Raw genomic sequence first — 56,125 nt, 5'->3', positions numbered from 1 at the left:
TCCCGAACTCAGTAGTGAAACGATGCATCGCCGATGGTAGTGTGGGGTTTCCCCATGTGAGAGTAGGTCATCGTCAAGATTAAATTCCGAAACCCCTGTTTGCTAACGCAAACAGGGGTTTTGTTTTTGTAGAAGTTCATGAATTTCATCGGCACGTTGCGAATGCAGCGAACCGGTACACAGAATTTCTTGACGACCATAGAGCATTGGAACCACCTGATCCCATCCCGAACTCAGCAGTGAAACGATGCATCGCCGATGGTAGTGTGGGGTTTCCCCATGTGAGAGTAGGTCATCGTCAAGATTGAATTCCGAAACCCCTGTCTGCTAACGCAGACAGGGGTTTTGTCGTTTAGATCAGCAATTCTGTATTGCTGTCAGACCTGATTGATCACCCGGGCATCCAGCCCGCAGTTCGCTGCATTATTGGTTGGTTTCATTTTCTATCGCAGGACCTAGACCAAGGTGCCTAAGCGCTCAAAGCGTTCGTTATCCAATCCTTGTACGACAACCATCGGTCGGTTTCCTGCGAAAAATGGCAATCCATCTTACATTTTCCTAAGTTTTGCCTCGGCTTGGCCGAAAGCCTGACAAGCCATGCGTGCACCGAGATAGAGCGGTCCAAGACTCCGCCTATAACGTTACATGGAATGTCCACTCGGCACGCTAACCCCCCTTTGGCAAAAGAAGTCGATGAAATGAATCTCAAGTTCAGTCATAAAATTCTGTTGGCCGCGTCAGGCGTTGTGGTTCTGGCCTTCGCGTTATTTACTCTCTACAACGACTACCTGCAGCGCAGTACCATCAAGCAGAACCTAGAGTCGTCCATCGCGCAGTCCGGTGAACTCACCGCCAGCAGTGTGCAGAACTGGCTTAGTGGGCGAATATTGGTGCTCGAAAGCCTCACGCAAAACGTCGCCCACCAAGGCGGTTCTGCCGACCTCCCTGGTCTGGTCGATCAACCGGCCTTCACCTCAAACTTCCAGTTCACCTATGTTGGCCAAACCAACGGCGTGTTTACGCAACGCCCGGACGCGAAAATGCCCGACGGCTACGACCCGCGTCAGCGCCCTTGGTACAAACAGGCAGTGGCTGCGGACAAGCCCATGCTTACACCACCGTATATGGCCGCAGTGGGTGGGCAGATCGTGACCATCGCGATGCCGGTGAAAAAGGACGGTGAATTGCTCGGCGTAGTCGGCGGTGACCTGAGCCTGCAGACCTTGGAAAAAATCATCAACTCGGTAGACTTCGGCGGCATCGGCCATGCGTTCCTAGTGAGCGGCGACGGCCAGGTCATCGTCAGTCCTGATCAAGGGCAGGTGATGAAAAACCTCAAGGACATCTACCCCGGCACTCAGTTACGCATCGAGAAGGTCAGTCAGGAGGTCGTTCTCAACGGCCAGGACCGCATCCTGTCATTTACCCCCATCAGCGGTTTGCCCGGCGCAGATTGGTATATCGGTCTGTCGATTGATAAAGACAAAGCCTACGCAGCATTGGGCAAGTTCCGTACTTCCGCGCTGATTGCCATGTTGATCGCCGTGGTTGCGATTGCCGTGCTCCTGAGTGTGCTCATCCAAGTACTGCTGCGGCCTCTTACCACCATGGGTGTGGCGATGCAGGACATTGCGCAGGGCGAAGGTGACCTGACCCGTCGCCTTGCTGTCACCAGCAAGGACGAGTTCGGCGAAGTCGGCAGCGCGTTCAATCAATTCGTAGAACGCATCCACGCATCGATTTCGGAAGTGTCTTCAGCAACGCGCCAGGTGCACGACTTGTCCCAGCGTGTAATGGCCTCGTCCAATGCCTCTATCATCGGTTCTGACGAGCAAAGCGCACGCACCAACAGCGTGGCCGCTGCGATCAACGAACTGGGCGCCGCCACTCAGGAAATCGCGCGTAACGCCGCCGATGCCTCGCAGCACGCCAGCGGAGCCAGTGAGCAGGCCGATGATGGGCGCAAAGTGGTGGAGCAAACTATCCTCGCAATGTCGGCGCTGTCGCAGAAGATCAGCCTGTCCTGCACGCAGATCGAAACCCTGAACGCCAGTACTGACAACATTGGTCACATCCTTGATGTGATCAAGGGTATTTCTCAGCAAACCAACCTGCTCGCACTCAACGCCGCCATTGAAGCGGCACGTGCCGGTGAGGCCGGTCGAGGTTTTGCGGTGGTCGCTGACGAGGTGCGCAACCTGGCTCACCGCACCCAGGAGTCGGCCGAAGAGATCCACAAAATGATCACCTCGCTGCAAGTGGGCTCGCGTGAAGCGGTTACCACTATGAATGCCAGCCAGGCCTCCAGTGAAGAAAGCGTCGAGGTCGCCAACCAGGCGGGTGAGCGGCTGGTCAGCGTGACGCAGCAGATCGTCGAGATCGACGGCATGAACCAGTCCGTCGCCGCCGCCACCGAAGAGCAGACAGCCGTGGTGGAAACGCTCAACGTGGACATCAACCAGATCAACCTGCTGAACCAACAGGGCGTGGCCAATCTCAATGAAACCCTGAAGGATTGCGATGCGCTGTCGCAGCAGGCCAATCGATTGAAACAACTGGTCGATAGTTTCAAGATCTGACCCGCTGATTGATCGGGCAGGGGCGAGTGGCCTCGCTTCTGCCGTTCAGCCAAGCAACCGACGGACATTGTCCAGGGCGCGGTTGGCGAAGTCCTGCACAAACTGTTCAAACCCTGCGTTTGCCTCATCCATGGGCTCTGCAATAATCGTCCATGTCACCCTGGAACACTCCGCTCCTAGTGCTTCAACGCGGATCGCCGCCCATAACCTGGCCACGCCCAGGGTGTTATAGATTGTGGTCCAGGTCATATGCATGGCCTGCTCGTCCCGGCTATTGAGCTGCTCCACCACACAGTTACCATCGCGGAAAAATTTTGTACGCAAGGCGCCCACACCTGTGGCTGTCATTTCGATATGCGTCAGGTCAGGAATGAACACATCGAAGCCTGAAAAATTCCCCACCATGTTCCACAGGCGGGAGGCATGGCAGTCGACCACGACCGACGCGACTATTGGCTGGCCGTCCGGGTTGCGAATTAACGTATCGGGTTGCAGTGGTTTCATGAGGTTGTCCTGAGGCGTTCAAAGAAAGCCAATGGCCTTGAGGTAGTTGCAGCCTTTGCTCAACAGCGCCGAATCTTTTTCGGGGTAGTGTGCCCCCATCTGCTGGACGCCCTGCCGCGCATTGTCGTGGCGGATCATTGAGGTGTCTCCGATGTCTTCGTCGAGGCGCTCGAGATAAAAACCAAGCACGCCAAACAGTGCGTTCTCGTGGCTGACCGTTCGTATCTCCTCTTGCCAATGTGCAATGCTCACCCGCCTGAACCGGTGACCCGCTCGGCTGAAAGCATCCAGGTAACGCGCCCAGCTCAAAGGTTGTGGGTTGTGCAGGTTGAACACACTGCGATTGGCTTGAAAGCGGGTGCAGTGGAATGCAATGAAACGAGCCAGGAAATCCACCGGCATCAGGTCGAAGTTCAACGCCAGCCGCGGTACCAGGCCAAGTTGAAGTGAGCCCTTGAGCATCAGCATCAGCCGATTTTTCTGCGGCTGGCAGACCCCCGTGCGGCTATGGAAGCTGATATTGCCGGGGCGATGGATATTCACCCAGGCTCCGTGCTCCACCGCACGTCTCAGTTGCCGCTCGGCGACCCATTTGGACAGGTTGTAGCCATTCTGGATGTACAGCGGCAGCGTGGTCGCGGCGGGTGCCTCGAGGACATAGCCCTGGGTGTCCATGCTGCTTGAGGCTGACAGCGTCGAGATAAAGTTGAAGACCTTCTTGCAGTGCGTCTCACACAGGCGCAGGCATTCGAAGATGGGGTCAACGTTGTCCCTGGCCAGTGATGCGTAGTCCATCACGTGGTTGACCCGTGCCGCGTTGTGCACCAGCACACCGAAGTCCCGGGTGAGCGTGTCGTAAGCGTCGTTGGCCAACCCCAATCGAGGCAGGCTGATATCGGCGGCGAATACCTGCACCCGGCTCAGGTCCAGATGCTCCAGGCGGTACTCGCGCAACGCTTGGGTAAACCGCATCATCGCCGAATGCCCCGGCTCTTCACGCACCAGGCATGCCACCTGGGTTGCATGATCGGCCAGCAACGCCTCGACGATATGGGCACCAACAAAGCTGTTGGCCCCTGTTACGATCACTTTGTGCGGGTCGCCTGCGCGGTCCTCGGACAATATGTCGAGTGACCACTCCTGTTGTGCGTCGTGAACCGCCTGGCTAGAGGGCGCATCGGGTCGTTCCCCGTCCTCCACCCACGTTGCGAGGGTACGAATAGTCGGCGCCTCAATGAAGCGGCTCAACGAGAAGCTGCGGCCGAATTGTTCGCGAAAACGCAGTAAGAGGGTCGACAGCAAAATCGAATGGCCGCCGAGTTCAAAGAAACTCTCATCAATAGACAATTCATCCATGGGCAACGCCAGCAGTTCGATCCATAAGCGGGTCAATCGAATCTGAAGTGGGGTGTGCGCCGCATTGCTGGCAGTCTGCGAAACGGATTGAGCCGGTAATGCGAGCAAGGCTGCCCGGTCGACTTTGCCGTTGCTGGAACATGGCATGTGCGGCAACAGGCTCCAGAAACCGGGGTGCATGTAATCCGGCAGCCACTGTCGCGCGTGTTGCTGCAGGGCCGCCACGGTGGCCCCCGGTTCGGGTTGAGCGACAAAGCTACGGATCCTGCGGTCATGGTCAATCACCACTGCGACCTGGCGATACAGCCGGCTGTTACGCAAGCACTGCTCTATCTCTTGGGGCTCGACCCGAAAGCCGCGGATTTTCACCTGATCATCACGGCGCCCCCCCAGCACAATCCCGTCGGCGGTCCACTGTGCCAGATCGCCGCTGCGGTAAGCCCTCAGCGATTGGCCCCCAGGCACCGCCAGCTCCACGAAAGGGCTGGCAAGCTGTTGCCGCGCGTTCACATACCCCAGGCTCACTCCGGGGCTGATGATATATACCTCGCCCATGACCTGTTCATCTACCGGCTGCAGGTTCTCGTCAAGGATCAGCACCTGGCTGTTGGCGATGGGGCTTCCGACGTTGCGGTTGCTATCACCGGGGAGCAGCGTGCGATGGGTGACCAGCACCGTGGCCTCCGTGGGCCCATAGAGGTTGTGAAATTGGCACTGCCCCGCGAGGCGTTCGATTACATGGGGCTCGCACACATCGCCGCCGGTGAGCAGGTGCGTCAGGCCCAGCGGTTGATCGAGTGGCAGAATGCTCAGCAGCGCAGGCGGCAGGAAGGCGTGGGTGACGCGCTGCCGGTGGAGCAGATCCAGCAGTTGCTGAGGGTCTTGTCGTTGCTCTGCGCTGGGGACAATCAACTCGGCCCCTGCTATCAAGGTGGGGAAAATATCGATCAGCGAAGCGTCAACGCTCAAAGGCGAAAATGGCAGGACGCGGCTCAGCTCATCCAGGCTCATACAGGACCTGAACCAGGCCGTGAAATGCGCCAGGTTAGTCTGGCTGAGCAGCACACCCTTGGGTTGACCCGTGGTGCCTGATGTAAAGAGCGTCATGCAAGGACCGTCGGCGGGCGGGCGAGTCTGCATCAACGGACGCATGACGTCGGCGCTCCGCGGGTCGACCTTGCTGACATCCAGTGCAGTGAAGCGTCCTCGCAAGGGGTGCTGACCGGCGTCAAGCAATACCCGAGCTTGCGTGCTCTCAAGCATGACCTGATGGCGCTGAACCGGGTGGTCCGGACCCAGCGGTAGATACACGGCTGCGCAGCCCATCACCGCAAGAATGCTGGCGTACAACTCGATGGATTTTTCCAGGCACACGCCGACCACCGTTGGCGCCTGCCCAATCTCCAGCAACGGCTGTAGTTGCTGCTGTATCGCCAAGGCGTGAAGCTGCAATTGACGATAGATCACTGTGTTGCCGGCGATGTTCAGCGCCGGCCGATCGGCGAAGGTGCGAAGGCTGGCCTGCAACTGTTCGATCACGGGTACCTGGGCTTCCCGCATGACAACAGGGTCTTCTGTGCGGTTGAGCCGATGGACAAATGCCAGCGCGTCAAGCGCGTCCAAGCCTTGCTCGGGCCATTCATTGGCGGCCGCGTGCACAGAGAAATATCCAGTGTCCCGCGAGAATCCACTCACGTGCAGCGCGACCCACTCCACCAATGCATGGGTCACCCGCTGGCGCAGCCGTTGGCCGTTGCCACTGGGTTCTTCGGTGATGCCAAGCACAGCCGACAATCGCCGGTTGGGCCCATAGGCGCGCAGTTGCAGCGCGGGTAGCCCGTATTCGGTTACCGGGCCAACACCCAGGCGCAGGCTGAACACTGGGAGTCGATCTGCTGAGGCCCGCAGCGACTGACTGCCGTCATCGATCAACAAGTCGATGCCTTCATCACTCATGGCATGCCCATACTGCTCCAGCGCTTGCCTGAGGGAGGCCAAGACGCTGCTGGTGCCAGCAAACCCGATGGTCAGGCGCCTCATGTCAGCCTCCCGGGCACTGGCAAGTAATTGTCCAGCGCTTGCGCCACACTCGGCGTTTGCAGCAAACCGCTGTGTTGCAGGAAACCCAGAATGTTGTCCATCAGCGGGTGCCGACGGGTGATCGGGAAGGCCAGTGCCGTCACTTCATCGCGCAATGCGTTGCGCAGGCTTTCGCTGGTGTCGACGTGTTCGATCAAGTGCAGGTCGAAGTTTTTTTGCAGGTCGTTCGTCAGGTACTGAGCCAAGAATATCGGCAGCACCTGAGCGATGCTGTCGCGGTCTTCCGCGCTCGCCGTGTGCCAATACAGGCGTACGAGCCGTGTCCAGAATTGCGCGTGGCGGCCCTCATCAAACAGGTGATCGGCCATCAAGCCACGGATCGACGCTTTAACACTGGTGTCCTTGGCGAACGCCGCCACATCGTGGGTCACGGTGTTTTCGGCAATGGCCACGCCAATCAGTGCTATTGCATCGCGCAGGTGGGCTGGCGCCTTGGCCTGGGCCGCAGGCAACGCACGGTTCAATTCAATTTCCTCCGGTGGCTCCAACGGTTGTATGCCGGTCATGGCAACGGTTTGCTGGAGGAAATCCAACGCAACCAGCGCGTGGTAGTCCTCGTCCACGACAACGGTCATCGCATCTACGCGGCAGGCAAGCGGGAAGGGCACCGAGAAGCGATTCTTGGCAATGCTGCGCGCAGTCTTGTCGACGATCTCAGTCTCGAAGATCACCACGTCGTTGATGAATTTGTAGAAGCTTTGCACCAACACGAAATCGCGCCATTGCGGGCAGTGTTCGAGAAAGGTTGCACAGAGCACCAAGGGCTGGCGGCACACCGGGTAGATCAGCTTGTCATCGTCTTCCAGCAAACGGCGAGGGCGTGTGCGGATGGTTGCGCGGCGCTCCCAGTCGTCGGCAATGGCGTGGTAGTCGGCTACGCTCATGGGTGCACCTCCCTCAGAGAGGCCTGAACCTCATCCCAGAATGCGATACGGCTTTGCACGGCCGAGAGGGCGGCATTGGTGGCCTGTTGCGGGTACGCCGGGTCTGCACTGACAAGGCGTTGGAGCAACTGCTCTGCTGCTGGGCCATGATGCTGGGCGTCCAATTCGATGTGACGCTTGAGGTAAGCGCACAGTGTCGGCGCGTGGCGACGGATAAGCTCATCAGATTGCAGGATGCGTTCGAATATCATCGGGATGACATGCTCGCGACCGTGCAGGAATGTTGCCGCCACACAATGGGTAGGCGCGTTCAGCGCGAGATGCAATGTGCCACTGACGAAGCGGGCCACGCCGGGAAGAATTTCGACCTCACGCAAGGCGGCAGTCGCTTCCATGCCTTGGCGTTGCAGCGCAACAAAGCGTTTGATCGGCGAGGTGCTGGCGCCCACTTCGGCCATGGCCTCCAGATAGAGTTCGAAGTGGCTGCAATAGCCTTGCTCGGGATGCTCGTCTGACTCCTCACTCAGCACGACCTCATTGATCAGGCGAGCTGCTTGCGGGTCGGCAGGTGGCAGCCAAGGCAGGCGCGTGCAGGTCAGGTCCCGTTGCAGACGTTTGGCGAGGGTCATGAAATCCCAGACCGCAAATATGTGGCTTTCCATAAAAAGTTGTAACTTTCGCAGGGAAGTTATTTCTGAAAATAACGAATGGCTGCATAACTGCAATTTTGCTGTTTCAAGTAACGGTTGATGCATGGTTGGTGCCTATAAGTTGTTGCGTCTGCTGTGAAAAACAGCGATGAGTTCTTGTGGTTGGCAAGAAGTGAATAGGTATGGGCCAGCCTTACGCGTGCAGGGCGCTTCTGATGAGGCGACTGCCGCGTCGAATGAAGTGTCTGGTTTAGTAATAAAAGATGATAAGCGGGTTGAACAACTTGGCGAGCATACAAATGTGTTAGAAGTTTTTCTAAATAATATTGGCTGTAAGTTTGTATCTTTGTTGAAAGTGGGAAGTTTCGTCGGGGCGGGGTACTCATCGTTAGTTAGGGAGCCCCGCAACACTGCAAGATCGAGACAGGAAAGCTGAAAGCCTTATTGCGTGTCTTTTTTGTCGCCGGCATCCAGGCCATTGAGGTATGCCGTGATTACCTCCATGCCTCGCATCAAGTGATTGCGCAGCGTCAGGATGCTTTCTTCGGTTTTTTTCTGTGCCACCAGGCTCAGTAGTTCGCGGTGATCTTCCTGAGACGTCTGCCCCAGCCCCATGGCCTCAAGGTTGTAACGCAGGAAACGTTCCTCCTCGTTCAAACCGTGCTCGACCAACTTGAGCAGCCGCTTGTTCGGGGCCTTGCCATACAGGGCCATGTGAAACAGCCGGTTGAGGCGACCAATCTCGGTGTAGTCTTTTTCCTGCTCCAAAGCGACGATGATGGCGTCCGCCTCGGCGATATCGGTTTCAGTGAGCAAAGGGATGGACGAGCGCAGCGCTTCAGACTCCAGCAACATCCGCAGTTCATAGGTTTCGGCCGAGTTATCCTCGATCAACGGCGCGACGACAGCGCCCTTGTGGGTCACCACATGCAGCAGTGACTGGGCTTCCAGCTGGCGCAAAGCTTCGCGCACCGGCATGCGGCTGACCCCGAACAGGCTGGCCAATTCCTGTTGGCGCATGGCGGTACCGCAGGGCAACCGACCGTCCAAGATGGCATTGCGCAAGGTTTCTTCAATCACGGAGCGAGCGAGATGGGCGGGGATCGTTCCGCTGATCTTGATGCTGTTCAAAGGGGTCGGCTTCTGCGTCACGGTTACGTTATGCTCCTTATTAGAATGGGCATGGCTAATTGGATCCAATGCACACTAGAGCCTGACCATAGGCTTGTCAAACGCGCACAGTTTCGGCTTGTAAGCGCTTCAACATAACGCTCTGAGCACCCACAGCCAGCCTCTATCGGGTCTTACGCACCCAGGTTCAACTCGCCTGCTATCGAGCGGGAAATTGCAGTACAGGCAGCTAAGCGCTGGTCATTCGCGACACCCCGTTGGCCGGTCTCGGCGCAGGCCTGGGCGTACGCTACGCGCGCCAAAGCTGGGCGACTACTACGAAGGCGCCTTCAACGTGCCGTCCTACAGCGTCTACGACGCCAGCCTGAGCTACGACCTGAGCCGTTCGCCGCTTAAACTCAAAGGCGTGAAACTGGCGATGAACGTGCAGAACCTCACTAACAAAACCTACGTATCTAAGTGCACCACTAATCTGGATTGCTACTACGGGGAAAGGCGCGCAGTGGTGTCGAGCCTGACCTACGACTGGTAGGTAATCGGTTGTAGGAGGCCTCCTGATTGAGTGGGGTGTGAACCTTGAACGTCTTGCGAGCGTTAGCTTTCGGCTGGCAACCCTCGCGAGATACTGCCCATGACCATCGCCGAAAATCCCTATGCCACACCGCGCTCAAGCCTGAGCTGGATGCCGGTTCGTGAACCGATGTTTCTGGTCGTGGCCCCGCGCAAATTCCTCGTCATGATGCTGCTGACGCTGGGCGGCTACTTCGTCTACTGGCTCTACCGACAATGGACGTTTTATCAGCGGGCCACCGGCAAGAGGCTATGGACCTGGGTTCGGGTGCTATTTCCGGCGTGCTATTTCTGTTCGCTGATCCTCAGCGTGATGCGTGAACTGGAGCAGGGCGAATCTGCCTACCACTGGTGGCCACGTTGCCTGGCGGTGACGATTTTTCTGTGCGGGTGTTTGCCCTTCACGGTGTTGTGGCTGCTCTCACCGTTCGCCGCACTCGCTGTAGTTGCCTGCATCGCAATGTTGCAGGTCGCGCTGGCGTTGCAGTTGCAAGATGCGATTAATCATTTGGAGCAGGACCCCGACGGGGCGGGAAATACGCATCTCACGAGCGCCAATTGGATTGGAATAGTGGTTGGGCTGCTGGGAGGGGGGTGGGTTGTGACAGGCGTGGTGTGGGGCGCCGGTTGAGGGGGAGCGTTTCAAGGGTTCTGCAAAAAAACCACATACCCCCGAAACCACTCACTCCCTTGCAAATACCCAGGTTCCTCCCACGTCCCGCCTTGAATCAGCCCGATCTTGAACGGCAGTCCCAGTCGATTTATCCGTGGCAGATACGCCGCGTAGTCCGGAATGCTGTGGCGCCCTTGATAGGTCTGCACGACCACTTCATCCACCACGCCTTTGAGTTGCGCGATGGCGGCCGGGTCGGCGTTGCTGCTCCAATCCATCAGGCCAGTGATGCTCAAGCGCAGGTCGGCCGGCAGGCGTTGGCGCAGCTCGCGCAGGAAGTCGGCGTATTCGTGCAGGTATTGGGTGCGGGCGTCGAAGTCGATCTGGATGCCGACGACCGGGTTGCCGGCGTCGCGCCAGCGTTGCACTTGGCCGAGCAGTTGGCGGTAGACCGGTTCGGGCCAATGCAGGGTGTGGGCGCGGTAGACGATCCAGATTTCACCCTGGGTGATGCGCGGCACGCTGATGCCCTGGGCGATCATCTGCACGCCGCGCCCTGGCGTGCGGCGGGTGGAGTTGATCTGGCCCTGAAGGATGTACAGGGTTTTGGCCTGCTTGAGCACCGGTTGAGGGGTGACGCCGCTCCACAGCCAAAAGGCGTCATAGTCGCGGGCGTCGACGGCGCCGAAGGCCGGGCTTGCCAGTAACAGCAAGCCTAGCCACAGGTGTTTCACCAGTAGTACTGCAGCGACTTGCCCCACTGGGTGTCACCGAAGCTGCTTTTGAGCTGGCGGAACCAGGCTTTGCGCACGGCAGGTTCAACGTCCTGCCCGCCGCAACTGTTGTAGCCGGACGGCCCGTAGCAGTTGATGGCGCGAAACAGCGCGTAGGCCCTGTCATTCTTCGGCGCCTTGGCATTGCCGATCACCTGTTTGTAGCCGTCCAGGCGCGAGAAGGTTTCACCCTTGAAGTCCGATGCGGTGCTGCCCAGGCTGCCGGCGGCGCGCGCCTGCTCCAATGGCATACCGTCCAGGCCGTTACGCAGGATGAATTCACCCAGGCAGTTCAGGCCCTGTGGATGTTTCGCGTCGTTTTGCAGGATAGCGGCGGTTTGCGTGATGGTTGGGCAGGCGTAGCCGGATTCGGCTTTATCGCCATTCCACTGGAACAGCTTCAAGGTCTGGCTGGCGCTGTAGACGTAGCCCAAGCTGGTACCCAGCTTATCTTCAGGGGCCGCGACCGGCAGTTGCTTGAGGTCCTCGGCGAATGTCGCGTACTGGCCGCGCAGCAGGTCTTTGTAGAGCAGCACGAATTGCGCGGTCTGGCGTTCCAGCGGGTCGCTGGCCTGGGCGATCTGCTGGCGCAACAGCTCAGGGCCTGCAACGTTGCGCAGCAGAATGTAGCGCACCTGCTTGGCGCTGATCGGCGAATCGGCGGCGAACACTTTGGCCAACTGGCCGCTGCGCTCGTAGTTCATCGCCAACGCCAGCTCAAGCTGGTCGCGTTGCAGCGGCATTTTCGCCAGGGGCAGCAGTTGCAACCATAGTGCTTCGGCGCCTTTCCAGTCTTGCTTGGCTTCCAGGGCCAGGGCGCGCAGGGTCTGTTGGCTGAAGGCGAAGTAATTCAGGCTCGACGGCACGCTCTGGGGCAACTGTTTCAAGGCGGCGTCCGGCTGATGCTCGATGTACAACGCACACACGGCCAGCAAGTAGTCGTACAGCTGCGGCGCGCTGGCGAATGCGGCTTTTTGCTTCTCCAAATCGGCGCGGGAAAGGGCGCGCTGGTGGCCGCCGCGCATCAGCATCAGGTCGCTGACAAGCTGGATCATCGGCGTGGTGACGGTCTGGCTATTAACCATCAATAGCTTGAGGTCGACCTCCTCCACCAGTTCGTCCACCGACACATTGCGCTGCGCATCAGTCGCCTGAGTCATCGCCCAGGCGTAGGCCTCGGCGAGCTTGGTGTTGTCACCCGCCAGCCAATACACGCGGCGCAAAAGGCCACGGGCGGAGGCCACGTAATCGCCCTGTGGATAAGTTTTCAGGTAGGTGAGGAATCCTTCTTCGGCATCGCTCAGGGCGGACTTATCCACAAGCTTAAGACGCGGCATGCCGTATTCGTCGAAGGCTTCAGCCTGGGCCTGGTTCAAAGCAGTGCGGGCGGTCATGTACAGCGCGGTTTCCTGCAGCCAAGGCACATTGCTGCTGCTGGCAGCGGCAAAACCGCGTTCAGCGTCACTGAAACGACCGCTGTAGAAGTCGGCGGCGGCCTGCAGGTAAGTGCGAAACAGTTGGCCGTCGGCGGACTGGATCTGCTGAGCGTCCACCACTTGGCCGTCCCAGGAGCAGGCGGTGAGCACCTGCAAACGCGCCTTCACCAGCACCTCGCGCTCGGCCGCCGGCATGTCAGCCTTGATCACCTGGCTGATAAATGCGGTGGCACTGTCATCGTCGTTGCTGCGGCAGCGGCTGCCCTCGCCATTGAGGAACGCTTCACCGGCGGTTTTATACTCGTCGCGCTTGATGCCCAGAGGCTGAAGCAGCGTATCGAGTTCGGCGGTGCGCGAGTCGTCCGGCTTGTTGTCGGGTTCTTCGTTTGTGCTGCGCAAAGGCGCCAGTCGATAGACCGGGAAAGGCACCGGGCCAAAGCCCTGGGCCAGGTCGTCTTCGCTCAAGGCATTGGGCGCCAGGGGCGCAGCCTTTTTGTCCGCCAGCAGCAGGCGCAGGTTGACGCGGCTGTCGTTGCCCGGGTTGAGGAAGGGTTGGTTGCTGCACGCGTCGAGACTGTCACGCGAGACCCGCCAATCGGGGTAGCACGAGTCGTCGGAGCTGGCCTGGGCCTGTAGGGTCATACCCGCGAGCAGTGCCAGTGCCAGGGGTGACAGAAAACCGATGCGCATGACGTGTCCTTGATCCTGAGTCCTTGGAGGAGGGCGATAATAGCGTGTTCCTACGGTCGCTTCGGAGAAGCCCTGCACAAATTGCCGATTTGTCGGGTCATAGAAGCGAATCAGGGGCTTTTGTCCTAGAGTGGCGATGTTTGCAGTTAGGCAATCAAGGGCAGGGAAATCTAGGTGCGTCGGTCTGTGGTAGAGCAAAACGAAAAGGTCGGGACGTTACCCGCACTCAACCGCCTCTCTTGGGACGGTGCCGGTTGGTTCAGCCGACTCTGGTGGGTGCCGATTCTGGCGCTGGCCATGGCCCTGCGTTTTTACAACCTGACGGCGGCGGCGATCTGGGGCGACGAAGGCTCCAGCCTGTTGCTCAGCGAATACGCCGCGGCCGACCTGTGGTTCCACGCGGCGCACGATGTGCACCCGCCGCTGTATTTTTTTCTGCTGCGCGGCTGGATTGAGCTGTTCGGCGACAGCATCTGGTCGATTCGCAGCATGAGCGCCGTCCCCGGTGTAGTCGCCGTGGGCCTGGGCGTCTGGCTGACGCAGCAATTGTCCACCCGGCGTGCGGCAGTGCTGGCGGGCATTCTGCTGGCGCTATTACCCACGGCGGTGCGCTACAGCCAGGAAGTACGCATGTATTCGCTACTGGGCGTGTGGTTGCTGGGCGCCACGCTGGCGCTGGTCTATTGGGTGCGTCAACCCGAGCGCACGCGTTATCTGGCGGCCTATGCCGTGTTGATGAGTGCTGGTTTCTACACCCATTACTTCACGGCGCTGTGCGTGCTGGTGCATTGGGCCTATCTGGGTGTGCTTTGGGGTACGGCGCCGCGAGACCAGCGCCTGATCACACGCCCGGCATGGTGGGTGGCTAACGCCGCGATTGTGCTGTTGTACCTGCCTTGGCTGCCGAACCTGCTGGACTTGGTGCAACACGTCGAACAGCTCAAGGTGGGCGGCGACATAGGCTGGGAAGAACCGGTCAGCCTGTTCTCCCTGCCTTCGATGATCTGGCAATTCGTGCTCCAGGATGAAGGCGTTGGCTTCTGGTCGCCGTTGTTCTGGCTGTTTCCGCTGCTGCTGGTGACTGTTGTGATCACCGCTTGGCAAGATCGCGAACGCTATCGACCGGCCAGCCTGCTGGCGCTGTTTTTCCTGTTGCCACTGCTGCTGGTCTACGGCGTGTCATTTGTATCCCCAGTGTTTATCGAGCGCTACCTGACGGTATACGCCTTGGGCTTGCCGATTCTTGTGGCGATGGCTATCGACCGCCTGCCGTCGCGGTTTTCACTGCTGGGGGTGGCGCTGTTTGTGCTATTTGTCGGCGTCGAACTGGTGGGGTTGAAGAACAACTTTGCCGTGGATGAGCACGACCAGTTCAACGTGCCGGTGGCATTCGTCAACCGCAACTACCAGCAAGACGACCGCATCGTCCTCAGCGACATGATGTGGTACCTCAGCTACGTGTATTACGACCAGACCGACGCCCAATTGCAGCTCTACACACCGCCCAAACCCGACGGCACGCCCACTCGGCCGAACGCGTATGGCTTCGGTACCTTGGTCGACCAGGACGGCGGGCGCATCTATCTCGACCATCTGTCGGCACTGCCCGCTGACACCCGCCGCGTGTGGCTGATCAGCAGCAACGAAGCACCGGATGATTTCGCCCCGCTGCCAGAGGGCTGGCGCGAACTCAGTCGCCAGGATGGCGGCGGCGCCAGGGCTAGGTTGTTTGTGTTGTGCAACGTACCGTCGGCGCAACCTGAGGGCTGTCGCTAGACTGGGTTAATTCTTTCATCGCAGGAGCCCGTCATGGAATCGCCCGTGCATAGTTTGCCGTCACTGTTCAAACAGCTGGGTCTGGAGAATGACCCGGTGAGTATTGAGAGGTTCGTGGCGGTTCATTCGCCGCTCAAACCGGAGTTGAAATTGGCGGATGCGTTTTTTTGGACCGATAGCCAGAGAGCGTTTTTACGTGAGGAGATTCTAGAGGATGCGGATTGGGCGGTGGTGGTGGATGAGTTGAATCTGATGTTGCGGGGTGGGCGAGAGGTGCAAAAAATTTAGAAAAAACGCTGAAAGTTGAAAAAAACTGATGAGGGTTGAAAAAAACTGGGCTTTAATCGCGTAAGTGAACTTTTTCTGAGGTTGCGCGATGTCTCTGGTTGGCTATGCCCATCTCCATCGATCTCTCGGGTTAAAAGCCATCGCGCCTGCCCGCGCAGCGATGATTAAGCCTGTCACTCGGATTTCGACGATCGGTGATTGCCTGGCGGTACCTCACGCTGTTGCACCGTCGGCTGACTCAGTGCTCGACCATATTCTTTTTGCCCTCAAGCATGAAGGTATCAACCTCGGCATCCTGGCTCAGGCGCTGGAAGCCGTCACTGCCGAGCAACTGCTGCAAGAACTGGAAAAAGCCCCTAACGGCGTGTTCATCCGCAAGGTGTGCTACCTCTGGGAGGGGCTGACCCTTCAACGGCTGGATTACAGCAAACCGATCAACAGTCGTGTGTCTCCACTGTTTGATCCGCAGCGCTACGTGACGGGCCCGTCGACGCGAAATTCCCGTTGGCGCATCGACTTCAATGGTTTGGGCTCTTTGGCTTATTGCGCGACGGTCGAGCGTACGCCAGAAATCGACACTCTGCTGAGCGTCGATATCTTGGGGCGCGCCAAATCCTTCATGGCCACCCTACCTCCCGAAATGATGGACCGCGCGATCCAGTGGGCTTACCTGCATGAAACCCGCGACTCGTTCGCCATCGAAAAAGAACAACCCAGCGAGGAAAAGTCCCGGCGCTTCGTCCAGCTGTTACGTCAGGCCCACGAAGGCAGGCTGCTGACCGAGGATTATCTGGTCGAGCTGCAAAACAGCACTGTTTCCAACCCCTTCGACAAAGCCGTCGCGTTTCGCCACGAACAGAACCACCTGCACAATGGCCTGCGCGGCGCGGCGGGTGTCAGCTACGTACCGCCCTCTCCTGAGCTGTGCCAGGAGCTGATGGAAGAGCTGATGGCGTTCGCCAATCAACCTGTGCGCGAGGTTGATCCTCTCGTAGCTGCGGCCGTCACCGCGTTTGGCTTCGTATTCCTGCACCCGTTCATGGATGGCAACGGTCGGCTGTCCCGCTTCTTGATCCACCAGACGCTATGCCACTACGGCGCACTGGAACACGGCTTACTGCTGCCTGTCTCCGTCGCGATGAAGCACGAAGAACACGCCTATCTGGAGGCACTCAAGGCGTTCTCCCTGGCGACGCGAGAATTCTGGAACGTCATCTGGCTGGACGGCGAACAAATGGCCTTCGATTTTATCGGCCACCCGTCGATTTACCGCTATTGGGATGCAACGCGCTGCGTCGAATTCACCCTGCAAATGGCCCGGCGCGCGCTGGAGGTGGAACTGCGCGAAGAGACAGAATTTCTCGACCGTTATGACCGGGTGATCAAGGCCGTGAATCAGCGCTTCGACGTGCGGGGTAGTGATCTGTCGAAGCTGGTGATGATGTGTCTGGACAACGAGGGCAAGGTTTCCAAGCATCGGCGCAAGCAGTTTCAGTACAGCGTGCCCGAGGAGGTGTTTGAGTTTATTGAGGAAGAGGCCCAGCGCGCTATGTACGAAGCTGGGAAATTTCCTACCGACTAAGCGGAGGTGGATGATAGTGAGCAGAGTGAGGAATCCGCTATTAACACGCGCTGATTCCTCCCTCTGGACACAGCATGAAACGCCTGATCCCTCGCGCTGAAATTGAAAATTATGACCTCACACATATCGAAAGCCCCTATTTTGCAGGAATAAAAGTAAGGGAGTTCTTTCGCGCGCCTTATGCGTTGCAAGGGCTGGGCGAGCTTCTTAGTGAGTGCAATATTTCACCTGTTGTTTGCTCGGGGGGAAAAGATCAACGGCGGGTGTTGGATAAATTGGCAGTCGGTGATTGGTTATTTGTGATGGAGCATCCCTTCCTTCCTTTAAGTAGAGAGAGTCGCGTTACATACGGACATCTGATGGGGCGCCGGCTTTACGTCGGGCCGGGTAAGTGGGAAAAAGTCAGTATCGATTACGACGGCGTTAAAAATACCGCAGTCCTGGCTGCCAATCGGTTGGCTTCCATGGGCGATGAGGGGCGAATGTTTCTGTCGGACGGAAAGGATCTCGCGAACACCACCAGGGTCATGACTCAAAAGTGGGTGCGGCTTGATAGTCGCGATGATCAGCCCACTCACCGATCGGTTGAGCGTCGGTATGGTGAGCTACGGCATATCAAACAACGCTATCTGGAGGGGGATGACAACTGGCAGGTAGGTGGTAAATCCTGGCACTGGCAGCCCGTAACACCGGATATGGCCTACGAATACAAGGATGTTGAAAAATGACGCGCAAACACATTTTTTGGTTTTGGGGATCTATGGATGCCATTTATCTTGCTCGGTACGTCATTACCAGTGTGATGGGTGGCAGAATCCCCTATTTCAGTGATGTTGAGAACGCGGTATGGATTCTGCGCGAACACAGCGTCGCGCAGATTTACATGTTTGTATTCGTTATGCTTTTGCAGGCCTCTATAATCGTGTCTTGTTTGCTTTTTTTTATTCAACAAGAAAGCATCAAATGGTTAGTTTATCTTCAAGCGCCTTTGCGCCTGGCATTTTTGATTCCATCGGTTTCGCTCTTGCTTATCGGCGCTCGCTTAGTTCCAGACTACAACTTGGTATTAATGGTTGTGTTAGTCGTTGTTTCCGAGATGGTTAAAGTTTGGAGCGTCTGGCGGTGGAGCAAAAAATGCTGACGTTTCCAGCAGGCTCGTCAGGAGACAAAACGGTCATTAAGTCGGTTGCACTGCCTCAACCATCCAACCTATAGTTCGCCCCGTCGCCGCACATCGGCGACCGGATTTGGCGATCCGAGTTTCTGTGACGCGTTTCAGCGTTCATACCCCCGTGCTTTCTCATCTTTGGATGAAGGCGCAGGGTTCTATGGCGGCTGTACGCGGGAGATCTTCGGATCTGCCGGGTTTCACAGATAACCGGTTCGCCAACCTGCGTACAGCTGCCACCTTTTCTTGTTTGGCGACGAGAGCGAGTGGTTCAAACCCTTATCTGTGAGGTTTTATCGATGGACCAATACAAACCGTTTCAAACCAATCTCACCAGCGTTCCGGTCCTGGCCTTCAACATCTTCGCCCCCTCGCACCTGCTCCACGAAACGGCGCGCAGTCGCATCCGTATTGGCACAGAGCTGTTGGAAACCCTCACCGCCAAAGCGGACAGCCAGAACCTGCATCATTTGGTCACGGCCGCATTGGTCTCGCTGCGCGATGGCCTGGACATGATGAGTGAAATCCAGCGCCGACTGGACGGGCAAGCCGAACAGCAAGCCTGAAACCAACGCTGATCTAAATGTGGGAGCTGGCTTGCCTGCGATAGCCATAGGTATCTACACATCTTTAGCCATCCCCCGGCGTAGCAGCTGTCGAGCCCCGGCGAGGCTGCGTCAGCGGTGTGTCAGACAGGCCGCAAACGCAGCCTCGCTGGGGCTCGACAGCTGCTACGCACTATCACAGTGAAAATGTGTAGATACTTATGCTGCGATAGCGGAGTGTCAGTCGACATCTACCTCGACTTGACCACCGCCATCGCAGGCAAGCCAGCTCCCACATGGGGTTTGCAGCGATTCAAATGGCTCGTCCGCGCTCAGGCACGCTTTCTCCACCCACACCGCCCACCACCCATCACTAAATTGTTTCAAAACTTGACGCATATGGTCTCATCCACCATATTGATAGTTAGCAAACTAACTGTATGCGAACTATCCAGTGCCTCAATCCCTCGAACAACTCCAGATGAACCTCAGCAGCAGCATGGTGGTGGGCGCCCGTCACTGGCGCAAAATCTGCCAGACCACGCTGGTGAGCTACGGCATCTCCGAAGCCTGCGCCGTGCCGCTCTTGATGATCGGCCGCTTGGGCGATGGCGTGCACCAGGTCAAAGTGGCCCAGGCCTCGGGCATGGAAAGCCCGTCGCTGGTGCGCCTGCTCGACCGGCTGTGCACCGACGGCTACGTGTGCCGCACAGAAGACGTCCACGACCGTCGCGCCAAGTCCTTGAGCCTCACCGAGCGCGGCCGTGAGCTGGTGCAAGCGGTGGAGGCGCAACTGGTGCGTCTGCGTAAGGACGTACTGGCGGATATCGCCCCCAACGATCTGGAAGCCGCGCTGCGTGTGTTGCGCGCCTTCGAGGCGGCGACGCTTTGAACGGATTTTTTACCGGTTTCCCGCCCGCCCGTGACTGGTTCTATGGGGTACGTACCTTCGCGGCGTCGATGGTCGCGTTATATATCGCCATGCTGATGCAGATGCCGCGTCCGTATTGGGCGATGGCCACGGTGTATATCGTCTCAAGCCCGTTTGTCGGCCCTACCAGTTCCAAAGCACTGTACCGCGCCATCGGCACCTTCATGGGCGCAGCGGCGGCGGTGATTTTCGTGCCGATGTTCGTGCAGTCGCCTTACATGCTGGTGGTGGTGATTGCCTTGTGGACGGGCACTTTGCTGTTTCTGTCCATGCACCTGCGCACCGCCAACAACTACGCCTTGATGCTCGCCGGCTACACCTTGCCGCTGATCGCCTTGCCGGTTGTGGATAACCCCCTGGCTGTGTGGGATGTGGCCGAAGCGCGTACCGAAGAAATCTTCCTCGGCATCGTAGTCGCGGCGGTGGTGGGCGCGATGTTCTGGCCGCGCCGTCTCATGCCGGTGTTCGATGGCTCGGTGACCAAATGGTTTGCCGACGCCCAGGTTTATAGCCAGCGCTTTCTGACCCGCAACGTTGAGCCTGAAGAAATCAGCACGTTGCGCGGCGGTATGGTCGCCACTTTCAACACCCTCGAACTGATGATCGGCCAGTTGCCCCACGAAGGCGCAAGGCCGCAGACGGTGCGTAATACCAAAGAGCTGCGCGGGCGCATGATTCACCTGCTGCCAGTGGTGGATGCACTCGACGATGCGCTGTATGCCATCGAGCATCGCGCGCCGGAGTTCCTGGATAAAATCACGCCGTTGCTGGAAGCGACCCGCCAGTGGCTGGAAAACACCCAGGACAGCGCGCCGATGGACAGCTGGCGCGCCCTGCGTGATCAGGTCGATGCCCTGCAACCCCACGGCAAAGCGCTGGACGATCGCCACACGCTGCTGTTCTCCAATGCGCTGTACCGTTTGGGTGAATGGATCGACCTGTGGCAAGACTGCCGTAGCCTGCAAGCCGCCATCCAATGTGAAAGCCAGGACAGTTGGCGCGCGGTCTACCGCCACTGGCGCCTGGGCCGGCTCACGCCGTTCCTCGACCGTGGCCTGATGTTCTACTCGGCGTTCTCCACCGTCACCGCGATCATCGTTGCTTCGGTGCTGTGGATTTTGCTGGGTTGGACCGACGGCGGCAGCGCAGTGATCCTGGCGGCTGTCGCCTGCAGCTTCTTTGCAACGATGGATGACCCCGCACCGCAGATCTACCGGTTCTTTTTCTGGACCGCCATGTCGGTGTTGTTCGCCAGCCTCTATCTGTTTTTGGTGCTGCCCAACCTGCATGACTTCCCGATGCTGGTGCTGGCGTTTGCCGTGCCGTTTATCTGCATCGGCACGCTCACCGTACAGCCGCGATTTTACCTGGGCATGCTGCTGACGCTGGTGAATACCTCGTCGTTTATCAGCATCCAGGGCGCCTATGACGCGGACTTCCTCAACTTCGCCAACGTCAACCTGGCTGGGCCGGTGGGCTTGCTGTTTGCCTTCGTGTGGACACTGATTGCGCGGCCGTTCGGTGCTGAACTGGCGGCCAAGCGCCTGACGCGTTTCAGCTGGCGCGACATCGTCACGCTCACCGAGCCCGCGACCCTGGCCGAGCACCGGCACATGGCTGTGCAAATGCTCGACCGCCTTATGCAACACTTGCCGCGCCTGGCCCTGATTAACCAGGACACCGGCACCGCCTTGCGCGATTTGCGCGTGGCGCTGAACCTGCTCGACCTGCTGGCTTACTCACCGCGCATCCTCGGTGTGCCACGGGTGCTGCTCAGTCAAGTGGTGGAAGGTGTGGGCGGTTACTTCAAGGCGTGCCTCAAGGCCGGTGAACGCTTGCCGGCGCCCAGCGGTCTGCTGATGACGCTGGACCGCACGCGTCGCGCCCTCAACGGCCAGGGTTTGCAAGACGAAGATGACACCCGCCTGCACCTGCTGCACGCGCTGGCCGGTTTGCGCCTGTCCCTGCTGCCGGGCGTGGAATTCATTGGCGGCACCGAGGTGCAAGCGCCGCTACCCGATGGAGCGCCTTTATGATCGGTGATCTGGATATCAGCGGGGTGTTCCTGCCCACGTTGCTGGTGCTGATGGGCATTACTTATGTGTTGTTTCTGGTGGTGCACGGGTTGTTGACCCGCGTCCACTTCTATCGCCTGGTCTGGCACCGGGCATTGTTCAACGTGGGACTCTACGCGCTGTTGCTGGGCGCGGTGGACTCACTCAGTCGATACCTGATGACATGAAAAAACCTTTTTTGACCATCGGCCGTGTCGTCCTGACGCTGTTGATCGTGACGTTTGCGGTCGTCGTTGTGTGGCGCATGGTCATGTACTACATGTTTGCCCCCTGGACCCGTGACGGCCACATCCGTGCCGACATTGTGCAGATCGCCCCGGACGTGTCCGGGCTGATCCAGCGCGTCGACGTGCGCGACAACCAGTTGGTAACCAAGGGCCAGGTGCTGTTCGCCGTCGATCAGGACCGTTTTAAGCTGGCCCTGCGCCAAGCCCAGGCCGCCGTGGCCGACCGCCAGGAAACCTTGGCCCAGGCCCAGCGCGAGTACAAGCGTAACCGCGGCCTCGGCAACCTGGTGCCCCGCGAGCAACTGGAAGAAAGCCAGTCGCGCGTGGCCCGGGCCCAGTCTGCCCTGGCTGAAGCCCAGGTGACGGTAGACTCTGCCCAGCTCAACCTTGACCGCTCGGTGATCCGCAGCCCCGTGGACGGTTACGTCAACGACCGTGCGCCGCGTGCCCAGGAGTTCGTCACCGCCGGGCGCCCGGTACTGTCGGTGGTGGACAGCAATTCCTTCCATATCGATGGCTATTTCGAAGAAACCAAGCTCGACGGCATTCATGTCGGCATGAGCGTGGATATCCGCGTGGTTGGCGACAACGCTCGCCTGCGTGGCCATGTGCAAAGCATCGTCGCCGGTATCGAAGACCGCGACCGCAGCAGCGGCTCCAACCTGTTGCCCAACGTCAACCCGGCGTTCAGCTGGGTGCGCCTGGCCCAGCGGATTCCAGTGCGCATTGCGTTTGACGATGTGCCAGCGGACTTCCGCATGATCGCCGGGCGTACGGCGACTGTCTCGATCATCGGCGATAAGGTTAAAGACGGAGACAAACCATGAAGCAGCTGTTGGCGAGCGCCGCGCTGGGTTTGCTGCTGTCGGCCTGCCAAGTGGTGGGCCCGGATTACGCACTGCCGGATAAAGCCGCCGTCAACCGTGGCGATCTGCAAGGGCAAATCGCTGGGGAGGGCAACAATGTGGTGTCGGCGCCGGTGCCGGCCGACTGGTGGAAACTGTACAAAGACCCACGCCTGGATGAGCTGGTGCGCCAGGCGATGGCGTCGAACACCGACTTGCGCGTGGCGGCTGCGAACTTGCAGCGTGCGCGCTTTCAGACCCAGCAAGCGGAATCCGCAGGCGGCTGGAGCCTCGGCGCGAAGGCTGAAGCCCAGCGTCTGCAAGAGTCTGGCGAAGCGTTTTTGCTGACGGAAAAAGTCCCGGTGGGCAATATTGGCAGCGTTGGTATCACCACGTCCTACCAGTTCGATCTGTTCGGTACGCTGCAACGCGGCATCGAAAGTGCCCAGGCCAGTGCCGATGCGGCCCAGGCGGCTGCTGATATTGCGCGCATCACCCTGGTAGCCGATGTCGTGCGCTCCTATACCCAGGTCTGCGCCGCGAACGAAGAGCTGGCGATTGCCAATGAGTCCCTCGACCTGCAGGCCCAAAGCACTAAGCTCACCCAGCGTCTGCGTGACGCCGGACGTGGCGATGAAACCCAGGTGACGCGCTCGCAAACCCAATACAAATCCTTGCGCGCCGACATGCCGCGCTACCAAGCATTGCGCCAGGCCGGGCTGTTCCGCCTGTCGATGCTGTTGGCCAAGCCGGTGGACCAACTGCCGGCGGGCACGGGCACTTGCGCCGAGCTGCCGCACATCGCCCAATTGCTGCCGGTTGGCGATGGCGCGGCGTTGCTCAAGCGCCGTCCCGATGTGCGTCAGGCCGAACGTCAACTGGCCGCCGCCACCGCGAGGATCGGCGTGGCGACGGGCGCGCTTTACCCGGATATCAGTATTGGCGCCACGGTGGGGACCGTTGGCCTGCTCGAAAACCTTGGCCAGCCTGCGACCAACCGTTGGGGCTTTGGCCCCATGATCAGTTGGACAGTGCCGACCAACGGCGCCCGCGCGCGCGTTCACGAAGCCGAAGCCGCCACCCAGGGCGCCCTGGCGCACTTTGACGGCGTGGTGCTCAATGCCATCCGCGAAACCCAGACCGGCCTGGCGCAGTACACTGCGCAACTGCAACGCCGCGATGCATTGGCCGAAGCCGGCGAATCGGCCAAGGAAGCAGCAGGGCAGACCCACCGCTTCTTCCAGGCCGGCCGCGCGTCGTTCCTGGCCGACCTGCAAGCCACCCGCACCTACACCGATGTGCGCGCGCAACTGGCGGCGGCCAACACCCAGGTTGCCATGAGCCAGATCGATTTGTTCCTGGCCCTGGGCGGCGGTTGGGAAAGCGGACGAACGCAAGCGTCACAACCCGGCAAACCCTGAGCGAATAGCTATGCTTTGACAGGCGGACCGCCGCGACGATCCGCCTGTCACTGCTCGCGTTTGCTCATGGGGATTCCAATAATGAAAAACCCTTATGCTCCCGCTTTCTGGTGCGTGTGTTTCGCACTGGTGTTGTTATCGGCGACCTATTTCTACGGCGTGATGCTCGCCCATCAGCTCGACAAGGCGATGGTGTTTCTCGACAGTGCCTGCCTGGTGATCGGCACCCTGTCCATTGGCGTAGTGGCGTGGGCCTCTTACCAGAATCAACGGGTGAAGAAAAAACTCCTCGAACAAGGCAAGACCCGCGTGGTGATCTGGGACACCAAGGTCGCCCTGCGCCGGGTCGAGACCGTGTTCGACCGCTATTTCTGGGGCAGCTATTGGCAGCCGGGGCGGACCTTCCAGGAAGTCATGGGTGACCTCACTGGCACGCCTCTGGAGAAAAGCCTCGAAGTCCTGAAAAAACAGTGCGTGGCACTTGATCAGCAGGTCGCTGACGGTAGGCACTGGCTGAACAACGCGCGGGAACTGTCCGACGTTGCCACACAAATGGCCCGCGAGCGCTATCGGCTGGACGTCTGCGACCCCAAGTCGGACACCCCCGGCAATGCGGTCATACACCGCGAGTTTGAGGTGCTGGTGTACACCTGGACGGCGCGCTTGAAGAGCTTCGACCACCAACTCGATGAAATTGAGCTGGAGTACTCCTGACGTAGCAGCGGTCGAGTAGAACGAGGCCGCGTTCGAGGACGAAGTCCTCGTAAAGCCAGCACTTATGGTTTCTGATAAACCAGGTTGCCGGGTTTTACGACTGCTTCGCAGCCGAATGCGGCCTCGCTGCGCTCGACCGCTGCTACGGTGCCTATGCTAATCTTCCCCCGTTTTCGTCGGGCTTGAGCCAACCCCTCAGGGTTCAAGGAAGACAGCCCACTTCTCACAGGATTTGATCAGGTCACTTCATGAATAAGCCAGCCGTTGTTCTTTTGGGTTTCGTTGTCGCCGTTGGCGTCGTCAGTGCAGGCGGTGCCTGGTACACCGGTAAGCAGCTGGAGCCCGTGCTGCAGACGGCGGTGCAGGACGCCAACAAGGAACTGCAACGTTCCATGGCCGGCGTCGACGGCACTGTTGCCCTGGAGCTGGTGTCCTTGGACCGTGGCCTGTTCAGCAGCACCGCGCACTATCGCCTCAAGGGTCAGGGCTCGTTCTTCGGCGAGCAGAACCCGAACCCCGAGCTGCTGATTGTCGACCATATCGAACACGGCCCGTTGCCGTTCTCGCGCCTGGTATCGCTGAAATGGCTACCGGTCATGGCTACCAGTCACTACGAGCTGGAAAAGAACGCCACCACTGAGAAATGGTTCGCCGCCGCCAAAGACGTGTCACCGCTCAAAGGCGTGGCCAATATCGGCTACAGCCGTTCGGTGAGCGGTAATCTCGAACTGCTGCCGCTGACGTTCAAGGACGAGACGGCTTCGGTGAACTTCTCTGGCCTCAACCTGGATTTCGACAGCACCGCCGAGGGCAAGAAGGTCAAGGTCGACGGCTACATGAACAGCCTCAAACTGGCTGTGGTCGATGCCAATGGCGCACCCTTGGACGCTGAATTCGCCGGCCTGACCGTGGCCAGCAACTTGGAGAAATCCACCTTCGGCTTCTACACCGGGCAGAACACGATAGAGCTGACCGACACCAAGCTCACCTTCGGCCCACAGAAAGCCGTAATGACCCTCAAGGGTTTCGAGCAGAAAGATACCAGCGAAGTCAAAGACAACAACATGGCCGGCCGCGTCGACTACAAGATCGACGAGATCGGCTATCAGGGCAAACCCGTGGGTTCCGCCGCCATGGCCCTGAGCGTGAAAAACATCGATGTGCCCTCTGGCCTGCTGCTGACCAAGCTGTATCAGGACAAGATGCAGCCGGTGCAAGCCGCTGCTGCCGCCGGCCAACCGGTGCCGGAGTTGCAACTGACTGAGGCTGAGCAGGCCCTGGCTGAAGCCAACGTCGACCAGTTGCTGGCCGCCAAGCCACACGTGGCGCTGGAAAACCTGTCGCTGAAAACCACCCACGGTGAAAGCAAGTTCAACCTGGTGCTGGACCTGGCCAAGCCGACCTCCATGGAATTGCCGCCGGTTGAGTTGGGCAAGCAAATGGTCGCGCTGCTGGACGCCAACCTGACCCTGTCCAAGCCAATGATCGCCGACGTTGCCGCCCTGCAAGCGCAGCTTGGCGGTGTGACCGATCCTAAAGCCATCGAGCAGCAATCCCAGATGGCCAGCGAAATGGTCAGCGGCATGGCCGTTGGCACACAACTGGCGACCCTGGTGGGCAGCGACGTGGTGTCCAAGCTGCATTACGCCAACAATGAAGTGACCTTCAACGGCCAGAAGATGACCGTCGAGCAGTTCATTGGCTTTGTGATGTCCAAGGTTGGCTCAGTGAGCGGCGCCCGATAAGCCTCGGGGCCGCGCAAAGCGGCCCGACTGAAATGCAATCAAACTGTGGGAGCGGGCTTGCTCGCGAACGCGGTGTACCAGTCACTCTAGATGTTGACTGACACATCGCCTTCGCGAGCAAGCCCGTTCCCACATTTGGTTTGTGGCACTGGTCAGGCAATTCTGAACAATTGTTCTGAATCTCCCTCCCCCTTTCTCCGCTAAGGGATAGTTCATACAGGAAAGCTAGGTCGGGTCACGAGACGCCGACACCCTGATGCAAATCGCTCAGGACCACCTATCGCTACAGCTTTCCGTGTGTAAGGAAGCTCACGATATGCTGCGAAACCTCCCACTCAGTGCCTCAGGCCGGTTACGGCTGCTCATCGGGGTAACCTTGTGCAGCCAGTTGCTGATGCCCACCTTTGCCATGGCCGACCCGGCCTACGACGCCCTGATCATCCAGGCGCGCAACGGCAACTTCACACCCGCCCTGACTCAACTGCGCCAATTGCCTGCCGAGCGCCAGACGCCAGGCCAGATCAGCGACCACTTGGTGATCGCTGGCTGGGCCGGACAGGGTGCCGAAGTGCTGAAGGTGTACGAGGCACAGGGCCAGCATCGCAACTTGACCGCCCAGGCGCTGGCCACGGTTGCGCGAACCTATCGCAACCAGAAGCAGTGGGCGCAGGCCGAGGCGGTCTATCGCAAAGCGCTGTTGCGTGAACCGAACAATGTCGACCTGCAACTGGGCCTGGCCCTTACCCAGGCCGACGGCGGCAAAGTCAGCGAAGCGGTGCAACGCACACGCGCTCTGGTGGCGGCCAAGCCGGATGATCCCAATCGGCGCATGGCCCTGGGCTACGCACTGACTCGTGCGGGTTCGAACTACGACGCCCTGTTTGAATTCGACCAGGCCTTTATCCGCGCCGGCGACAAGCCCGAAGTCGCCCGCGAATACCTCGTTGCCCTGCAAAAGGCCCGTCTGCCGGAAGCCGCCTTGCGCTTGTCGGCCCAGCGCCCGGGGCTGGTCGACCCTGTGACCCAGCGTCGCCTCGAAGGCGACCTGGCCGCCGAGCGCGTACGCATGGCCGAGTTCGCCACGCGTACCGAGAAAGAACGCTTTGTGATCGCCGACCGCGCGCTCGCGGACTACGACAGACTGCTCGCCCGCTGGGCCCCCGACGCCAGCGCCCAGGGCGACGTGATGATTTGGCGCATCGACCGCCTCGGCGCGCTCAAGGCCCGGGCGCGCACCGCCGAGGTCATTCGCGAGTACGAAGCCCTCAAGGCTGAAGGCGTGCAATTGCCGACCTACGCCTTGCGCTGGGTCGCTGCCGCCTACCTCGACCAGCGCCTGCCGGAAAAGGCCGCCCCGCTGTATCGCCAGGCGGTGACCGCTGCGGATGCCGACCCAGGCGATCATGTCAAAGACAGTTCCGCCCTGTTCTACGCCTTGCTGGAAAACGACCAGGTGGCAGAGGCGCGCGTGGTCGCCGACAACCTGGCCCGCAGCGAGAAACCGCGGCTTGAACTCAAGGGTCTGCCCTTGGGCGACCCTAACGACGAGTGGGCGGACGCGCAACAATTGGCGGCCCAGGCCGGTACCTATGGCGATGACCTGCAGACCAGCGAAGAGCGCCTGGAAGCCTTGGGCAATAAAGCCCCGGGCAACATCGGCGTGCGTTTGGCGCAGGCCGAGATGTACCGTGCCCGCGAATGGCCAAGACGCGCCGAAGCGTCACTCAAGGAAACCGAAAACCAGAGCCCGCGCGACATCGGCGTGGAAATGTCCCAGGGCTTCACCGCGCTGGACCTGCAGGAGTGGCGCCAGCTCGACCTGCTTGCCGATGACGTGGTCGCCCGCGCCCCGGAAAACCGCCAGGTCCAGCGCCTCGATCGCCTGCGCAAAGTGCACGACATGGCCGAAGTCCGCGTCGAGGCCTACACGGGTAAAAGCTACGGTGGCAGCAATAACGCAGACGCCGGCGCGATCAGGGGCAGCCGCGACTGGGGCATTGAGACCGTGATCTACACGCCGCCCATCGACGAAGACTGGCGCCTGTTCACCGGTGCCGGCTACGGCACCGCCGACTTTACCGAAGGCAGCGGCCATCACCGTTGGCAGCGCGTGGGCGTGGAGCGGCGTACCCGTGACATGACCCTCGAAGCCGAAGTCTCCAACCACTCCTACGGCTTTGGCTCCAAGCAAGGCGCACGCGTAGCGGTTGCCCGCGACATCAATGACCATTGGCAATACGGCGGCAGCCTCGACTACCTCACGGCGACCACGCCGTTGCGGGCGCTCAATACCGACATTACGGCCAATGGCGGCAGCGGTTTCATCCGCTGGCGCGCGAATGAAAGCCGCGAATGGAAACTGACCGTCAGCCCGTCGCACTTCAGCGATGGCAACGATCGCCTCGAAGCCTTGCTCGCCGGCCGCGAAGGCATCTACAGCTCGCCCAAGGTGCAAGTGGAGTTAGGCCTGGAAGTCAGTGCCAGCCGCAACAGCAAGGAAGACACGCTGTACTTCAACCCGAAGTCGGACTTCGGCGTGATGCCCACCGTCAACGTCAACCATGTGCTTTATCACCGTTACGAGACCCAGTGGAGTCAGCAGTTCCAGGTCGGCGCGGGCACTTATCGCCAGCAGGATTACTCCAGCGGCGGTGTCGGCTTGATCGGTTACGGCCAGCGCATTCGCTGGAACGACGTCCTGGAAGCCGGCGCCAACCTGAGCCTGGTCAGCCGAACGTATGACGGTGATCGCGAACGCGATCTGCGCCTGCTCGTCGACCTCACTTACCGTTTTTAAAAGAGCCTGATCATGACCCTCCTCAGCCGTTATCTGCTGGTCCTGGGCGTATTGCTGGCCAGCGCCTGCGCCCAGCAACCCGCGCCATTCACGCCACCCGCCGAGCGCCCGACACAGGCCAGCGAAGCGCCGTGGCCGAAAAACCATTTCCTGGGCATTGCCTACCACGACGTCAATGACACCGATCCCGATCAGGCGGTGGTGGCGGTGCGCACCGAGCGTTTGATCGATCAGTTGGCCTGGCTGCGCGAGAACGGCTACCAGGCGGTCAGCGTGGACCAGATCCTCGCCGCTCGCCGGGGTGGGCCGGCCTTGCCGCCCAAGGCCGTCATGCTCAGCTTCGACGACGGTTATTCCAGCTTCTACACCCGCGTGATGCCGATTCTGCGCGCCTATAACTGGCCAGCAGTGCTCGCGCCGGTCGGCTCCTGGATCGATACGCCGCTGAACCAGCCGGTGGACTTCGCCGGTCTGCCACGGCCACGCGGCGAGTTCCTGACCTGGCAGCAGATCCGTGAAGTGTCGCGCTCCGGCCTGGTGGAAATCGCCGCCCACACCGACGCCAATCACAAGGGCATCCTGGCCAACCCCCAGGGCAACCTGGAACCGGCCGCCACCACGCGGCGCTTCGATCCGGCGACCAATCGCTATGAAACCGAGGCACAGTTCCAGGCGCGGATGCGGGCTGACGTGGTCGCGATCTCGAACAAGATTCGCGCCGTTACCGGCAAGGCGCCTCGGGTGTGGGTATGGCCCTATGGCGCCGCCGACGGCACCACGCTCGCGGTTGTGGACGAGCAGGGTTACAAGATGGCGCTTACGCTGGACGACGGCCTCGACGACTCGAACAAATTGATGAGGAGCCCGCGCTTTCTGGTTGCCTCCGATCCGGACGGCGAGCACTTCGCCAGCAGCATCGTTTCGGTGCAGGCCAAGGCGCCGATGCGCGTCGTGCATGTGGACCTGGACCACGTCTACGACCCCGACCCGGCGCAACAGGCGCGTAACCTCGATGTACTGGTACAGCGTGTAGTGGACATGGGCTCGCCGACAGTATTCCTGCAAGCCTACGCCGACCCCACGGGTGACGGCCTGGTGCGTTCGCTGTACTTCCCCAACCGCCATCTGCCGATGCGCGCCGACCTGTTCAACCGGGTCGCCTGGCAGTTGCATACCCGGGCTCGTGCCAGCGTTTTTGCGTGGATGCCGGTACTGAGTTTCGACCTCGATTCCAAGTTGCCTCGCGTGACACGTTGGGACCCGCAAACCGGCAAGGTGGGCACCGATCCGGATGATTACAAGCGCCTGTCGCCGTTCGATCCAAAAGTGCGGCAGATGATCGGCGAGATCTACCAGGACCTGGCGAGCTCCGGTAACAGTGGTGTCGACGGCGTGCTGTACCACGACGATGCGAAGCTGAGCGATTTTGAAGACACCAGCCCCGCCGCACTCAAGGCCTACGCCGCCCAGGGCCTGCCGGACAACATCGCCGCCCTGCGTGCCGACCCTGCCGTCATGCAGCGCTGGACCCGCTTCAAGAGCCGCTACCTGATCGACTTCACCAACGAGTTGACCGCCAAGTTCCGCGCCATCCGTGGCCCGCAGATACTGACGGCGCGCAATATCTTCGCCGAGCCGATGCTCAACCCCGGCAGCGAAGCCTGGTTCGCGCAGAACCTTGACGATTTCCTCCAGACCTACGACTGGACCGCGCCAATGGCCATGCCGCTGATGGAAGGCCAGGCATTGAATAACGCCGACGCCTGGCTGGAAAAACTGGTGGCCACGGTCAAGCGGCGCCCCGGCGCGCTGGAGCGCACCGTGTTCGAGCTGCAAGCCAAAGACTGGCGCACCGAGGCCGCGCCGGATATCAGCGGTGAGCAACTGGCGCACTGGATGAGCGTGCTCAAGCGCCAGGGTGTCACGAGTTTCGGTTACTACCCGGACAACTTCCTGGAAAACTCCCCGGACCTGAAGACTGTGCGTCCGGCCCTTTCCAACCAATGGAACCCTTGACCATGTTCGACAGAATCCTGGCTTTATTCGTGCTGGCTTTGGTATTGGGTGTGCCCCTGGGCCTGATCTTCCTGGTCACCGGGCAGTTCCTGATGGACTTTGTGTTTTTCTACCCGCTGTTCATGTCGGCATTGTGGATTGCAGGCGGTTTGTATTTCTGGCTGCACTGGGAGCGCCACTGGCCCTGGAAAGAGGACACGCCGGCGCCGACACTGGCTGGCAACCCGCTGATCTCGATCATCATCCCTTGCTACAACGAAGGGGAGAACGTCGCCGACACCATGGAGGCCGCGCTGGCCCAGGTGTACCCGAACATTGAAGTGATCGCCGTCAACGACGGTTCCTCGGATAACACCGCAGCCGTACTGGATGCCCTGGCCTTGCAGCATCCACGCTTGCGCGTGCTGCACCTGGCGCAGAACCAGGGCAAGGCGGTGGCCTTGCGCATGGGCGCCGTTGCCGCGCGCAGCGAATACCTGGTGTGCATTGACGGCGATGCGCTGTTGGATAAAAACGCGGCTGCCTATTTGGTCGCGCCGATGCTCGACAACCCGCGCCTGGGCGCCGTGACCGGCAACCCACGCATCCGCACACGTTCAACCCTGATCGGCCGGGTGCAGGTCGGCGAGTTCTCTTCGATCATCGGCTTGATCAAGCGCACGCAACGGGTAATCGGTCGAATCTTCACGGTGTCCGGTGTAGTGGTGGCGTTCCGTAAAAAGGCGCTGGACCGCATCGACTACTGGAGCACCGACATGATCACCGAAGACATCGATGTCAGTTGGAAGCTGCAACTCGATCACTGGAGCATCTTCTACGAGCCCCGTGCCCTGTGCTGGATCCTCATGCCCGAAACCGTCGGCGGCCTGTGGAAACAGCGCCTGCGCTGGTCCCAGGGCGGCGCCGAAGTGCTGTTCAAGAACATCCGCGGCATTTGGCAATGGCGTCACCGCTACCTGTGGCCACTGCTGTTCGAATACTGCTTGTCCACCGGCTGGGCCTTCACCTTTTTGCTGTCGGTCATCTTCTGGGGCGTGGGCAAATTCATCCCGCTGCCACAAGCGATTACTGTCGAGTCGTTGATGCCGCCGGCGTTTACCGGGTTGGTGTTGGCGATGGTGTGCCTGTTGCAGTTTGCGGTGAGCATCCTGATTGACCGCCGCTACGAGAAAGACCTGTGGAAAACCCTGTTCTGGACGGTGTGGTACCCGATGGTGTTCTGGCTGGTCAGCCTGTTTACCACCCTGGTCAGTTTTCCAAAAGTGCTGTTCAACCAGCATCAGAAGCGTGCGCGCTGGGTCAGCCCGGACCGTGGTATCAAACCGCTCGAAAATAAGGAGGCGTCATCATGAAACTGGTCAGAACCCGCCAACGTTCCGTGATGTGGGTCATCGATGCGCTGTTGACCCTGATGGCCTGGGCCGGCTTGATCTGGTTGTTGGCACGTGGGATTACCTCGATGCTCGATACCCATGGCGGTCCTCGATTCGAGGCGCCGATATTTGCCGCGCTCAATACCCTGCAAATCTACCTGTGGATCGCCCTGCTCAACGCCGTCATCCTGATCAGTTGGGCGCGCCACCAACAACGCCGAGGTCGCAAGTTTGCCCAGCGCCGGGCCGAGGCCAAGGCGCTTACTGACAAAAACCTGAGCGAGAGCTTCAGTCTCGGCGAAGGTGACCTTGAGCAGCTGCGTCGGCCTGGGGTGTTGGTGATCCATAACGACGAGGAAGGCGGTGTCGCGCAGGTGAAATCCCATGTCTCCCGTGAGGTAGAAAAACCGGGGTTGATCCTGGTGCCAGGCAAGGATCAGAACAAAGGCGCCAGCTAAGAAGAACGCTGGAAAATCGTTCCCATGCAACGTGGGAGCGATGTTGGTAAATACCGATAAGTGGGATCCAATTCACAAAACCTCCGAGAACTTTACTGCCCTTTTCGGTACTAACTTATCTCGGTAAGAACTTGATGGCCAACTAGTGGCAATTATTAAGTTCTCCGACGAAATCGTCATCAATACAGCTGCCGCTTGTCGGAATATAACTTCCAGCAATAAGCCGTATGCCTGTTTGATAATTTTTAATTGTTAATAATCAACGGGTTGCGCGAGCACCTTGCACGCTTATTCAACGTGCTCGGTTCTTTGAGTGAGCGGAAGTTCGATGTTAGTTTGCCGCCCTTTAATTTTCGACGGATTGAACATGTCTTTGTTATTACCACGGACTCGGTATCTGCTATGCACTTTCATGCTCGCTTATCTGAGCCTGAACAGCGCCACAGCCGCCCCTACGCCAGGGGATCAGGACCTGATTCGCGACCGCCAGAACCGTCTCTTGGAAGAGCAGCGTCGGCGCCTGGATGAACTCCAGGACTTGCCCGGCAAAGGCGATCAGTCCCAGGCCCCGGCCACACCCGCCGACACCCGTTGCTTCCCGATCAAAGACATCGAACTCAAGGGCGCCGACAGCCTCTCCGTCGGCGACCGCACCCTCCTGCTCAAACCTTATATCGGCCAGTGCCTGGGCGTTCCACAGCTCAATGAGCTGCTCAAGGTCATCACCGACTATTACATCGCCAAAGGCCATGTCACCAGTCGTGCCTATTTGCCGCAGCAGGACCTTTCCAGCGGTCACCTGCAGGTGCTGGTGGTGGAAGGCAAGCTCGAAGGCTTGAAGGGCGCGCAAGGCAGCAACCTGACCGACCGCGAGCTGGCCATGGCGTTTCCCGGCAACATCGGCGGAGCCCTCAACCTGCGGGAAATCGAGCAACTGGTCGACCAGCTCAGCCGTTTGCCCTCCAAGCAGGCGCAAATGGAGCTGACCCCTGGCAGCCAGATCGGCGGCAGTGAAGTGCGGGTCAAGAACGTCCCGCAAAAGCCCTGGCGCGCCAGCCTGTCGCGCAACAACGACGGCCAGAAGAGCACCGGCGAACAACAATGGGGCGCCGGCCTGGAATGGGACAGCCCACTGGGCCTGGCCGATCAGCTGATTTTGCGCGGTGGCCACGACGCCATCAGCGACCATCAGAAAACCTCCAACAGCAGCATGTTCTATTACAACGTGCCGTGGGGCTGGTGGAATTTCAGTTACACCTACAGCGAGAGCGAATACCGCACCTTCCTCATGCTGGACGATTTGAAGGTCAAGCAGAACGGCGACAGCCAGAACCATCAACTGCGTGCCGAGCGGGTGATCCATCGCGACGAGGTGAGCAAGACGTCGGTCAACGTCGGCCTGACTCACCTGCGCACCAACAACTACCTGCTCGACTCGCGCCTGGCGACCAGCAGCAACCGCCTCAGCGAATTTCAGGTCGGCATCACCCACGGTCGACGCATCGGCAATGCCTTCGTCAACCTGGACGTGGGCATGCAAAACGGCATTGGCGCCTTTGACGCGCAAAGCGACCAGCAGGCGCGCGATGCCAACGGCAACCTCACGGCGACCCCGCGCTATCGCAAATACACCGCCACGATGAGCTACCTGCAGCCCTTTACTTTGTGGGGCGAGTCGCTGAGTTTTTCCAGCCTCGCCACCGGGCAGCGCAGTGAAGACGTGCTGTACCCGGCGCAACGCATGAGCCTGGGTGGTTCTTACTCGGTGCGCGGCTTCAAGGACCAGCAACTGAACGGCGACAGCGGTGGTTACTGGCGCAACGAAGTGCGCTGGGCGCGCCCGGTCACCCTCGACTGGATGCGCCCGGCCTTCGCCGAATACGGCGCCAGCGTCGGTTATGACCAGGGCGTAATCAGCAACGATCGCTACAACGATGACGAGCATGGTCGCGTCTCGAGTAACTCTTTGGAGTTGTTCGCGCGCGGTAAAAACGTCAGCGCCAGCGTGACCTTTGCCCATTCCCTGGAGCGACCTGGCGTGGTGACCGAGCGCGAAGCGCCGATCTATTTCCGCCTGGATTTCTTCCTGTAATCAACACCGCTGCCTTGAGATTTTGAATATGGATGCTCGCCCTGCTACCGCCCTGAAAAGCCTGACCCAACGCGGCCTGGCACTGATCCTGGCCAACGCGCTGTTCTGGCAGCCGCTGCTGGCCCAGGCCGACGGCATCGCGGTCAGCGGCCCGGGCACTACGCTCGGCCAGGCAGGCAACGGCGTGCCGGTGGTGAACATCGCCACGCCCAATGGCAGCGGCCTGTCCCATAACCAGTTCAAGGACTACAACGTCGGCCCCAATGGCGTGATTCTCAACAACGCCACGGGCGCGGTGCAGAGCACCCAACTGGGCGGGATCATTGTCGGCAACCCGAACCTCAAGGGTGGCGCGGCGAACGTCATCCTCAACGAAGTCAACGGCGGCAGCCCCAGCCAGTTGCGCGGCTACACCGAAGTGGCGGGGCAGTCGGCCAAAGTCATCGTGGCCAACCCTTACGGCATCAGTTGCAACGGCTGTGGGTTCATCAACACGCCCAATGTCACCCTGACCACGGGTAAACCGGTCATCGACAAAGTCGGTCGCCTGGACCATTACCAGGTCGATGGGGGCGCCGTGACCATCGACGGCCAGGGCTTGAATGCCAGCAACGTCGACCGTTTCGAGATCATCACCCGCACCGCCAAGATCAATGCAAAGATCAACGCGCGTCAGCTCACCGTGATTGCCGGGCGCAACGACGTCGATGCCCAAAGCTTGAACACCACCACGCGCGCCGACGACGGCAGCGCCAAGCCGGAACTGGCCATCGACTCCTCGGCCCTGGGCGGCATGTACGCCGGCGCCATCAAGCTGGTGGGCACTGAAGCCGGCGTGGGCGTGAAGCTCGACGGCACCTTGGCCGCCAGTGGCGGCGATATTCAACTCGACGCCAACGGCCACTTGAGCATGGCCCAGGCGGCCGCCAGCGGCGCGATTGATATCAAGGCCGCGAGCCTGGAGACCAAGGGCGCGGTCTACGCCGGCACCCGCCTCAAGGCGCAGACGACCAAGGGCACGCTGAAAAACAGCAAGACCCTCGCCGCGCGCGACAGCATCACCCTGGCCAGCAACGGCCAACTGACCAACACCGGCATCATCGAAGCTGGGGTCAACGCCGACAACACCCGCAACGCCGTTGGCGACGTCACGCTCGACAGCCAGAACATCAGCAACACCGGCACGGTGATCGCCAATCGCACCCTCACCGCCACCGCCACCCACGTAGATAACCAGGGCGGCACACTGAGCGCCAGGCAGGCGCTGAACATCACCGCCGACAGCGTCGATAACCGCAACAAAGGCCAACTGCTCAGCGACGGTGCGCAAACCCTCACTGTCAGCGGCCTGCTGGACAACCGCCAGGGCGGCATCATCGACAGCACCGGCGCGTTTACCCTGCACGGCAACCGCCTCGACAACAGCGCCGGCAGCCTCACCGGTGGCGGCTCGATCACCCTGGACCTGCTCGGCGACCTGGTCAACCGCAACGGCAAGCTGGCGAGTGTCGGGCCGCTGCTGGTGCAACGCGCCGCCCACATCGACAACCAGGGCGGCAAGCTCGCCAGCCAGGGCCTGCTGACGCTGTTCGCCAACAGCATCGATAACCAGAACAAAGGCACCCTGGCCGCCAACGGCGGGGTGGCAATCACCACGACGGGCCTGCTGCAGAATGGCGCCGACGGCTTGATCCACAGCGAGCAGGGCGGCCTGAACATCACCGCCGGTACGCTCGATAACAACGGTGGGCGCATCGCCGCCAAAGCCGGTAATGCAGTGGTTGACGCGATCAACTTCAACAACGGCAACGGCACACTGTTCGCCGGCAGCGCTGTGAGTCTTACCGGCTTGAATGTCGACAACGGCGGCGAGATCGCCGGCAACCGCATCGACGTCAACCTGGACGGCGCCCTGACCAACCGTGGCCTGATCGAAAGCGCCACGGCCCTTGATGTCGACACCGTCGGCCTGAACAACAGCGGCCAGATGCGTGCCCTGGGCACCGCAGGCAAAACCCGCTACGCCATCGGTGGCCTGCTGAACAACAGCGGCAGCCTGGAAACCGCCAATGACCAATTGAGCCTCGCGGCAAAAACGTTCCAGAACACCGGCGGCAAGGTGTTGCACGTGGGCACCGGTACGCTCGACCTGAGCGGCATCAGCCTGGATGACGTCGGCGGCAGCCTGGTCACCAACGGCGACCTGACCCTCGACAAAACCGACTGGACCAACAGCACCGCGATCCAGGCCGGGCGCCTGACCGTCAACGTCGACAACCTGAAACAGACCGCCACCGGCCAATTGCTCGGCACGCGTAGCCTGGTCGGCAAAGGCCTGGACTGGAGCGTCGGCGGCGCCGTCGCCAGCCAGGGCAGCCTCGACCTGACCGTGGACAACCTGCTCAACGACCACGGCCTGATTTTCAGCGGCGGCGACATGAATCTGCGCGTGGACCGCCTGAAAAACCTCAGTGCCACGATTTACGCCATGGGCAACCTGCGCGTCGACCGCGATGGGCAGGGCGCGGCCGCCACCAGCATCATCAACAGTTCGGGCACGATCGAAAGCGAGCGCAACCTTATCCTGGCCGCCAGCACGATCGACAACATCCGCACCGTGCTCAACACCCACTCCGGCATCTACACCGCCTCTATTACCCCCACGGCCTGTATCGAGGGCGTGACCGGTGGCGACTGCGACGGCGGCAAACAGAACCGTCCGTTCCAGATCAGCGTGCGTGACCACTTTATTGTCAGCGACGCCACGCCCGCTTCCAGCATCACCTCGAGCGGCGACATGCTGTTGAGCGGCGGCAACCTGCTCAACAGCAGCAGTAGCATTGCCGCGGGTGGCGCCATGACCGTGCGCGTCAACCAACTGAGCAACGTCGGCCTGGTGACCCACGACACCCAGTACGACCGTATCTTTACCTCGGCGCGTGAGCGCAAGCCGGGCGGCTGGTACCGCGAGGCGGCCGCGTTCACCCAGCGCTATGCGGCGGGCCAGAACATGGACGGTGTCGAAGCCGGCCTGGCCTCGTTCATCGGCAAGATGGAAAGCGAAAAGACAGCCCTGCGCAAAACCACCCAATTGATGGTGCCGGACCAAAGCTACGCCGCCGTGATCCAGGCCGGCGGCGCCGTTGACCTGAAGGCCCAGGACGGCATCGATAACAGTGTCGTAAACCGCGGCTACACCTACGTCGGCAGTGGTGCCAACACGACCAAGCCGGGCTTCTCGACCGAGGTGAAACTCAACGCGCAGCTGCCGCCGGACCTCGCCCAGCAACAGGTCAACCCACTGGGCCTGCCGGGCTTCGACCTGCCCACCGGGCCAAACGGCCTGTTCCACCTCAACGACGGCAAAGGTGCCAGCGGCCTGCCCACCAGCCAGTTCGCGGCCAGCCCGCACAAATACCTGATCGAAACCAACCCGCTGTTTACCGACATGCGTCAGTTCCTGGGCTCGGACTACATGCTGACCCGGCTCGGCTACGACCCCGAGACGGCACAACGTCGTCTCGGTGATGGCTTCTACGAACAGCGCCTGATCCAGCAAGCCGTGCTCGCCCGCACCGGCCAGCGCTTCATCGATGGCCAGACCAGCGACGCCGACCTGTTCAAGCACCTGATGGACAACGCCATCAGCAGCAAAACTGCGCTCAACCTGTCGGTGGGCGTCAGCCTCACCGCCGAACAGGTCGCGGCCCTGACCCACGACATCGTGTGGCTGGAAAACACCACCGTCGCCGGTCAACAAGTGCTGGTGCCGGTGCTGTACCTGGCCCAGGCAAATAACCGCCTAGCGCCCAATGGCGCGCTGATTTCCGGCAGTGACGTGAGCCTGATCACCGGCCGCAACCTCAATAACGCCGGCACCCTGCGCGCCACCGGCAGCCTGCTGGCCAACGTCGGCGGCAACCTCGCCAACAGCGGTTTGATGCAAGCCGGCGGTCGCCTCGACGTGCTGGCCGGCAACACCCTGAGCAACCGCGCGGGCGGTGTGATCAGCGCGGGCAACGTCAACCTCGCGGCGGGCGCCGACCTGCTCAATGAACGCAGCGTCACCACCCACGAAAGCGCCAGCAGCTACCGCACCGAACGCAGCGACTTCGTCGACAGCGCCGCGCGCATCGAATCGGCCAACGATCTGGCGCTGAAAGCCGGGGGCAACATCAACAACATCGGCGGCGTGCTCAAGAGCGGCGCCGACATGGCCGTCCAGGCCAAAGGCGACGTCAACATCACCGCCTCGAAGAGCCTCGACAGCGGCGCCATCGGCACCCGTTCGAACTTCACCACCATCGCCCAGCAAGGCTCCGTGGTGGAAGCCGGCCGCGACCTGCACGTGATTGGCGGGCGCGACATCAGCGCCGTGGCCAGCCAGGTCAATGCCAAACGCGACGTCAACCTGATTGCCACCCGCGACCTCAACGCCATTGCGGCAGCCAACGAGCAACACTCCACGGGCAACACGAAAAAGGTCAAGAGCATCGAAGACCACGTGCAGCAAGTGTCCAGCGTGATCAAGGCCGGCGGCGACGCCACCCTGAGCGCCGGGCAGAACCTGCAACTAGTGGCCAGCCAGGTCAACGCCGGCAACGAGGCGTACCTGGTCTCCGGCAAAAACCTCGAGCTCAAAGCCGCTGCAAACCAGGCCTACAGCTTCTACAGCAAGACCAAGAAAACCTCGCAGGGTAAGAAATTCCGCCTCGATGAAACCGACGCCGTGAACAACGTCGGCAGCCTCGTCAGCGCGGGCACAAACAGCACCGTCGTGGCCGGTGAAAACCTGCTGCTGGCTGGCAGCGCCGTCACCGCCGAAAAAGGCGCCACGCAACTGGCGGCCGGCCAGGACGTAAACATCCTCGCCGTTAGCAACGCCGACAGCGCCCGCCACGAACGCAAGGAAAGCAAAAGCAGCTGGGGCGGCCTCAAGTCGAGCAAAGTCCAAGACAAAGTCGACGAAAAACGCACCACCGCCCTGGGCAGCATGGTCTCCGGCGAAACCGTCACCGTCGCCGCCAAGCGAGATGCCACCGTCACCGGTTCCAACCTGGTCAGTACCGGCGACCTCGCCGTACAAGCCGGCCGCGACCTGACCATAGACGCGGCGCAAAACACCTTCGCCCGCACCGACATGCACAAGGAGAAAAACCGCGACCTCACCGGCGTGCTGACCGGCAACAAGCTCGGTCTGGACGACATGACCGGCAACCAGAAGCTCTACATCAACAGCTCCAAGCACAACGGCACCGCCAATGAAATGACCTTGACCGGCAGCACGATTGGCTCGAGTGCGGGCAATGTGTCGCTGACGGCGGGGCGTGAGTTGAAGGTGGTGGCCAGCGATCTGGTGAGCACCAAGAACATGGAGTTGAGCGGGGCGAATGTCACCGTTACTTCGGGGATGGAGACTGCGAGTCAGACCAGTAAGGACAGTTCAAAAAGCTTGGCAGTAGGCCGAGTGGTTGCGGGCTCTGTCGTCGATACCGCCAAGAGCATTCGCGACGCAGCCGAGGCGGCGCGCAGCTCCGACGACCCACGTCTCAAGGCAGTGAAGATCGCCCAGGCGGCGCTGTCGATGTACAACCTCAATAACCAGGCGGGCGATCTCGCCAAGCAAAGCACCGGCTTCAAAGACAAGACCGGTGGCTCTGCAGGTAACGGCTCACTGATCAAGATCGGCACCGAACTGGCCAATACCCGTACCAAAAACAGCAGCGAATACACGGCGCAGACCGCTCACCAGAGCAACCTCAACGCCGGGGGCAAACTGTCGATCATCGCTGCGGGCGATGCGCCGGGCACTGTGGGTGACTTGACGATTACCGGCAGTACGTTGAAAGCCGACAGCACGTTGTTGTATGCGAAAAACAACATCCTGATGCAAAGCGCACAGAACACCACTGACCGTAAAAACGATGGCTCGCGCAACAGGACCGCTATCGGTGCCAGCTTTAACATAGGCGAGCAAAACGGTTTCACCATCGACCTCGGTGCACAAACCGCCAAGAACCTTGGCTCGGGTGGCTCGGTTACCCAGGTCAACACCACGTTGGACACTGGCGCACTGGTACTGCGCAGTGGCCAGGACACCAGCCTGATCGGTGCGCAGGTGCGTGCTGATCGCATTGATGCCGACATCGGCGGCAACCTCAACATCCTGTCGCGCCAGGACACCGAAACGTCCAAGAGCAAGCAGAACAGCGCAGGCTTCGGTGCGAGCATTTGCATCCCGCCGATCTGTTATGGCTCCCCGGTCACCGCGTCCGCGAACCTGGCGGCGTCGAAAATGAACAGCGACTACCAGGCGGTGACCGACCAGAGCGGTTTCTTCGCCGGTAAGGGCGGCTACACCATCGACGTGGCCAAGACCACCACACTGAAAGGCGCGGTGATTGCCAGTGACGCTACGGCTGACAAGAACCTGCTGCTGACGGATCGCCTGTTGGTCAGCGACATCAAGAATAAGAGCGAGATCAAGAGCCAATCGGCCGGAGTCAGCGTCTCCGGATCCTACAGCAGCGGAGCGAGCACGCTGACACCGGGCGCTCTGTATGGCATGGCGCTTAATGATTCGGACCACAGCTATACGCGCAGTGCTGTCAGTGAAGGCACGATCCTAGTGCGCAACCCCGAGGGCGCTAACGACCTCGTCGGTTTGAACCGCGACACGGCGAATGCTAACCAGCGCCTCGACAAGCCTGATGAAAAGGCCATGCAAGAGCGCATGGAACTGATCAAAAGCTCGATGGAACTGACCAAGGGGATTGGCGACGCGATTGCTGCGGCGAGGATCAGGGCCGCTGACGACCCTAACAGTGACGTCAACAAAGCGACCCGAGAGAAGCTCGTACAGGAAGGGGTTACTAACCCGACGCGGGATCAGATCAACCAACGTGCCCAGCAGGATTACGGCGTTGGGAGCAGCTTCCAGAGGGCCAGCCAGGCGTTGACGGCTGTGGTGCAAGCGGCCATGGGCGGTAGCGTCTGGGGCGCGTTGGCGGGAGCGGCAGCGCCGTATCTGGCAGAAACAATCAGGGACAGGACCAAGGGCGACCCCACAGCCAATCTGATGGCCCATGCGGTACTGGGTGCTGTGCTCGCCAAGGCTGGCGGTAACTCAGCACTTGCTGGCGCAGCCGGTGCTGTTGCGGCGGAGGAAACCGCACGTCTGATCAAAGAGAACCTGTATGGCGATGTCAGTAACGAGAACCTGACCCAGGCGCAAAAGCAGACGATCTCCAGCCTCGCGACCTTGGCGGGTGGCCTTTCAGGATCGTTGTCCGGCAAGGGCGCACTGGATGCGGTGGCAGCAGCTCAGGTTGGGAAGAATGCGGTTGAGAATAACTATCTCAGCGTGCCGGAAGCGACCCGTAAGTTTGTGCTTTCACGCAAGCAAATGCTGGGCACCATCACTGAAGATGAACAGGACGAACTCGCCTACATAGACGTTATCGATAAAAGTCGAGACGAAGCGATTCGTGGGGCGTGCACTGCCGGGAATTTATCCAGTACCGCGTGCGGCAACTTGATTGCCCCTGCTCAGAAAGCCCTCGACGGATATGGGGAAAATGTCGCGTACAACTTACTTTATAAAGATGTTTACCGTGTTGATGCGGCGAATGCGGAAGCCGTCCTCCGGGGTTTGGACGCCGATAGCATTCTCCGCGACATCGTAATAACGGACCTCGCGAGCCGCTCTGAAAAGACGCGGGCGGAAGTTGAGCAGCAGTATGACTTTGTCATGACGATGCATGCAATCACGGTGGCGATGGCTGGTGGGTACGGATTAAAAGGGTTAACCTCCGGTGTAAAAGTGCCTGCATCGACTTTGATTACTGGAGAGACCAAAGTTGTCGGCGCAAAAGACGCTGCGTCCAGGAATGCGAATGCAACAAGCATGCTTACGGATTCGGAAGCCGCTGCGCTGGTCGAGAGAAATGTAATAGAAGGAACGGCTAAGGGAGCTGCACCAAAAGTGGCGGCAGAGGGAAAGGTAGGAGGGCAGACCTTCCAAGATGTCAATCAAACCTCTCGTCCGCTCAATGAAGCGGACCCAAAAATACCGTCGTTGATCACGGATAGAATTGCAGATAAAGCCGCGACGAATCCTGGCAAGCTTTATCCAAACGGAAATATGAAAGATGCCCACGCTGAAATTGGTGTGATTCAGCAAGCATATAGCTCTGGTAAAACCGCCGGAGCGGACATGTCCATGACAGTTGCAGGAAAGGATGTATGCGGATTCTGCAAAGGTGACATAGCCGCTGCCGCAGAAAAGGCTGAGTTGAAATCTTTAACCGTAAGAGCTATAGATGATAAAACAGGACTTCCGAAAAATTATTACTGGGAGTCAGGTATGAAGTCCATAAAGGAGAAAAAATAGATGATAATTGGAGGGTATACGCTTAGTCCTGAACACGGTAGATTGCAAATCCCTCTTGTTCATCAGCCGACTATGGAAGATGTTAAATCGATTATATATGAATATAGTAAATTCGATGGCGTCACTTCATTGTCTATTACCCCTGCACCTGAAGCTGGGCCTTACGAAATCAATCTTTATGCTGATTCTGGAAATTATCTTCTGATGTTAAATCAATATCTGGATGATGGGGGGCACGTTGTACGCACCCTTAATAATACGTCGGCCGGAACAAAACTGATTGATATTCTGGGTGATTGCTATCAAGCGAATTCAATTACGAGAGATATAGGGGTCGTTATTTCTTGTTTTCAAGAGTTTTTAAGCTCTGGTGATGTAAGTTTATCAGTATTAAATGTGTAGAGCAAAAAAAAGGTGCAAGTAGAATACAGGGTTAGGTGCAAAAGCTACAGGCGCTGCTGCAGAAAAGGTAGATGATGTTGTAGCTCCATCGTCTAAACCTGAATGGTTGCAGCGGCTTGATGCGGGTAATGAGTTTAATAAGGAAATAGGGGTCAGACCACGATTAGTGCACCAATGTATATTGGTGGTCTGACCCCTATTTCTCGAATTGTCGACTCTGATCCTGCTTTACGCGATGCTTTGCAAGCGGCGTTGGATTCAGGAAAAGCCAAGGTTCAAGGTGTAACAGTCAAAGTCGGTGTTCCCGCCCCCAGTAAAACAGGTGTAGCAGAATTTAAGGTGGAACCATGGACCAAGAAGTAATTCAGTGCGAGCGCTCGGGCGTAAACCCGAAATGGACCTCCTTCAAAAGTGTGCTGGGGCGCATAGCCAAGGGGCCACACGTCTCAGATGAATACGAGTTGAATGGCATCCGTGAATATGTTGAGCGCGGCGATGCATTTGCGAAGCCATCAATGCCTGTACCGAATAGTGACAACGTTACGCGTAGTAGCTCCGAATGGATGGCCGTCACACGAGCCCACAAGGTATTGGCAACCGCACCAGATAACCCGCAATGGCTTCTGGAATTGGCCCATTGGCTGCGCTATTACCAAGTAGGAATTTGGCAGTTGTTCTTCTGGGCGGGTCAGTTCGACATTATTGCCAAAGCGGCAGGCAATGATCGACGCCGCCAAAACTACAGCATCCAAACCGCCACCAATATGATGGCCGCCATGGCGATCCTAGGCTGGAAGGATGCCGTCATCGATCAGGGCTATCTCACCCATGCGGCTCTCAATCGTGGGCATCAATTAGTGATTGAGTACGAAGAGCAACACCGCCGCGCCCAAGCCTTTATGCTGCGGACGAAATCGGGGTCAGACCACGTTTTCAGCGAAATCCATACAAGTGTTTAACTTTTTTGTGATGTTTCATTAACGTATATAACGGTTTCCGCTATTTATAACGATTCGTGCTCTTTAAAAATTTGATTTATTTTTTGAAATCATTATTTCCTTTGTTTTTGTTGCGGACGACTAAGCTGATCTCTTTCAGAAATCAGGGGGTTGTTATGGCTCGTCGTCCTCGGTTGTTGGTACCAGGTCTTCCGCTGCACATCATTCAGCGCGGAAATAATCGTTCGGTTTGTTTCTATTCAGAAGATGATTATGTTTTCTATATCCACCTCTTAAAGCTCTTGTCGGAAACGCATGGCTGCAAAATTCACGCGTGGTGTCTCATGACGAATCACGTGCATTTATTGCTGACTCCAACTACCGCTCTAAGTGCTTGTTCATTAATGAAAGGGCTTGGTCAGCGTTATGTCCAAAATATAAATCGTACTTATCAACGAACAGGAACTCTGTGGGAAGGTCGTTATCGTTCTTGTTTGGTGCAGCACGAAAGCTATTTGCTGGCCTGTTATCGTTACATAGAAATGAATCCCGTCAGAGCGCGAATGGTGGATCATCCCGCTGAGTATCGTTGGACGAGCTACCGAGCAAATGCACAGCTGGAACCTTCAGCACTTATAACGCCTCATGATTGTTATAAAGAATTGGGTAGTAATGTCGATCAGAGGGCTGAGGCGTATCGTCGTATTTTCAAGGATGAGCTTCAGCAAGAAGTAATCGACCAAATCAGAGATGCTACAAATGGAAATTACGTATTCGGAACGGGAAAGTTTGCGTCGCAGATAGCACAAGCTTTGGGTAAGCGAACCGTTAGAGGATTCGCTGGCCGCCCAAAGAGATGATTTTCAAACGTCAATTGTGGTCTGACCCCTATTTTCTCCAAGAGCATCGAAGACCACGTGCAGCAAGTCTCCAGCGTGATCAAGGCCGGCGGCGACGCCACCCTGAGCGCCGGGCAGAACCTGCAACTAGTGGCCAGCCAGGTCAACGCCGGCAACGAGGCGTACCTGGTCTCCGGCAAAAACCTCGAGCTCAAAGCCGCTGCAAACCAGGACTACAGCTTCTACAGCAAGACCAAGAAAACCTCGCAGGGTAAGAAATTCCGCCTCGATGAAACCGACGCCGTGAACAACGTCGGCAGCCTCGTCAGCGCGGGCACAAACAGCACCGTCGTGGCCGGTGAAAACCTGCTGCTGGCGGGCAGCTCAGTCACAGCCGAAAAAGGTGCGACGCAATTGGTCGCGGGCCAGGATGTGAGCATTCTCGCCGTCAGCAACTCAGACAGTGCCCGCCACGAACGCAAGGAAAGCAAAAGCAGTTGGGGCGGCCTCAAGTCGAGCAAGGTCCAGGACAAAGTCGACGAAAAACGCACCACCGCCCTGGGCAGCATGGTCTCCGGCGAAACCGTCACCGTCGCCGCCAAGCGAGATGCCACCGTCACCGGTTCCAACCTGGTCAGTACCGGCGACCTCGCCGTACAAGCCGGCCGCGACCTGACCATCGACGCGGCGCAAAACACCTTCGCCCGCACCGACATGCACAAGGAGAAAAACCGCGACCTCACCGGCGTGCTGACCGGCAACAAGCTCGGTCTGGACGACATGACCGGCAACCAGAAGCTCTACATCAACAGCTCCAAACACAACGGCACGGCCAACGAAATGACCTTGACCGGCAGCACGATTGGCTCCAGCGCGGGCAATGTGTCGTTGACGGCGGGGCGTGAGTTGACGGTGGTGGCCAGTGATTTGGTGAGCACCAAGAACATGGAGTTGAGCGGGGCTGATGTCACCGTTACTTCGGGGATGGAGAAGGCCAGTCAGACCAGTAAGGACAGTTCCAGGAGCTTGGCGGTAGGGCGGGTAATTGCGGGCTCGGTGGTGGACACCGCCACCAGCATGCGCGACGCCGTCAAAGCGGCCCGTAGTGCTGATGACCCACGACTCAAGGCCGTCAAAATCGCCCAGGCAGCCCTCGCCGCCTACAACCTGAACGGCCAGGCATCGGACGCCAATGCACAAAGCTCCGGCTTCAAAAACAAAACTGGCGGCACGCCCGGCAACGGTTCGCTGATCAAGATCGGCACTGAACTGGCCAATAACCGCAGCAAGAACAGCAGCGAATACAACAGTGCCACCGCCAAGCAGAGCACGCTCAACGCCGGGCAGGACTTGTCGATTGTTGCCACAGGCGCGGCGGCGGGGACTCAGGGTGATATCCAGATCACCGGCAGCCGCTTGAAAGCCGCCAACACCCTGTTGCTGGCCAAAAACGATGTGCTGATGCAAAGCGCACAAAACACCACCGACCGCAAAAACGAAGGGTCGAAAACCAAAACCGCCATCGGCGCCAGCTTCAATATTGGCGAGCAAAACGGCTTCACCCTGGACCTCGGTGCGCAGGGCGCCAGGAACAATGGCAACGGTAACTCCGTTACTCAAGTCAACAGCACCCTCGATACCGGCAGCCTGTTGTTGCAAAGCGGTGGCGATACCACCCTCAAAGGCGCCCAGGTTCGCGCGGACAGGATCAAGGCGGATATTGGCGGCAACCTCACTATCATCTCCCTCCAGGACACCGAGTCGTCGCGCAGCAAACAGAACAGCGCAGGCTTTGGCGCGAGCATCTGCGTGCCACCGTTCTGCTACGGCTCCACCGTCGCGGCCTCGGCGAACCTTGCCGCCGCCAAGATGAACAGCGACTACAAGGGCGTGACCGACCAGAGCGGCTTGTATGCGGGCACGGGCGGCTACGACATCAATGTCGGCAAGACCACCACCCTGCGAGGCGCGGTGATTGCCAGCGAAGCCAGCGCTGACAAGAACCGCCTCAGCACGGATCGGCTGATCGTCAGCGATATCAAGAATGTCAGTGAGATCAAGAGCCAGTCGGCGAGCATCTCGGTCTCCACCAGCAGCGGTGGCGGCACCTCGCCGGGCGGCGCCATCCCGATAGCACTCAAGGATAAAGACCACAGTTACACCCGCAGCGCGGTCAGCGAAGGCACGATTGTGGTTCGCAATGCCGAAGGCGCCAATGATCTGGTGGGGTTGAACCGCGACACTGCCAATGCCAATCAGAAGCTCGACCGGCCTGATGAAAAGGCCATGCAGGAACGTATCGACCTGATTCAGAGCTCGGCGCAGTTGGCCAGTGGGGTGATCAGTGCGGTGGGCAAGGCGAAGGCGGATGAGGCTAAGAAGCTTGGATTGGCAGCGAGAGAGCAGGCTGACGCTGGTGCGCCCGGTGCCGCTGAGACCGCCCGTGCCGCCGATATGGCTTATACGGAAGCCAAGCGTTGGCAGTTTGGTGGCGACAAGAAAATGATGGCCGATATCGCGACGGGCCTGATCGCCGCCGGCCTGGGTGGCGCGCCTGCGGGTACGACGGTGGGTATCGTTGCCAATACAGCGTCCAGCGAGATCTTCAAGCGAGTAGGTGATTACGCCGAGGCGCAATCCCTGAACCCGAAATCGGACGCGGCCACCCGGGCGGCATGGGCTGAAGGTGGCGCGGCACGTGTCATGTTGCACGCGTTGGCAGGCGCCGCCATTGGGTTGTCCAGCGGTAATGTGCAAAGTGGTGCGTTGGGAGCTGGAGCTTCCGCGGCTCTGATGCCCTCGATCGCAAAGGCGCTGGAAAACAGCACATTATCTGAGGCCAGCCAGGACAACCTCGCAGCTTTGGTCGCGACCGGGATAGGCGCTGGAGCAGGCGCCGGGAATGGTATCGGCGGCGCCGCTGTTGGGAGCGGCGCAGGCTACGGCGTCGAAGTCTTCAATCGACAGCTTCACCTCACCCAAGAGGTGCCACTTCTCAAGAAGAAAGCTGAAGAGTTGGAGAAGACCAAGGGCAAGCCGAAATCGGATGCCTTATGGGAAGACTTGCTGCGTATGGCAGCAGGATCGAAGGTCGATGCCGTCGAACAAAACCGTTTGGATGCGCTGGAAAAGAAATGGGGCAGCGACCCGACGCGGTACTGGCTTGATCGTGATTTGGCGATCGCCAGGGGGGCGGTTCAGGAGCTGGCTGACCAGAAGATTCCACTGACGTGGAAGGACGGCACCGCAATTATCGCCAATGGCTCAGCGGTGTATGCGTTCAATTCGACCAAAGAGCAGTTTGTAGACACAAGCCTGTTTAATGGTCTGGGCACAGGCCTTTATGGCGAATTGCCCATGGCTGACAAATGGAATCAATACGGTCGGGAACAGGCAGAAGCGCATGCGACGGAAATCATTAACGTCTCGACCAACGACTTGGCTCCTAAAGACGCGATGTCGAGGCTGTTGGTACTAGCCAGGAAATCGGCTGAACCTGTCACGGCGATCGATGAGACGGCCATTTCGCTCACAGGTGTAGGTCTGGCAGCGAGAATTTCAGAGATCGTTGCCGCTGCCTTTGCGAAAAGGAAATTGGCGACGGAGGCGTCAGGCGAGGTTTTCGTCCTTGGGGCAAACGGTGCAAAAAAGACAGGTGCAGGAAAGGCACCATACTCCTCGACTGCCTCGCCGGATGCTGAGGCTGGCATGCCGTACACCCATCCGGTAAAGGAGGCCGGGGCAAAAGCAACAGCCGGTTCTGTAGACAAGCAAGCGCCGCCTAGTTTTTCCAATCAATTCCCAGATCATCCAACCGGTGTTCCAAAGCTAATCTCAGATACAAAATTGACCCAAGGCACAGGAAGATATAACTATGTCGTTCTTCAGGATGGTCAGTTAGTGATCGGGCGGAAGTTTAATGAGGTAGGTGGTGGTCACATTGATCTAGCGAATGGCAAACCCGTTGTTGCTGCGGGAGAGGTGAAAATTGTGAGCGGCAAAGTTAAGTATATTGATAATACATCAGGGCACTATGAACCCTCTGGTCGGGCTGCTCAAGCCGCAGCAGAAGAAGCTTTTTCTAAAAAAGGGTTTGATGTGGGAGGGAAATATATAGAAAAAGTCTGGGTGCCAGATTCTGGCAATTCCAGAAAAGGTGCCTGGGTGCCGAGATGAATGACGTCATTAAAGAGTTTGACGAACTTTGCGATATGGCTATGGCCGCTTTTGGTGAAGAGCTAGACATTACCTACGAGATGTCCTTGTTAAATATTTTGGAGTTTGTAAAAAAACATCCTGGCTGTAGAGAGGGTTTTATAAATAGATTTAAATTGATTTTAATGTCTGGTAACTCGCCATTTGAAGTTGTGGCATTTTGTATGCGTGAGCTTCAGTGGCCCGAAATTAAAGAATTTGTAATTTCAAACATGAATCCTTCTGAGGACCCTCGTAGTGAGGCCCTAAGAAGCACATTAACCGCATACGACGAACGTTGGCCTGATGCGGATCTTTACAGTTACTATGGCGGGGATTAATTGGTCCAAAAGGTATTTCTCCGGTTGTCACCGCAGAGGGAAAAATTGGAGATGCGGCATTTACTGATGTAAACCAAACAGCTCGTCCAGTAGCTCAGGCAAATCCAGATGAGCCAACTCTGATAGCTGATCGAGTAACGGCCAAAACTGAAGCAACAGGAAAATCTTTGCCGAATGGAAATATGGCTGACGCTCATGCAGAAATTGGCGTCATACAGCAGGCATATAATGCTGGCAAGACTCAAGGTGCTGATATGGCTATGAGCGTTGCAGGTAAAGATGTATGGAAATAGGGGTCAGACCACGATTAGTGCACCAATGTATATTGGTGGTCTGACCCCTATTTCTCGCGGGTAAGGTAGGGCTTTGCAGCGTCGGTTATCAGTCTGAGTATGAGGGGGGGATACAGACCGCAGATAGTGTCAGTAGCTTGCGCTGGTACTTCGGCCTTTCTGAGGAAGACGCATCACGGTTGAAGGAGTTTGTCACCGAAGAAAACCAGAACGATATGGGGTTGTTGTACAACTCGCTGCCGGCCTGGGAGAAAGCGGCTTTAATTGGGAAGGAAGTGCTGACAGCTTCTGGCGCTTCGATAGGGCGTGATAAAACGTCTATTGCTTCGATTGTTGGGAAGGGTAAGGGAGGAGCGGGAGTTCAGGGGGGCGGTACAAAAGAATCCGCGCCTTCGAAAACGGCGGTTCAAGAACTTGAGGTCGACGCCTATAAAAACCTTAAGGCAAGAGAGGTTGTTGGAGATGGTCTAGAACACGACCATATCCCTTCATTTGCTGCGTTGCGCACAGCAAAGGAAGCAGAGTTGGGCCGCCCCCTTACTGAGTTGGAGACCAAAACTCTACTGCTGTAGAGGTTCCACGAGATGTACATATTGCAGGTCCGACGTATGGCGGGAAAAATACTCCTGCTCAGATTCAGCAAGATGCTGCGGATCTGTGCGGTGCAGTTTGTCGTGACACAGAAGCTTTGCGGGCAAATCTGAACAGTAGAGGTTATGATTCTAAGTTAGTAGATGAAACTGTTCAAAAAATAGTGGAAAGAAATCGCAATACGGGGGTTATTAAATAATGAACACTTGGTCGGATTTTGTTCGGGCTCTTGGTCAAGATGAAAGCGGGGGAATAGTCACCGACTTATGTCGAAGAGTCGGAGAGTTGCCAGCCGTTTCGGAAACCCCGGATAACTATAATGACCCGGAAGGTAAGACAAGATTCTATAAGTTTATTAAATCTGGCATAGAGATTGGATTTCGTTCGGGAAAATTAAATCACATTCATTTTTTGGTGCAGCCTCACGAAGGTTATTCGGCATATAAGGAAGATGTGCTTGGTCGTATAGCTCAAGCATGGCGTGTTGAAGATGTTGTTGCAGAGCTAGGCTCGCCTAGCAAAGAGGCGCCAGGTAGAGTCGATATGTTAATCGGCTATGTACAGCAGTGGCTGAAGTATGAGTTTAAGACGTACGCTCTACGCATGGAATTTTCGGAAGATGGACGCTTGTGGAAAGCGACGCTAATATCAAATTGATCGCTTTAAGCGTAGCAATGGATTAGATGTTTGTGTGATTTTTAGATGGTACAAAAGAAACAGTTGGTACAGCTACAACAAGTGGGGCGAAAGTTGTTCCAGATAAAATTAGCCCGCAGCAACTTGACCTTGTAACCAGCCATCCGAATGCACATTCTTTGAGTGTTCATGGTGGTGGAGTATCGGATGGTGCTTTAATGCTTCGAGCCAAATCTGCTATTAAACCTAATGGTGATGTTGGTCCTTCAGTTCCACCGTTATCTTCGGCATTTCATAGTGATGAGCTATTGGTTTTTGCTGATCAAACCGTTAGGAATAGCGGGGCCTTACAGAAAGCTATGACTCGCCAGCCGGGACAGGATGTAATTAGAGTTACGGTTGATGATGTGGGTGATATTGGGGCTGATCTTGGTAGAGGGTTTAAGAGAGTGTTGCCTGGTGGTAACAAAGCTGCGAATGTGGGAACTCATGGTGCGCCGATTAGAGTTGATAACCTGCGCAGTGTAGAGGGGTTGTATCAGTTTAACTCTAGTAAAAAGGCTTGGGAGACAATTACCATCTTCCCGGCTCCGTTACCATAGATAAGGTTGTAGATTATGAGTTATGAAAACATTCGCCACATGCTTAAAACTATTTTCGTTGTTGAATTTAGTTTGCCAGAAGACGTGTCGATTAATATATATGTTGAAGGCCTAAGATCAAGTGGCAAGAAAGAAGAAATGAAAAGCGAGTTGGCTAAGGCTTTTGAGGATAAAAATATATCCTGGCGAAATATGCTGGTGAATGATGAGTACGAAGTGCTGGAGTTTGAAACTGAAGAAGAAGCCAGGGCTTATGTCAAAAGAGTGCTTTGGGAACCATTAGAGGGTTAGCTGGCTAAGGGGCAAAAGCGACAGGCGAAGTCACGCCTACTGCGCCTGCTGTTACTTCTGGTACTACTCGGACAGGTGTTGTTCGTACAAATGCCGCAGACTGGAGAGCACTGCGTGATAACTGGGATGACCTTGGATATGGTCAAATATTAAGTACTGAAAATCGGGCCGCGATTGCTAAAGGGAAGACTCCGAAAGTTGACGATGCATGGATTAAGGTTTTTCCTGAAGATGCAGGGCTAAAGGGCGAGAGAATTCCTATGCACCATGTCCAAGGTTCACCACTTACTGTGCCACCGGAAATCGGGGTCAGACCACGTTTTCATTGATGTTGCGCGAGTCGGAACAGAGCCGCACACGCAGCGCGGTCAGTGAAGGCACGATTATTGTGCGTAACCCGCTCGGTGCCAGCGACCTGGTCGGCCTCAATCGCGATACGGCCAATGCCAACGAGCAATTGGATCGCCCCGACGAAAAAGCCCTGCAGGAGCGCATGGACCTGATCCAGAGCTCGGCGAAACTGGGGCAAAGCATCGTCCAGACGGTCGTCACAGCGAAGCAGGCCGAGGCCGAGGCGCAAAGCGAAAGTGTCCGTAACAACCCTGACAGTACCCCGGAACAACAGGCTCGCGCGGCGCGTGCCGTCGAAGACGCCAACAGCTGGGCCATAGGCGGCAACAAGCGGCTCATGGCCGACATCGCCACCGGCCTGGTCGCGGCAGGGTTGGGTGGGGCAGGCGGCACCACCGGCGTCGGCATTCTCGCCAACACCACGGCAGCCCATACCTACAAAGCCATTGGCGACTACGCCGATCAGCGCGAATTCGAAGCCACTGACAGCTTGGTCAAAAAGGCCTGGGGCGAAGGCGGCGCGGCGCGAATCCTGCTGCATACCCTGGCAGGCGCTACGCAGGGGCTGTCCAGTGGCAATGCGCTTGCCGGCGCACAGGGTGCGGCAGCGTCGGCGACGTTTATGCCGATGGTGGACAAGGCGCTCAAAGACAGCGGCGTCAAGGAAAGCGAGCGCAACTCACTGGCTACCTTGATCTCGGCGGGGGTTGGTGCGGTCGCCGCCTCGGGAGGCAATGTGGGCGGGCAAGTGACGGCGGCGAACACCGGCAACGCCGTCGATGCTTACAACCGCCAGTTGCACCCGAAAGAAATCCCTCTGCTTATAAGCGAAGCGCCTGCGTTGGCGCTGGCGGCAGGTATCAGTGTGGAAGAAGCGCAGGCCCGTTTGGGAAGGGCGTTGGCGTACTACACCGACGCCGGGTGGCAGAGTCTGTTGGGCAGTAAAGGCCTGCCACCGGACGATCTCACCCTGACCCACCTTGGCCAGGCTTTGGCACCGCTGGGCAATATGTACGATCCAGGTCCGACGAGCGACGTGCCGACGCTTACACCAACCATTAAAAACTACACGCCTGAAGAAACCCTGCGCTTGGTGCAAAATTACCAGTTCACCCACGCGGCGGCGTTTGCCGACGAAAAAATCAACCTCAACTACCTGATGCCGATTGCCAGGTTCGACTCGGATCAAACCGAGGCGCTGGACTTCTACAACCGAAACCTGAACTTTGCAGAAGGGGCAAACATAGGGCAGCCTTACGGCCCTGTGAGCTACACCAGCCCCGAGGGTACGTTTAAAGGTCAGCGCGAGGCGCTCTTGGGTACTGCAGAAGGTATCTTTACCCTCGGCAAGAACTTGCTGACCCATCCGGTGGACACCTCGGAACAGATCGCTTTTGGGCTGATCAACACGGCTTCCCACCCTGTCGACCTGGTCGGTGGGCTCTGGGCTGAAGGCCAAACAGCTTACGGGTTGGGCAAGCTGTACGAGTTGCAGGGTGACCCGGTCAACAGTGCCGCGGTGATCGAAAAGTACAAGACAGAGTGGGCGCTGGCCTTCTTGCCCATCAACCGCGCGGAAAAAGCGGCGAAATTGGGCGGTCTGGTCAAGGCGAGCGAAGAGCTGGGTACGACCGAGCGGGTGCTTGATAAAGTTGACGGTGGCAGCCCAAGCCGACTGGTGGTGGACGAGCCGAATGTCAAGGTTGCCGGCGGCGGGCAGCGTTTGGAAAACATTGAGTTTGAGCCTGAGCCACCCGTTAAGCTAGCCGATGAAACGAAGATTACCTTGGGCGCGGATACGCCAATCGTCCGAGTGAATACAAGTAACTCTATTAAAGGTTCTCCGGAGTACGCATTGCTTAATGACCCCGCTGCCAGGGCCGCGAATACTCGATACGAGCTTGATAACGGGAACACCTTCACAACCAACGGCGCAGGTCAGGTGGCCGAGTTAACGTTCACTCCAGTCGATACGAAGGTGCCTCGAGACGTAAGGCAAACAGAGGCCGGCAAGCAAGGTCGAGAGACCGATGTGGGTGGTCACGCACAAGCTTGTAGCCAGGGTGGAACCTGTGATGGATATAACCTGTTTCCTCAGGATAGAAACTTCAACAACTCGGCCTACAAGGTCTTCTATGAAAACGAGATCAAACGCGCGCTGAATGACTCTACAAAGGAAGTGGGGTTGACCACCATCAAATTCAATAGGTCTATGCCTGGCTCTCCGAGGCCGGATACGTTGTCCGTGACCTATACGGTTGATGGTAAAGTCAGAACCAGAATTTTTGCAAATGAGCCCAATAGAATTCCAGAGGGTTGAAGAATGATTACTGAAGATATTGAAGTCGTTAAAAAGATTTTTTCAATCATCGATGCCGGTATTGTCGATGGTTATGATTATTTTTGTTATGACGTAGAAGTGGGAGACGGCTTCATCGATACAGGGTTGGCAGTCGAGAGAGAAGGCGTTGAGGTCACTGATGCCAGAACTGATTTCGATGATACGGCGCTGTATATGCTTGCCAAGCAGCTCAATAAAAATGCCAAGGACCGCGGTGAGTGCTGGCGTTCTTTTGTTATGTCTTATCGGCGTGGAGGCCAGGTTAAAACAAGCTTCAACTATGATGAAAAGTAGTATGGATATTTTTCAAGGATCATCGGAGAAAGGCCTGACCCGCCGCATAGCAGGCTTTGCAGCATTCAAGTCCGAGCGCCTGCCGGTGCTCCATGAATTCTGCACCAGCCTTGGGTTTGAACGACCTCACGAGGTCCTTAACACTCCCGGTAAATTTTTGGTTCTTCACGGAATCACGGGAAAGACAGAAACAAGAACGCCGATTTGATGGATGATGTTCGTGCGAGCAAACACATCTAAAAAACCGGCGTTCTTATGCGTGATATTAATACTTTTCTTCC

The 56,125-nt window shown here is 58.4% G+C and carries 37 protein-coding genes, 1 rRNA gene and 4 pseudogenes; 35 read left to right on the top strand and 7 right to left on the bottom strand.

The window, feature by feature from the left end:
• Positions 1-188 precede the first annotated feature (188 nt).
• Both rrf and AACY52_RS22875 read left to right on the top strand, forming a co-directional pair.
• Positions 189-304: ribosomal RNA gene (gene rrf / locus AACY52_RS22880) — 5S ribosomal RNA — on the top strand.
• A gap of 394 nt (positions 305-698) precedes the next feature.
• Positions 699-2,579, top strand: coding sequence for a methyl-accepting chemotaxis protein (locus AACY52_RS22875; protein WP_339421222.1), 1,881 nt, complete (start codon positions 699-701; stop codon positions 2,577-2,579).
• A gap of 45 nt (positions 2,580-2,624) precedes the next feature.
• Here AACY52_RS22875 and AACY52_RS22870 read toward each other — a convergent pair whose 3' ends face one another.
• From AACY52_RS22870 to AACY52_RS22850, 5 genes are all read right to left on the bottom strand, one after another.
• Entirely contained in the window at positions 2,625-3,083 is a 459-nt protein-coding gene (locus AACY52_RS22870; RefSeq protein WP_339421224.1) for an SRPBCC family protein, read from the bottom strand.
• Positions 3,084-3,101: 18 nt separating this feature from the next.
• A complete protein-coding gene (locus tag AACY52_RS22865; RefSeq protein WP_339506997.1) occupies positions 3,102-6,479 on the bottom strand; it encodes an amino acid adenylation domain-containing protein in 3,378 nt (1,125 codons plus the stop codon).
• The gene (locus AACY52_RS22860) at positions 6,476-7,423 is read right to left on the bottom strand and encodes a diiron oxygenase (protein ID WP_339560806.1); all 948 of its coding nucleotides are present in this window, start codon (positions 7,421-7,423) and stop codon (positions 6,476-6,478) included. The genes AACY52_RS22865 and AACY52_RS22860 overlap by 4 nt, the downstream gene beginning before the upstream one ends.
• Positions 7,420-8,178 (bottom strand): DUF3050 domain-containing protein, encoded by a 759-nt coding sequence (locus AACY52_RS22855; RefSeq protein WP_339560805.1) that lies wholly within the window; start codon positions 8,176-8,178, stop codon positions 7,420-7,422. Before AACY52_RS22855 ends, AACY52_RS22860 begins: the two co-directional genes overlap by 4 nt.
• Before the next feature lie 336 nt (positions 8,179-8,514).
• Positions 8,515-9,225 carry a GntR family transcriptional regulator gene (locus AACY52_RS22850; protein ID WP_339560804.1) on the bottom strand — a complete coding sequence of 237 codons (711 nt, stop codon included), beginning with the start codon at positions 9,223-9,225 and terminating at the stop codon, positions 8,515-8,517.
• Between the two features lie 218 nt (positions 9,226-9,443).
• Between AACY52_RS22850 and AACY52_RS22845 the strand changes: the two are divergent.
• A pseudogene (locus AACY52_RS22845) lies at positions 9,444-9,736 on the top strand (TonB-dependent receptor domain-containing protein); the annotation flags it as partial.
• A 99-nt stretch (positions 9,737-9,835) separates the two neighbouring features.
• A complete protein-coding gene (locus AACY52_RS22840; RefSeq protein ID WP_339421231.1) occupies positions 9,836-10,405 on the top strand; it encodes a hypothetical protein in 570 nt (189 codons plus the stop codon).
• An 11-nt stretch (positions 10,406-10,416) separates the two neighbouring features.
• On the opposite strand, the gene AACY52_RS22835 is transcribed toward AACY52_RS22840, so the two are convergent.
• Both AACY52_RS22835 and AACY52_RS22830 read right to left on the bottom strand, forming a co-directional pair.
• The gene (locus tag AACY52_RS22835) at positions 10,417-11,121 is read right to left on the bottom strand and encodes a DUF3142 domain-containing protein (RefSeq protein WP_339421233.1); all 705 of its coding nucleotides are present in this window, start codon (positions 11,119-11,121) and stop codon (positions 10,417-10,419) included.
• Positions 11,118-13,286 carry an outer membrane assembly lipoprotein YfiO gene (locus AACY52_RS22830; RefSeq protein ID WP_339421234.1) on the bottom strand — a complete coding sequence of 723 codons (2,169 nt, stop codon included), beginning with the start codon at positions 13,284-13,286 and terminating at the stop codon, positions 11,118-11,120. The genes AACY52_RS22835 and AACY52_RS22830 overlap by 4 nt, the downstream gene beginning before the upstream one ends.
• Before the next feature lie 174 nt (positions 13,287-13,460).
• On the opposite strand from AACY52_RS22830, the gene AACY52_RS22825 reads away from it, so the two are divergent.
• From AACY52_RS22825 to AACY52_RS22680, 31 genes and pseudogenes are all read left to right on the top strand, one after another.
• Positions 13,461-15,062 (top strand): glycosyltransferase family 39 protein, encoded by a 1,602-nt coding sequence (locus tag AACY52_RS22825; protein WP_339428491.1) that lies wholly within the window; start codon positions 13,461-13,463, stop codon positions 15,060-15,062.
• Between the two features lie 33 nt (positions 15,063-15,095).
• Positions 15,096-15,350: a DUF2789 domain-containing protein gene (locus AACY52_RS22820; RefSeq protein WP_339421236.1), complete on the top strand. Its 255-nt coding sequence runs from the start codon at positions 15,096-15,098 to the stop codon at positions 15,348-15,350.
• Positions 15,351-15,438: 88 nt separating this feature from the next.
• Positions 15,439-16,932, top strand: a complete 1,494-nt coding sequence (locus AACY52_RS22815) for a Fic family protein (RefSeq protein WP_339437478.1) — start codon at positions 15,439-15,441, stop codon at positions 16,930-16,932.
• Positions 16,933-17,006: 74 nt separating this feature from the next.
• Positions 17,007-17,660, top strand: coding sequence for a hypothetical protein (locus tag AACY52_RS22810; protein ID WP_339438827.1), 654 nt, complete (start codon positions 17,007-17,009; stop codon positions 17,658-17,660).
• A complete protein-coding gene (locus AACY52_RS22805; RefSeq protein WP_339437480.1) occupies positions 17,657-18,073 on the top strand; it encodes a hypothetical protein in 417 nt (138 codons plus the stop codon). Before AACY52_RS22810 ends, AACY52_RS22805 begins: the two co-directional genes overlap by 4 nt.
• A gap of 326 nt (positions 18,074-18,399) precedes the next feature.
• The gene (locus tag AACY52_RS22800; protein WP_339428489.1) at positions 18,400-18,666 is read left to right on the top strand and encodes a hypothetical protein; all 267 of its coding nucleotides are present in this window, start codon (positions 18,400-18,402) and stop codon (positions 18,664-18,666) included.
• 460 nt (positions 18,667-19,126) lie between these two features.
• The gene (locus AACY52_RS22795; RefSeq protein WP_065872815.1) at positions 19,127-19,537 is read left to right on the top strand and encodes a MarR family winged helix-turn-helix transcriptional regulator; all 411 of its coding nucleotides are present in this window, start codon (positions 19,127-19,129) and stop codon (positions 19,535-19,537) included.
• Positions 19,534-21,612: an FUSC family protein gene (locus AACY52_RS22790; RefSeq protein ID WP_339421196.1), complete on the top strand. Its 2,079-nt coding sequence runs from the start codon at positions 19,534-19,536 to the stop codon at positions 21,610-21,612. The genes AACY52_RS22795 and AACY52_RS22790 overlap by 4 nt, the downstream gene beginning before the upstream one ends.
• Positions 21,609-21,818, top strand: coding sequence for a DUF1656 domain-containing protein (locus tag AACY52_RS22785; protein ID WP_012721577.1), 210 nt, complete (start codon positions 21,609-21,611; stop codon positions 21,816-21,818). Before AACY52_RS22790 ends, AACY52_RS22785 begins: the two co-directional genes overlap by 4 nt.
• Positions 21,815-22,705: an efflux RND transporter periplasmic adaptor subunit gene (locus tag AACY52_RS22780; protein ID WP_339421194.1), complete on the top strand. Its 891-nt coding sequence runs from the start codon at positions 21,815-21,817 to the stop codon at positions 22,703-22,705. The genes AACY52_RS22785 and AACY52_RS22780 overlap by 4 nt, the downstream gene beginning before the upstream one ends.
• A complete protein-coding gene (locus AACY52_RS22775; protein ID WP_339421192.1) occupies positions 22,702-24,144 on the top strand; it encodes an efflux transporter outer membrane subunit in 1,443 nt (480 codons plus the stop codon). Before AACY52_RS22780 ends, AACY52_RS22775 begins: the two co-directional genes overlap by 4 nt.
• An 81-nt stretch (positions 24,145-24,225) precedes the next feature.
• Complete coding sequence (locus AACY52_RS22770; RefSeq protein WP_339421190.1) at positions 24,226-24,858, top strand: NADH:ubiquinone oxidoreductase subunit N; 633 nt, start codon at positions 24,226-24,228, stop codon at positions 24,856-24,858.
• A gap of 248 nt (positions 24,859-25,106) precedes the next feature.
• Positions 25,107-26,603, top strand: coding sequence for a YdgA family protein (locus tag AACY52_RS22765; RefSeq protein ID WP_339560803.1), 1,497 nt, complete (start codon positions 25,107-25,109; stop codon positions 26,601-26,603).
• 316 nt (positions 26,604-26,919) lie between these two features.
• Positions 26,920-29,400: a poly-beta-1,6 N-acetyl-D-glucosamine export porin PgaA gene (gene pgaA, locus AACY52_RS22760; protein ID WP_339428487.1), complete on the top strand. Its 2,481-nt coding sequence runs from the start codon at positions 26,920-26,922 to the stop codon at positions 29,398-29,400.
• A gap of 12 nt (positions 29,401-29,412) precedes the next feature.
• The gene (gene pgaB, locus AACY52_RS22755) at positions 29,413-31,416 is read left to right on the top strand and encodes a poly-beta-1,6-N-acetyl-D-glucosamine N-deacetylase PgaB (protein ID WP_339560802.1); all 2,004 of its coding nucleotides are present in this window, start codon (positions 29,413-29,415) and stop codon (positions 31,414-31,416) included.
• A 2-nt stretch (positions 31,417-31,418) separates the two neighbouring features.
• Positions 31,419-32,768 (top strand): poly-beta-1,6-N-acetyl-D-glucosamine synthase, encoded by a 1,350-nt coding sequence (pgaC, locus tag AACY52_RS22750; protein WP_339421184.1) that lies wholly within the window; start codon positions 31,419-31,421, stop codon positions 32,766-32,768.
• Positions 32,765-33,247, top strand: a complete 483-nt coding sequence (gene pgaD, locus AACY52_RS22745) for a poly-beta-1,6-N-acetyl-D-glucosamine biosynthesis protein PgaD (protein WP_339421182.1) — start codon at positions 32,765-32,767, stop codon at positions 33,245-33,247. Before pgaC ends, pgaD begins: the two co-directional genes overlap by 4 nt.
• 367 nt (positions 33,248-33,614) lie before the next feature.
• The gene (locus tag AACY52_RS22740) at positions 33,615-35,339 is read left to right on the top strand and encodes a ShlB/FhaC/HecB family hemolysin secretion/activation protein (protein WP_339421180.1); all 1,725 of its coding nucleotides are present in this window, start codon (positions 33,615-33,617) and stop codon (positions 35,337-35,339) included.
• Positions 35,340-35,367: 28 nt separating this feature from the next.
• Entirely contained in the window at positions 35,368-43,731 is an 8,364-nt protein-coding gene (locus AACY52_RS22735; protein ID WP_339560801.1) for a hemagglutinin repeat-containing protein, read from the top strand.
• Positions 43,732-44,133, top strand: a complete 402-nt coding sequence (locus tag AACY52_RS22730) for a hypothetical protein (RefSeq protein ID WP_339421376.1) — start codon at positions 43,732-43,734, stop codon at positions 44,131-44,133.
• Between the two features lie 671 nt (positions 44,134-44,804).
• Positions 44,805-45,041: pseudogene (locus AACY52_RS22725) on the top strand (hypothetical protein); the annotation flags it as partial.
• 206 nt (positions 45,042-45,247) lie between these two features.
• Positions 45,248-45,931, top strand: a complete 684-nt coding sequence (locus tag AACY52_RS22720; protein WP_339428531.1) for a transposase — start codon at positions 45,248-45,250, stop codon at positions 45,929-45,931.
• 39 nt (positions 45,932-45,970) lie between these two features.
• Positions 45,971-50,086: pseudogene (locus AACY52_RS22715) on the top strand (hemagglutinin repeat-containing protein); the annotation flags it as partial.
• Positions 50,083-50,445: a hypothetical protein gene (locus tag AACY52_RS22710; RefSeq protein WP_339421370.1), complete on the top strand. Its 363-nt coding sequence runs from the start codon at positions 50,083-50,085 to the stop codon at positions 50,443-50,445. The pseudogene AACY52_RS22715 and the gene AACY52_RS22710, both read left to right, overlap by 4 nt.
• Positions 50,446-50,875: 430 nt before the next feature.
• Positions 50,876-51,310, top strand: coding sequence for a hypothetical protein (locus AACY52_RS22705; RefSeq protein WP_339560800.1), 435 nt, complete (start codon positions 50,876-50,878; stop codon positions 51,308-51,310).
• A 217-nt stretch (positions 51,311-51,527) separates the two neighbouring features.
• The gene (locus AACY52_RS22700; protein ID WP_339421367.1) at positions 51,528-51,986 is read left to right on the top strand and encodes a hypothetical protein; all 459 of its coding nucleotides are present in this window, start codon (positions 51,528-51,530) and stop codon (positions 51,984-51,986) included.
• A gap of 197 nt (positions 51,987-52,183) precedes the next feature.
• Complete coding sequence (locus AACY52_RS22695; protein WP_339421365.1) at positions 52,184-52,567, top strand: hypothetical protein; 384 nt, start codon at positions 52,184-52,186, stop codon at positions 52,565-52,567.
• A gap of 15 nt (positions 52,568-52,582) precedes the next feature.
• Positions 52,583-52,858 (top strand): hypothetical protein, encoded by a 276-nt coding sequence (locus AACY52_RS22690; protein WP_339421364.1) that lies wholly within the window; start codon positions 52,583-52,585, stop codon positions 52,856-52,858.
• 83 nt (positions 52,859-52,941) lie between these two features.
• Positions 52,942-53,187 (top strand): annotated as a pseudogene (locus tag AACY52_RS32330) (hypothetical protein); the annotation flags it as partial.
• Complete coding sequence (locus AACY52_RS22685; protein ID WP_339560799.1) at positions 53,187-55,529, top strand: hypothetical protein; 2,343 nt, start codon at positions 53,187-53,189, stop codon at positions 55,527-55,529. The pseudogene AACY52_RS32330 and the gene AACY52_RS22685, both read left to right, overlap by 1 nt.
• A 3-nt stretch (positions 55,530-55,532) precedes the next feature.
• Positions 55,533-55,844, top strand: coding sequence for a hypothetical protein (locus tag AACY52_RS22680; protein WP_339437368.1), 312 nt, complete (start codon positions 55,533-55,535; stop codon positions 55,842-55,844).
• The last annotated feature ends 281 nt before the right edge of the window (positions 55,845-56,125 follow it).

The sequence above is a fragment of the Pseudomonas sp. EA_65y_Pfl1_P113 genome (genome assembly GCF_963970525.1).
Lineage (GTDB): Bacteria > Pseudomonadota > Gammaproteobacteria > Pseudomonadales > Pseudomonadaceae > Aquipseudomonas > Aquipseudomonas tritici.
The sequence above is the reverse complement of the archived record's forward strand: the minus strand, read 5'-3'. Positions and strand labels throughout refer to the sequence as shown.

Excerpts from the sequence above, each read along its gene's own strand:
- AACY52_RS22875 (WP_339421222.1), top strand. The coding sequence starts at position 699 with ATGAATCTCAAGTTCAGTCATAAAATTCTGTTGGCCGCGTCAGGCGTT.
- AACY52_RS22870 (WP_339421224.1), bottom strand. The coding sequence starts at position 3,083 with ATGAAACCACTGCAACCCGATACGTTAATTCGCAACCCGGACGGCCAG.
- AACY52_RS22865 (WP_339506997.1), bottom strand. The coding sequence starts at position 6,479 with ATGAGGCGCCTGACCATCGGGTTTGCTGGCACCAGCAGCGTCTTGGCC.
- AACY52_RS22860 (WP_339560806.1), bottom strand. The coding sequence starts at position 7,423 with ATGAGCGTAGCCGACTACCACGCCATTGCCGACGACTGGGAGCGCCGC.
- AACY52_RS22855 (WP_339560805.1), bottom strand. The coding sequence starts at position 8,178 with ATGCATCAACCGTTACTTGAAACAGCAAAATTGCAGTTATGCAGCCAT.
- AACY52_RS22840 (WP_339421231.1), top strand. The coding sequence starts at position 9,836 with ATGACCATCGCCGAAAATCCCTATGCCACACCGCGCTCAAGCCTGAGC.
- AACY52_RS22830 (WP_339421234.1), bottom strand. The coding sequence starts at position 13,286 with ATGCGCATCGGTTTTCTGTCACCCCTGGCACTGGCACTGCTCGCGGGT.
- AACY52_RS22820 (WP_339421236.1), top strand. The coding sequence starts at position 15,096 with ATGGAATCGCCCGTGCATAGTTTGCCGTCACTGTTCAAACAGCTGGGT.
- AACY52_RS22815 (WP_339437478.1), top strand. The coding sequence starts at position 15,439 with ATGTCTCTGGTTGGCTATGCCCATCTCCATCGATCTCTCGGGTTAAAA.
- AACY52_RS22810 (WP_339438827.1), top strand. The coding sequence starts at position 17,007 with ATGAAACGCCTGATCCCTCGCGCTGAAATTGAAAATTATGACCTCACA.
- AACY52_RS22805 (WP_339437480.1), top strand. The coding sequence starts at position 17,657 with ATGACGCGCAAACACATTTTTTGGTTTTGGGGATCTATGGATGCCATT.
- AACY52_RS22800 (WP_339428489.1), top strand. The coding sequence starts at position 18,400 with ATGGACCAATACAAACCGTTTCAAACCAATCTCACCAGCGTTCCGGTC.
- AACY52_RS22795 (WP_065872815.1), top strand. The coding sequence starts at position 19,127 with ATGAACCTCAGCAGCAGCATGGTGGTGGGCGCCCGTCACTGGCGCAAA.
- AACY52_RS22785 (WP_012721577.1), top strand. The coding sequence starts at position 21,609 with ATGATCGGTGATCTGGATATCAGCGGGGTGTTCCTGCCCACGTTGCTG.
- AACY52_RS22780 (WP_339421194.1), top strand. The coding sequence starts at position 21,815 with ATGAAAAAACCTTTTTTGACCATCGGCCGTGTCGTCCTGACGCTGTTG.
- AACY52_RS22775 (WP_339421192.1), top strand. The coding sequence starts at position 22,702 with ATGAAGCAGCTGTTGGCGAGCGCCGCGCTGGGTTTGCTGCTGTCGGCC.
- AACY52_RS22770 (WP_339421190.1), top strand. The coding sequence starts at position 24,226 with ATGAAAAACCCTTATGCTCCCGCTTTCTGGTGCGTGTGTTTCGCACTG.
- AACY52_RS22765 (WP_339560803.1), top strand. The coding sequence starts at position 25,107 with ATGAATAAGCCAGCCGTTGTTCTTTTGGGTTTCGTTGTCGCCGTTGGC.
- pgaA (WP_339428487.1), top strand. The coding sequence starts at position 26,920 with ATGCTGCGAAACCTCCCACTCAGTGCCTCAGGCCGGTTACGGCTGCTC.
- pgaB (WP_339560802.1), top strand. The coding sequence starts at position 29,413 with ATGACCCTCCTCAGCCGTTATCTGCTGGTCCTGGGCGTATTGCTGGCC.
- pgaC (WP_339421184.1), top strand. The coding sequence starts at position 31,419 with ATGTTCGACAGAATCCTGGCTTTATTCGTGCTGGCTTTGGTATTGGGT.
- pgaD (WP_339421182.1), top strand. The coding sequence starts at position 32,765 with ATGAAACTGGTCAGAACCCGCCAACGTTCCGTGATGTGGGTCATCGAT.
- AACY52_RS22740 (WP_339421180.1), top strand. The coding sequence starts at position 33,615 with ATGTCTTTGTTATTACCACGGACTCGGTATCTGCTATGCACTTTCATG.
- AACY52_RS22735 (WP_339560801.1), top strand. The coding sequence starts at position 35,368 with ATGGATGCTCGCCCTGCTACCGCCCTGAAAAGCCTGACCCAACGCGGC.
- AACY52_RS22730 (WP_339421376.1), top strand. The coding sequence starts at position 43,732 with ATGATAATTGGAGGGTATACGCTTAGTCCTGAACACGGTAGATTGCAA.
- AACY52_RS22720 (WP_339428531.1), top strand. The coding sequence starts at position 45,248 with ATGGCTCGTCGTCCTCGGTTGTTGGTACCAGGTCTTCCGCTGCACATC.
- AACY52_RS22710 (WP_339421370.1), top strand. The coding sequence starts at position 50,083 with ATGAATGACGTCATTAAAGAGTTTGACGAACTTTGCGATATGGCTATG.
- AACY52_RS22700 (WP_339421367.1), top strand. The coding sequence starts at position 51,528 with ATGAACACTTGGTCGGATTTTGTTCGGGCTCTTGGTCAAGATGAAAGC.
- AACY52_RS22695 (WP_339421365.1), top strand. The coding sequence starts at position 52,184 with ATGCTTCGAGCCAAATCTGCTATTAAACCTAATGGTGATGTTGGTCCT.
- AACY52_RS22690 (WP_339421364.1), top strand. The coding sequence starts at position 52,583 with ATGAGTTATGAAAACATTCGCCACATGCTTAAAACTATTTTCGTTGTT.
- AACY52_RS22685 (WP_339560799.1), top strand. The coding sequence starts at position 53,187 with ATGTTGCGCGAGTCGGAACAGAGCCGCACACGCAGCGCGGTCAGTGAA.
- AACY52_RS22680 (WP_339437368.1), top strand. The coding sequence starts at position 55,533 with ATGATTACTGAAGATATTGAAGTCGTTAAAAAGATTTTTTCAATCATC.